Annotated in this window: 60 protein-coding genes (1 of these 60 cut by a window edge); 30 read left to right on the forward strand and 30 right to left on the reverse strand. The window is 45.1% G+C overall.

The genetic code is table 11. The annotated features are described in order from the left end of the window. Positions 1-138: 138 nt before the first annotated feature. Positions 139-636 (reverse strand): GyrI-like domain-containing protein, encoded by a 498-nt coding sequence (locus ACLI09_RS15830; protein WP_411420615.1) that lies wholly within the window; start codon positions 634-636, stop codon positions 139-141. A 173-nt stretch (positions 637-809) separates the two neighbouring features. Here ACLI09_RS15830 and ACLI09_RS15835 point away from each other — a divergent pair, with 173 nt between their 5' ends. After that, positions 810-1,367: an acetate uptake transporter gene (locus ACLI09_RS15835; RefSeq protein ID WP_411420616.1), complete on the forward strand. Its 558-nt coding sequence runs from the start codon at positions 810-812 to the stop codon at positions 1,365-1,367. Between the two features lie 106 nt (positions 1,368-1,473). Here ACLI09_RS15835 and ACLI09_RS15840 read toward each other — a convergent pair whose 3' ends face one another. Next, positions 1,474-2,364 (reverse strand): hypothetical protein, encoded by an 891-nt coding sequence (locus ACLI09_RS15840; protein WP_411420617.1) that lies wholly within the window; start codon positions 2,362-2,364, stop codon positions 1,474-1,476. A gap of 152 nt (positions 2,365-2,516) precedes the next feature. Here ACLI09_RS15840 and ACLI09_RS15845 point away from each other — a divergent pair, with 152 nt between their 5' ends. Then, positions 2,517-3,572: a T9SS type A sorting domain-containing protein gene (locus tag ACLI09_RS15845; protein ID WP_411420618.1), complete on the forward strand. Its 1,056-nt coding sequence runs from the start codon at positions 2,517-2,519 to the stop codon at positions 3,570-3,572. Positions 3,573-4,007: 435 nt separating this feature from the next. Here ACLI09_RS15845 and ACLI09_RS15850 read toward each other — a convergent pair whose 3' ends face one another. Next, the gene (locus tag ACLI09_RS15850; protein ID WP_411420619.1) at positions 4,008-5,300 is read right to left on the reverse strand and encodes an anion permease; all 1,293 of its coding nucleotides are present in this window, start codon (positions 5,298-5,300) and stop codon (positions 4,008-4,010) included. Positions 5,301-5,321: 21 nt separating this feature from the next. Continuing rightward, the gene (locus ACLI09_RS15855) at positions 5,322-5,966 is read right to left on the reverse strand and encodes a DUF47 domain-containing protein (protein WP_411420620.1); all 645 of its coding nucleotides are present in this window, start codon (positions 5,964-5,966) and stop codon (positions 5,322-5,324) included. A gap of 197 nt (positions 5,967-6,163) precedes the next feature. Here ACLI09_RS15855 and ACLI09_RS15860 point away from each other — a divergent pair, with 197 nt between their 5' ends. Next, positions 6,164-7,792, forward strand: a complete 1,629-nt coding sequence (locus ACLI09_RS15860) for an acyl-CoA carboxylase subunit beta (RefSeq protein WP_411420621.1) — start codon at positions 6,164-6,166, stop codon at positions 7,790-7,792. 73 nt (positions 7,793-7,865) lie between these two features. Here the strand turns inward: ACLI09_RS15860 and ACLI09_RS15865 are convergent, their stop codons facing one another. The 4 genes from ACLI09_RS15865 to ACLI09_RS15880 form a co-directional block, all read right to left on the reverse strand. Further along, on the reverse strand, positions 7,866-8,492 hold the full coding sequence (locus ACLI09_RS15865) for a hypothetical protein (RefSeq protein ID WP_411420622.1): 627 nt from the start codon (positions 8,490-8,492) through the stop codon (positions 7,866-7,868). Between the two features lie 64 nt (positions 8,493-8,556). Beyond that, entirely contained in the window at positions 8,557-9,705 is a 1,149-nt protein-coding gene (locus ACLI09_RS15870; RefSeq protein ID WP_411420678.1) for a THUMP domain-containing class I SAM-dependent RNA methyltransferase, read from the reverse strand. Between the two features lie 271 nt (positions 9,706-9,976). Beyond that, positions 9,977-10,567, reverse strand: coding sequence for a hypothetical protein (locus tag ACLI09_RS15875; RefSeq protein WP_411420623.1), 591 nt, complete (start codon positions 10,565-10,567; stop codon positions 9,977-9,979). A 56-nt stretch (positions 10,568-10,623) separates the two neighbouring features. Next, the gene (locus ACLI09_RS15880) at positions 10,624-12,588 is read right to left on the reverse strand and encodes a sialate O-acetylesterase (RefSeq protein ID WP_411420624.1); all 1,965 of its coding nucleotides are present in this window, start codon (positions 12,586-12,588) and stop codon (positions 10,624-10,626) included. A 236-nt stretch (positions 12,589-12,824) separates the two neighbouring features. On the opposite strand from ACLI09_RS15880, the gene trhA reads away from it, so the two are divergent. From trhA to ACLI09_RS15895, 3 genes are all read left to right on the forward strand, one after another. Continuing rightward, positions 12,825-13,460: a PAQR family membrane homeostasis protein TrhA gene (gene trhA, locus ACLI09_RS15885; protein ID WP_411420625.1), complete on the forward strand. Its 636-nt coding sequence runs from the start codon at positions 12,825-12,827 to the stop codon at positions 13,458-13,460. Between the two features lie 95 nt (positions 13,461-13,555). Next, positions 13,556-14,038 (forward strand): DUF305 domain-containing protein, encoded by a 483-nt coding sequence (locus ACLI09_RS15890; protein ID WP_411420626.1) that lies wholly within the window; start codon positions 13,556-13,558, stop codon positions 14,036-14,038. 1 nt (position 14,039) lies between these two features. After that, positions 14,040-14,789, forward strand: coding sequence for an alpha/beta hydrolase (locus ACLI09_RS15895; RefSeq protein ID WP_411420627.1), 750 nt, complete (start codon positions 14,040-14,042; stop codon positions 14,787-14,789). Here the strand turns inward: ACLI09_RS15895 and ACLI09_RS15900 are convergent. Together ACLI09_RS15900 and ACLI09_RS15905 are read right to left on the reverse strand one after the other, a co-directional pair. Then, the gene (locus ACLI09_RS15900; RefSeq protein ID WP_411420628.1) at positions 14,786-15,199 is read right to left on the reverse strand and encodes a DUF6691 family protein; all 414 of its coding nucleotides are present in this window, start codon (positions 15,197-15,199) and stop codon (positions 14,786-14,788) included. The two genes, ACLI09_RS15895 and ACLI09_RS15900, sit on opposite strands and share 4 nt — an antisense overlap. A gap of 1 nt (position 15,200) precedes the next feature. Then, positions 15,201-15,761 (reverse strand): YeeE/YedE family protein, encoded by a 561-nt coding sequence (locus ACLI09_RS15905; protein WP_411420629.1) that lies wholly within the window; start codon positions 15,759-15,761, stop codon positions 15,201-15,203. Positions 15,762-15,939: 178 nt separating this feature from the next. On the opposite strand from ACLI09_RS15905, the gene ACLI09_RS15910 reads away from it, so the two are divergent. The 3 genes from ACLI09_RS15910 (at position 15,940) to ACLI09_RS15920 (ending at position 18,211) form a co-directional block, all read left to right on the forward strand. Beyond that, positions 15,940-16,386: a 2-dehydro-3-deoxyphosphooctonate aldolase gene (locus tag ACLI09_RS15910; protein ID WP_411420630.1), complete on the forward strand. Its 447-nt coding sequence runs from the start codon at positions 15,940-15,942 to the stop codon at positions 16,384-16,386. Positions 16,387-16,479: 93 nt separating this feature from the next. Then, a complete protein-coding gene (gene kdsA, locus ACLI09_RS15915) occupies positions 16,480-17,298 on the forward strand; it encodes a 3-deoxy-8-phosphooctulonate synthase (protein ID WP_411420631.1) in 819 nt (272 codons plus the stop codon). A 52-nt stretch (positions 17,299-17,350) separates the two neighbouring features. Then, positions 17,351-18,211 carry a hypothetical protein gene (locus ACLI09_RS15920; protein ID WP_411420632.1) on the forward strand — a complete coding sequence of 287 codons (861 nt, stop codon included), beginning with the start codon at positions 17,351-17,353 and terminating at the stop codon, positions 18,209-18,211. A 240-nt stretch (positions 18,212-18,451) separates the two neighbouring features. Here the strand turns inward: ACLI09_RS15920 and ACLI09_RS15925 are convergent, their stop codons facing one another. Beyond that, positions 18,452-19,423, reverse strand: a complete 972-nt coding sequence (locus tag ACLI09_RS15925) for an endo alpha-1,4 polygalactosaminidase (RefSeq protein ID WP_411420633.1) — start codon at positions 19,421-19,423, stop codon at positions 18,452-18,454. 117 nt (positions 19,424-19,540) lie between these two features. Here ACLI09_RS15925 and ligA point away from each other — a divergent pair, with 117 nt between their 5' ends. The 4 genes from ligA (at position 19,541) to ACLI09_RS15945 (ending at position 23,181) form a co-directional block, all read left to right on the forward strand. Beyond that, positions 19,541-21,541, forward strand: coding sequence for an NAD-dependent DNA ligase LigA (gene ligA / locus ACLI09_RS15930; protein ID WP_411420634.1), 2,001 nt, complete (start codon positions 19,541-19,543; stop codon positions 21,539-21,541). 95 nt (positions 21,542-21,636) lie between these two features. Beyond that, positions 21,637-22,110, forward strand: coding sequence for a 23S rRNA (pseudouridine(1915)-N(3))-methyltransferase RlmH (gene rlmH, locus ACLI09_RS15935; protein ID WP_411420635.1), 474 nt, complete (start codon positions 21,637-21,639; stop codon positions 22,108-22,110). A gap of 122 nt (positions 22,111-22,232) precedes the next feature. Beyond that, positions 22,233-22,859, forward strand: a complete 627-nt coding sequence (locus ACLI09_RS15940; RefSeq protein ID WP_411420636.1) for a hypothetical protein — start codon at positions 22,233-22,235, stop codon at positions 22,857-22,859. Then, complete coding sequence (locus ACLI09_RS15945; protein WP_411420637.1) at positions 22,846-23,181, forward strand: iron chaperone; 336 nt, start codon at positions 22,846-22,848, stop codon at positions 23,179-23,181. The genes ACLI09_RS15940 and ACLI09_RS15945 overlap by 14 nt, the downstream gene beginning before the upstream one ends. A 156-nt stretch (positions 23,182-23,337) precedes the next feature. On the opposite strand, the gene ACLI09_RS15950 is transcribed toward ACLI09_RS15945, so the two are convergent. Together ACLI09_RS15950 and ACLI09_RS15955 are read right to left on the reverse strand one after the other, a co-directional pair. Next, complete coding sequence (locus tag ACLI09_RS15950) at positions 23,338-25,680, reverse strand: ATP-dependent helicase (protein ID WP_411420638.1); 2,343 nt, start codon at positions 25,678-25,680, stop codon at positions 23,338-23,340. A gap of 40 nt (positions 25,681-25,720) precedes the next feature. After that, positions 25,721-26,125, reverse strand: coding sequence for a DUF2809 domain-containing protein (locus tag ACLI09_RS15955; RefSeq protein WP_411420639.1), 405 nt, complete (start codon positions 26,123-26,125; stop codon positions 25,721-25,723). Between the two features lie 146 nt (positions 26,126-26,271). On the opposite strand from ACLI09_RS15955, the gene ACLI09_RS15960 reads away from it, so the two are divergent. Beyond that, positions 26,272-26,799 carry a hypothetical protein gene (locus tag ACLI09_RS15960; protein WP_411420640.1) on the forward strand — a complete coding sequence of 176 codons (528 nt, stop codon included), beginning with the start codon at positions 26,272-26,274 and terminating at the stop codon, positions 26,797-26,799. Between the two features lie 116 nt (positions 26,800-26,915). Here the strand turns inward: ACLI09_RS15960 and ACLI09_RS15965 are convergent, their stop codons facing one another. Continuing rightward, positions 26,916-27,401, reverse strand: a complete 486-nt coding sequence (locus ACLI09_RS15965) for a hypothetical protein (RefSeq protein WP_411420641.1) — start codon at positions 27,399-27,401, stop codon at positions 26,916-26,918. Positions 27,402-27,631: 230 nt separating this feature from the next. Between ACLI09_RS15965 and ACLI09_RS15970 the strand changes: the two genes are divergently transcribed. Genes ACLI09_RS15970 through ACLI09_RS15985 form a run of 4 tightly spaced genes read left to right on the forward strand, consistent with a single transcriptional unit; the run spans position 27,632 to position 30,106 of the window. Further along, the gene (locus ACLI09_RS15970; protein ID WP_411420642.1) at positions 27,632-28,363 is read left to right on the forward strand and encodes a class I SAM-dependent methyltransferase; all 732 of its coding nucleotides are present in this window, start codon (positions 27,632-27,634) and stop codon (positions 28,361-28,363) included. Between the two features lie 6 nt (positions 28,364-28,369). After that, entirely contained in the window at positions 28,370-29,080 is a 711-nt protein-coding gene (locus tag ACLI09_RS15975; protein ID WP_411420679.1) for a ZIP family metal transporter, read from the forward strand. 5 nt (positions 29,081-29,085) lie between these two features. Further along, complete coding sequence (gene murQ / locus ACLI09_RS15980; protein WP_411420643.1) at positions 29,086-29,901, forward strand: N-acetylmuramic acid 6-phosphate etherase; 816 nt, start codon at positions 29,086-29,088, stop codon at positions 29,899-29,901. Further along, positions 29,888-30,106, forward strand: a complete 219-nt coding sequence (locus ACLI09_RS15985; RefSeq protein WP_411420644.1) for a DUF6095 family protein — start codon at positions 29,888-29,890, stop codon at positions 30,104-30,106. Before murQ ends, ACLI09_RS15985 begins: the two co-directional genes overlap by 14 nt. A gap of 71 nt (positions 30,107-30,177) precedes the next feature. On the opposite strand, the gene ACLI09_RS15990 is transcribed toward ACLI09_RS15985, so the two are convergent. After that, positions 30,178-30,579, reverse strand: a complete 402-nt coding sequence (locus ACLI09_RS15990) for a hypothetical protein (protein ID WP_411420645.1) — start codon at positions 30,577-30,579, stop codon at positions 30,178-30,180. Between the two features lie 174 nt (positions 30,580-30,753). Next, positions 30,754-31,458, reverse strand: a complete 705-nt coding sequence (locus tag ACLI09_RS15995; RefSeq protein ID WP_411420646.1) for a DUF6843 domain-containing protein — start codon at positions 31,456-31,458, stop codon at positions 30,754-30,756. Positions 31,459-31,554: 96 nt separating this feature from the next. Between ACLI09_RS15995 and ACLI09_RS16000 the strand changes: the two genes are divergently transcribed. From ACLI09_RS16000 to ACLI09_RS16010, 3 genes are read left to right on the forward strand one after another with little or no spacing between them, the layout of a single operon-like run. Beyond that, the gene (locus tag ACLI09_RS16000) at positions 31,555-32,148 is read left to right on the forward strand and encodes a DUF1572 family protein (protein WP_411420647.1); all 594 of its coding nucleotides are present in this window, start codon (positions 31,555-31,557) and stop codon (positions 32,146-32,148) included. A gap of 3 nt (positions 32,149-32,151) precedes the next feature. Then, complete coding sequence (locus tag ACLI09_RS16005) at positions 32,152-32,526, forward strand: DNA topoisomerase IV (RefSeq protein ID WP_411420648.1); 375 nt, start codon at positions 32,152-32,154, stop codon at positions 32,524-32,526. A gap of 13 nt (positions 32,527-32,539) precedes the next feature. Beyond that, positions 32,540-33,322, forward strand: coding sequence for a TerC family protein (locus ACLI09_RS16010; protein WP_411420649.1), 783 nt, complete (start codon positions 32,540-32,542; stop codon positions 33,320-33,322). A gap of 382 nt (positions 33,323-33,704) precedes the next feature. Here the strand turns inward: ACLI09_RS16010 and kdsB are convergent, their stop codons facing one another. The 4 genes from kdsB to ACLI09_RS16030 all read right to left on the reverse strand — a co-directional run bounded on the left by kdsB (position 33,705) and on the right by ACLI09_RS16030 (position 36,025). After that, entirely contained in the window at positions 33,705-34,433 is a 729-nt protein-coding gene (gene kdsB, locus ACLI09_RS16015) for a 3-deoxy-manno-octulosonate cytidylyltransferase (RefSeq protein ID WP_411420650.1), read from the reverse strand. 79 nt (positions 34,434-34,512) lie between these two features. Beyond that, positions 34,513-34,833, reverse strand: a complete 321-nt coding sequence (locus ACLI09_RS16020) for a rhodanese-like domain-containing protein (RefSeq protein ID WP_411420651.1) — start codon at positions 34,831-34,833, stop codon at positions 34,513-34,515. 32 nt (positions 34,834-34,865) lie between these two features. Further along, the gene (locus ACLI09_RS16025) at positions 34,866-35,480 is read right to left on the reverse strand and encodes a thioredoxin family protein (RefSeq protein WP_411420652.1); all 615 of its coding nucleotides are present in this window, start codon (positions 35,478-35,480) and stop codon (positions 34,866-34,868) included. Between the two features lie 11 nt (positions 35,481-35,491). After that, positions 35,492-36,025, reverse strand: coding sequence for a TlpA disulfide reductase family protein (locus ACLI09_RS16030; RefSeq protein WP_411420653.1), 534 nt, complete (start codon positions 36,023-36,025; stop codon positions 35,492-35,494). A gap of 151 nt (positions 36,026-36,176) precedes the next feature. Between ACLI09_RS16030 and ACLI09_RS16035 the strand changes: the two genes are divergently transcribed. The 3 genes from ACLI09_RS16035 to ACLI09_RS16045 are packed head-to-tail and all read left to right on the forward strand — an operon-like array spanning position 36,177 to position 37,892. Then, on the forward strand, positions 36,177-36,629 hold the full coding sequence (locus ACLI09_RS16035) for a MarR family winged helix-turn-helix transcriptional regulator (RefSeq protein WP_411420654.1): 453 nt from the start codon (positions 36,177-36,179) through the stop codon (positions 36,627-36,629). Between the two features lie 17 nt (positions 36,630-36,646). Further along, positions 36,647-37,285 carry an NAD(P)H-dependent oxidoreductase gene (locus ACLI09_RS16040; RefSeq protein ID WP_411420655.1) on the forward strand — a complete coding sequence of 213 codons (639 nt, stop codon included), beginning with the start codon at positions 36,647-36,649 and terminating at the stop codon, positions 37,283-37,285. Positions 37,286-37,322: 37 nt separating this feature from the next. Further along, complete coding sequence (locus ACLI09_RS16045) at positions 37,323-37,892, forward strand: YceI family protein (protein ID WP_411420656.1); 570 nt, start codon at positions 37,323-37,325, stop codon at positions 37,890-37,892. 61 nt (positions 37,893-37,953) lie between these two features. Here the strand turns inward: ACLI09_RS16045 and ACLI09_RS16050 are convergent, their stop codons facing one another. Both ACLI09_RS16050 and ACLI09_RS16055 read right to left on the reverse strand, forming a co-directional pair. Further along, positions 37,954-38,055, reverse strand: coding sequence for an HNH endonuclease (locus ACLI09_RS16050; protein ID WP_411420657.1), 102 nt, complete (start codon positions 38,053-38,055; stop codon positions 37,954-37,956). Beyond that, on the reverse strand, positions 38,024-38,281 hold the full coding sequence (locus ACLI09_RS16055) for a hypothetical protein (protein WP_411420680.1): 258 nt from the start codon (positions 38,279-38,281) through the stop codon (positions 38,024-38,026). Before ACLI09_RS16055 ends, ACLI09_RS16050 begins: the two co-directional genes overlap by 32 nt. A 163-nt stretch (positions 38,282-38,444) precedes the next feature. Between ACLI09_RS16055 and lpdA the strand changes: the two genes are divergently transcribed. Then, positions 38,445-39,833, forward strand: coding sequence for a dihydrolipoyl dehydrogenase (gene lpdA, locus ACLI09_RS16060; RefSeq protein ID WP_411420658.1), 1,389 nt, complete (start codon positions 38,445-38,447; stop codon positions 39,831-39,833). Positions 39,834-40,102: 269 nt separating this feature from the next. Beyond that, positions 40,103-40,999, forward strand: coding sequence for a bestrophin family protein (locus ACLI09_RS16065; RefSeq protein WP_411420659.1), 897 nt, complete (start codon positions 40,103-40,105; stop codon positions 40,997-40,999). A gap of 90 nt (positions 41,000-41,089) precedes the next feature. Here the strand turns inward: ACLI09_RS16065 and ACLI09_RS16070 are convergent, their stop codons facing one another. Continuing rightward, on the reverse strand, positions 41,090-41,611 hold the full coding sequence (locus ACLI09_RS16070) for an O-acetyl-ADP-ribose deacetylase (protein WP_411420660.1): 522 nt from the start codon (positions 41,609-41,611) through the stop codon (positions 41,090-41,092). Positions 41,612-41,728: 117 nt separating this feature from the next. Here ACLI09_RS16070 and ACLI09_RS16075 point away from each other — a divergent pair, with 117 nt between their 5' ends. Together ACLI09_RS16075 and ACLI09_RS16080 are read left to right on the forward strand one after the other, a co-directional pair. Further along, complete coding sequence (locus tag ACLI09_RS16075) at positions 41,729-42,946, forward strand: RsmB/NOP family class I SAM-dependent RNA methyltransferase (RefSeq protein ID WP_411420661.1); 1,218 nt, start codon at positions 41,729-41,731, stop codon at positions 42,944-42,946. A gap of 75 nt (positions 42,947-43,021) precedes the next feature. Continuing rightward, positions 43,022-44,137, forward strand: coding sequence for an endonuclease (locus ACLI09_RS16080; RefSeq protein ID WP_411420662.1), 1,116 nt, complete (start codon positions 43,022-43,024; stop codon positions 44,135-44,137). A 124-nt stretch (positions 44,138-44,261) separates the two neighbouring features. Here ACLI09_RS16080 and ACLI09_RS16085 read toward each other — a convergent pair whose 3' ends face one another. The 5 genes from ACLI09_RS16085 to argS form a co-directional block, all read right to left on the reverse strand. After that, complete coding sequence (locus ACLI09_RS16085) at positions 44,262-45,647, reverse strand: peptide-N-glycosidase F-related protein (protein WP_411420663.1); 1,386 nt, start codon at positions 45,645-45,647, stop codon at positions 44,262-44,264. 115 nt (positions 45,648-45,762) lie between these two features. Next, the gene (locus ACLI09_RS16090; RefSeq protein ID WP_411420664.1) at positions 45,763-47,430 is read right to left on the reverse strand and encodes an MBOAT family O-acyltransferase; all 1,668 of its coding nucleotides are present in this window, start codon (positions 47,428-47,430) and stop codon (positions 45,763-45,765) included. Beyond that, the gene (locus tag ACLI09_RS16095; RefSeq protein WP_411420665.1) at positions 47,430-48,869 is read right to left on the reverse strand and encodes a LysM peptidoglycan-binding domain-containing protein; all 1,440 of its coding nucleotides are present in this window, start codon (positions 48,867-48,869) and stop codon (positions 47,430-47,432) included. The genes ACLI09_RS16090 and ACLI09_RS16095 overlap by 1 nt, the downstream gene beginning before the upstream one ends. After that, a complete protein-coding gene (locus tag ACLI09_RS16100) occupies positions 48,862-50,523 on the reverse strand; it encodes a hypothetical protein (protein WP_411420666.1) in 1,662 nt (553 codons plus the stop codon). The genes ACLI09_RS16095 and ACLI09_RS16100 overlap by 8 nt, the downstream gene beginning before the upstream one ends. Positions 50,524-50,543: 20 nt before the next feature. Beyond that, positions 50,544-52,328, reverse strand: coding sequence for an arginine--tRNA ligase (gene argS / locus ACLI09_RS16105; protein WP_411420667.1), 1,785 nt, complete (start codon positions 52,326-52,328; stop codon positions 50,544-50,546). Between the two features lie 332 nt (positions 52,329-52,660). Here argS and ACLI09_RS16110 point away from each other — a divergent pair, with 332 nt between their 5' ends. Both ACLI09_RS16110 and ACLI09_RS16115 read left to right on the forward strand, forming a co-directional pair. Then, positions 52,661-55,072, forward strand: a complete 2,412-nt coding sequence (locus ACLI09_RS16110; RefSeq protein WP_411420668.1) for a TonB-dependent receptor domain-containing protein — start codon at positions 52,661-52,663, stop codon at positions 55,070-55,072. A 224-nt stretch (positions 55,073-55,296) separates the two neighbouring features. After that, positions 55,297-55,833, forward strand: coding sequence for a pyridoxamine 5'-phosphate oxidase family protein (locus ACLI09_RS16115; protein WP_411420669.1), 537 nt, complete (start codon positions 55,297-55,299; stop codon positions 55,831-55,833). 67 nt (positions 55,834-55,900) lie between these two features. On the opposite strand, the gene ACLI09_RS16120 is transcribed toward ACLI09_RS16115, so the two are convergent. Next, positions 55,901-56,230, reverse strand: a complete 330-nt coding sequence (locus ACLI09_RS16120; RefSeq protein WP_411420670.1) for a hypothetical protein — start codon at positions 56,228-56,230, stop codon at positions 55,901-55,903. 40 nt (positions 56,231-56,270) lie between these two features. Further along, positions 56,271-56,434, reverse strand: partial view of a Fic family protein gene (locus ACLI09_RS16125; protein ID WP_411420671.1) — the end only. Its footprint extends 610 nt past the window's final position; the window shows 164 of its 774 coding nt (coding positions 611-774); the start codon falls outside the window, past its right edge; its stop codon occupies positions 56,271-56,273.

Raw genomic sequence — 56,434 nt, forward strand, 5'->3', positions numbered from 1 at the left:
ATGTGAAGAAAATACCCCCCCGTAAAATCCGTCATTGCGAGCGGAGGAACGGAGCGCGGCAATCTAATTTATCCTATTAATCGAATTATTGTTACAGGTCGTTTGGTTATAAATTGACGAAGCAGAGTGAAGCTAACTTTATAAACTTTCGACTTTAAAACTTTCAACAATAGGTATATAAATATCCTCCTCGCTGTCATCTTCCCCATTCTTGTACTTCTCCCCTAAAATTTCAAAATGCGGGCGGTCATCTAGCGTATAGCCCGATTGCGGCAACCACTCTGCCAGTATGTACCTGAAAACTTCGGGCGCATTATTAGCATTGCCTTTATAATGAAACACGGCATACTTTCCGGCCGGGATGGTAAACGTTTCCATGCCATCAGGAATAGCATCAAAGCAGGTAACTTCCACTCCTGCCCACTTCTCAAAAAACGCGTAGGGGTTAAAATCCCTGAAAAAACCCTCAGGATAATTTTGCAGCGAAATGCGGTGATGCGCTATTTTATTTGGCACTTCCTTCAGCCGGGGCATAAAGCTTTTCCATAATTCATGGGTAGTATTATTGGCATAACTTATATTTTGGCGCAGGCCAATGATCTGTATGGGTTCGATATGGCGTATTTCAGGAAGCATTGGTTTTGTATTTGCCGTAAATTTAAAAAAAATCCGTGCTTTTAAGCATCAGGCCAGATCCGCATTATTACAGCAGTGATAAAAATTTACTTCAAAAAAAAATCTGCCAATCTTAACAAACAAAATAACAAAAAGCTATTTTTGAGATACCAAATCTTTAAATTTAATAAAAAATGGAAACAAAAATAGCCAATCCTGCACCTTTGGGCCTTCTCGGGTTTGCAATGACCACTATTTTACTCAACATCCACAACATGGGTTTCTTCCCGCTGGCATCGGTAATTTTGGGCATGGGCATTTTTTACGGCGGCATCGCCCAGATAATCGCGGGTATATTGTGCTTTAAAAAAGGCAACGTTTTTGCGGCTACTGCCTTTACCTCTTACGGGTTCTTTTGGCTCACCTTAGTGGCCATGTGGATGCTTCCTGCTACCGGCGTAGATGCCGCCGCGGCTACCCCACCCGCATTTGTGGGCTGGTATTTAGCATTATGGGGGCTGTTTACCGCGTTTATGTGGTGGGGCACCTGGGGCAACAGCAGGGTGCAGCAGTTTGTGTTCCTGTCACTTACCATATTGTTTTTCCTGCTTGCAATTTCGTCGTGGATGGGCAGTGAAGACCTCCACAAAATAGCGGGGCTGGTAGGCGTAATCTGCGGAAGCAGCGCCTTTTACCTGGGCGTGGCAGAATTACTGGAAGAGGTGAAGCACAAAAAAGTATTGCCTTATTAATTAAATATAAAGCCACGAATTACACCGATTGTTCAAATAATAACCCTGTTTGACCGGGCGTAATTTAAAGAAGACAAATTGGTGTAATTCGTGGCTTTATATTTATTTAATCCCAGTACTCGTTTTCATATTTTTTAGTGCATTGCACCGTGGCATCTCCTTTTAAAACAAGCACCTGCTTAAGGTCGCGGTTTTCGTTAAAGCTACTGTCATACATAAGCACCTCGCCGGTTTCAAAATTTTCTTCCCTCAGCGGGTTGCCGCGCTTATCATATAATATATCTAAAATCAGCTGGCCATAGGCATACTCCTTTTTGCTGGCAGGGAAGCCGTTTTCAAACCTGTAAATTACGCGGGCTGTTTCTTCATCTTTTATAAATGTACGCTCATCAATCAGGTTGCCGTCAAAATCATACACATACTCCTTTACCACCTCCGGCTTGTTCTGTCCGTCGGCTGTATAATGCTCTGCCGTAACCGTATTGCCGTTCTTATACTCTTTCTCTATACCGGTAATGATGTTGCCGCTTTTGGTAGTTGTTTCCGTCATTTTTTTAGCATCGTCATACTTTATGGTTTTAACCAAAACACCGCTGGGCGTAGTACTTATAATGCTGAGCGCCCTGCGTTTCTGGTAAGTATAGGCCTCATCAAGCATCAGCTTACCTTTTACGGTACGCCGAAAATGTACCAGGTCATTACCTATATACTCGCTTTCCTCATCGCTTACCAGCGTGTCGTTGCAAATGTGGCTCACCCGGGTTACCAAGCCGTCACCGTTATATTTATATACTGTCCTGTTTACTACAGTACCGCCCTTAAAACCCTTCAGGGTGCTTACTTCTTCCTCAATCAGGCCATTCTTTTTATATTTATGTAACAGCACTTCATTATTACAAGGGTCGGTAATACGCTGTATTTTTAGTTTTTTATGCTGGGCAACGAGCGATGAAGCCACAAAAAAAAGGGCAAGGCAGTAGTAAAGCTGGTTTTTCATAACGTATGTTAAAGTACTGGAGTGGGTGATTACACAAACGTAGGAATTTCCGCAAAAATTACGCCAGTTTTTAATCCAAAAGAAACAGCCCCTTTTTTAATTACGCAAACAAAAAACGCTATTTTTGTCGTAATCAACTAATTTTATGCATAATGAAAAAATTATTACTCGCGCTTATTATAATTATTAGCGCTGCCGCGCAGGCACAGGATAATGAAAACGTTTTTACGGCTTTAACAACATCAGGCCCCTACGGGGGAATTTTGCTTGATGGAGAAGACCTGTACGTTGCCTCAGAATTTAATGGCGAAATATATAAGATACACGCCTATTCTGAAAGTAATGATTATACTGCAATAAACTCCGGCGGAACCGGCAGCATGCAAACGGGGCTTTACAAGCTGGGCAACGACCTGTATGTAAACCGCTGGCACGATAATGCTGTAATAAAAGTGAGCGCAGACGGAACCGGAACTCCCGAAACCATAGCCACGATAGCACACCCTGAAGGGCTGACTGGAAAAAACAACAAGTTGTATGTAACATCTGGTAACAAGATTTTTGAGGTAAACCTGGCTACCACTCCGGCTACAGTAGCAACGATTATAGAAGGGCTCGACGTAGCTGTTTCCGGGCCTGAAATAGGACTCAAAATTTATGATAACTACTTGTATGTATCCGAAATCAATAAGATAAGCCGCATTAACCTGGATGTACAACCGTATGTAAAAGAAACATTTGTAACCCTGCCTTTTACACCATTAAGTTTTACAAAGGCTTATGAAAATGAATTTTATGCCACTTCAAACGACTATACAAATTTGTATATTATTTTCACTGACAGCGGCGAAAGCACTATATTCCTGACCCCCGATTCTTTAACGTACCCCACAGCTAATGACCTTGTGTATGATAACGGGGCGCTTTTTGTAGCATGTATGGAAGGTACTAATGTGATGCGGGTAATGGCAGAGGTTTTTGCTACCGATTCATTCTCAAAGCCAACGCTAACAGTTTACCCTAACCCGGCTACGAATTATATTGCCATTAACGGACTTACAATACCTGAAGAGGCCACCATTATTAACACGCTGGGCCAAACTGTGGCACGCTATCGGGCTGCCCAAAAGTATGATGTAACTGTATTACCTCCGGGTGTGTACTATCTTAAGCTAAAAGACATTAGCCTGAAATTTATAAAAGAGTAGCCGGATATCGCCTTACAAACAGAAAATATACCAAACAAGAAAAGCTGCCAGAGATATATTCTCCGGCAGCTTTATCTATAATATTGGTGCGTTTACATCACCTTAATCAGGCCCTTACCGCACTGCCTGTGTCCTGCCGTGTTGCTGATAGGTTTCCGCACAAGTGTGTACGCCTACGTTAGTTACCGCCCTGCACGAACGGGTGGAAAGTGCAGCGCCCGTTACAGCCTCCCCGGCAGGCTGGCTACCCGTCGTCTTCGTTTTAACAAAGGCAGTGCCGGCCTTAACCTGATTACTGTTGTAAAGTTAGGCAATGTAATTATTAAGAAATCTTAAGGGCAGCATAAGGTACTGTTAATTGGCCTGTACCTGTGCCCTGAAACAAAAAAGCCCATTGCATAGGCAACGGGCTTCCGTGTATAGTAAAAAAGGAAGTTAAGCTACTAACATCGATATACCGGCAATTATATAGTATATAAGTGCCGCAAGCACTGCCGATACCGGTATGGTAAGCACCCATGCCCACAGCAGGTTTACCGTAACACCCCAGCGTACCGCCGAAACCCTTTTGGTAAGGCCTACCCCAATGATTGAGCCGGTAATGGTATGCGTAGTACTTACGGGTATTTTAAGATGCTCGGTAAAATATAAAGTAAGTGCGCCCGCGGTTTCGGCGGCCACGCCCTCAAAAGATGTTACCTTGGTAATTTTAGAGCCCATGGTCTTTACAATTTTCCAGCCGCCGCTAAGGGTTCCCATAGCTATAGCCGAGTAACATGCCAGCGGTATCCAGCTGGGCATACTTCCCGGGGCGCCGTCTTTTGGCAACACCACATTAAGCCAGCCCGGTATGCTTTCCTGGGCCACACCGCTTGTATTTAGATATACCGCCACGGCGGCGGCTATAATACCCATAACTTTTTGTGAGTCGTTGCCGCCATGCCCAAGGCTGAAAGAGGCAGACGATATAAGCTGCATCCTCTTAAGCCATTTCTCGGCTACGCCAAGCGACATCCGGCTAAAGACAAGGCAAAAAACACTGATGGTAAGTATGATAAAGGCTACTAAAAACCATTTAATGTTATGCGGTTCAAAGGCTACACTCCAGAAATGCGAATCAAAACGCGGTTTTTCGATATCGTCGTACCACTTCATTTCATACAGTACAAAAGCTACTGTAGCTATCATTAAGCAGGCGGTAAACACTTTGGGCCAAATGCTCTTTTTTGATGAATTGAGCAGCCAGATCGAAATAATATAAGAAGCTATGGCGCCTATAAGCGGTGCCAATACTATAAATGCTATAATAATAAGTACACCCGATGGCATCGCCCCGTCTACACCCGGCTTATACCACGATACCACATCAAAGCCTGCATGGGCAATGGCAGCACCTGCAAAGCCGCCTATAAGTGTGTGCGACGAGCTTGAGGGTATGCCGAGCCACCAGGTAAGTAAGTTCCAGCAGATGGCCGCAATAACGCCGGCGAGTATCACTACAAGGTTTATATCCATAGTGTTAGCCGTTTTGGCAACCGTATCGGCAACGCCAAAGCCAAACACCCAATAGGCAAGGAAGTTAAAAAAAGCAGCCCAAAGCACCGCCTGGAACGGCGAAAGCACTTTTGTAGCCACTACGGTTGCTATAGCATTTGCCGCATCATGAAAACCATTGATGTAGTCAAATATTAAGGCGAGTACTATAATTACTATAAGAAGCGTAAACATAAATAAGTTGCTATAATTGTGTTATGAATGCTTAACTACTATAGATTCCAGTACGTTAGACACACCTTTACATTTATCTGCGGCCGTTTCAAGCGCAGAAAGCACTTCTTTATATTTAATGATGTTTTTAGCATCGGTTTCGTTCTCAAAAATATCAGCCACAGCTTTATCAAACACGTTGTCTGATTTGTTTTCCAGCTTGTTAATCTTCTGGCAGCAGTCGGCTATGTTTTTCAGGTTCTTCATATCCTTAAGTTCGCCCACCGCTATTTGTATCAGCTGCGCGCTCTCAAGGGTTATTTCGGTCATTTTGCGTATGCTCTTTGTAATTTTCTCTACCTGGTACAGCCTCATGCGGTTAGCGGCTCCATACAGGTAATCGGCTACGTTGTCTATTGCCGATATAAGGGCGTGTATGTCTTCCCTGTCAAAAGGCGTAATAAAATTGCGGCTCAGCTCCAGGTTTGTATTGTGGGCAATATCTTCAATAATGGCTTCAAGCTCCTCTATTTTCTTAAAATAGGCTTCACGCTCATTCTTTGGCAAATTTACAGCGTCGTGAAGTGTTTGTGCAAGAACTACAAGGTTTTGGGCAGCCTGTTCAAAAAGCGGGAAGAATTTCTTATCTTTTGGAACAAGGAACTGAAAGATACTGTTTATAGACATTTACGTTATATTTAGTGGTGCAAATGTACTTCTACAAAGTTAAGGAATTGTTAACTAATTATAAATATCAGGTTACCAATACCTATAGTTATTAACCTTATATATTTACAGACTCCTCAAAAAATTTATTTTATCTAAAACAATTCTTTATTTTAGCGTAAACAAAAATAGCTATTTTTAATAATACCCAAATTTATATGGATATTAATTTCAATAAAAACGAAGACCATAACCGCCTGCTGGTATCTGATTTAAGGCAAAAACTTGCCAAAGTGTACATGGGCGGCGGTGAAAAGCGTATTGAAAAACTACACGGCGAAGGCAAAATGACTGCCCGTGAGCGCATTGACTACCTGCTCGACAAAAACACTAAAAGCATAGAGATAGCCGCCTTTGCCGGAGAGGGCATGTATGCAGAACACGGCGGGTGCCCCAGCGGCGGCGTTGTGGTAAAAATAGGCTACGTCTCGGGCAAACAATGTATTGTGGTAGCAAACGACGCTACTGTAAAGGCCGGTGCGTGGTTCCCCATTACCGGTAAAAAGAACCTGCGCGCCCAGGAAATAGCCATGGAAAACCGCCTGCCCATCATCTACCTGGTAGACAGCGCCGGGGTGTACCTGCCGCTTCAGGATGAAATTTTCCCTGATAAAGAACACTTTGGACGCATCTTTCGTAACAACGCCATAATGAGTAGCATGGGCATTACCCAGATTGCCGCCGTTATGGGCAGCTGCGTGGCCGGCGGCGCCTACCTGCCCATTATGAGCGACGAAGCCCTGATTGTAGATAAAACCGGAAGTATCTTTTTAGCAGGGAGCTATTTGGTTAAGGCCGCTATTGGCGAAAGCATCGACAACGAAACCCTGGGCGGCGCTACTACCCACTGCGAAATATCGGGTGTTACCGATTATAAGGCTAAGGACGACAAAGACGCGCTGGACCGTATCCGCAGCATCGTGGGCAAAATAGGCGATTATACCCCTGCCGGATTTAACAGGATTGCTTCTGCCAAACCCGCACTGGAGGAAAAAGACATTTATGGCATTTTGCCAAAGCTGCGCAACGAGCAGTATGACATGATGGAAATCATTAAACGCCTGGTGGATAACAGCGAAATAGACGAATATAAAGCCGGCTACGGCCAAACGATAATTACAGGATATGCCCGTATAAACGGCTGGGCGGTAGGCATAGTGGCCAACCAGCGTAAGGTGGTAAAAACCAGAAAGGGCGAAATGCAGTTTGGCGGCGTGATTTACTCTGATAGTGCCGATAAGGCCACACGCTTTATAGCCAACTGTAACCAGAAAAAGATTCCGCTTGTGTTTTTGCAGGATGTTACCGGCTTTATGGTGGGCAGCAAAAGCGAGCATGGCGGCATTATTAAAGACGGCGCCAAGATGGTTAATGCCGTGAGTAATTCGGTTGTGCCTAAGTTTACCATTATCATTGGCAACAGCTACGGCGCAGGCAACTACGCCATGTGCGGTAAGGCGTATGACCCACGGTTAATAGCTGCGTGGCCCAGCGCAGAGCTTGCCGTAATGGGCGGTACGCAGGCCGCTAAAGTGTTGGCGCAAATAGAGGCGGGTTCGCTGAAAGCGAAAGGCGAGACCATTACGCCGGAAAAAGAGGCAGAACTATTTGAGAAAATAAAGGCAAAGTACGATACCCAAACATCGCCCTACTATGCCGCCGCGCGTATCTGGACGGATGGTATTATCGACCCGCTCGACACCCGCACCTGGATAAGCATGGGCATTGAAGCCGCTAACCACGCGCCCATAGAAAAGCAATTTAACTTAGGGGTGATACAGGTGTGATTATAGATTTTTAGATCATTCGATTGTTCGACACATAAAAAAGTAAAGCCCTGTTATTTCAGGGCTTTATGATTTAATATCTGGTAAGTTCATTCTCATTTTCTTCAAAAATTTTATTAATCCGTGGCTGTAATATCCAGACACCTATCACGAAGAACCACAGCAAAAAGAACTCGGCTATAAATTCTTCGCCTTTTACGGGCCTTTGCAGTTCTACCGCTTTTAATGATTTTGCGTTGAAATATATGCTGTAAAACATACAGAATATTGAGAACAGGTGCAGCGGCACAATGAGTGCAAACCAGTAAAAATTTGGCACGTTATCCGCCGATATATTCGAAAAAATATCGAACATAACAAAACCAAACAGGAGTATATAAAAAAACGGGATTATAAGGAATGCCCTGAACAGGCCAAGGTTCATGTTTACGCCTGCCGGGAGTTTTTTATGCAGGCTGCTGCCAAGCGTATACTGCCATGAAAAATGCAGCAGCATTACTACGCCCATAACAGCAAAAACAACATACATTACATTAGAAAAGAAACCCAGAAACACAGCCGGGTCATCGGCGGGCAGCGGTACTTCCTTATGTATCATTTGCGAAAACAAATAAGCCATCAGCGATAGTTGCGTTAGTAAGGGCACTACAAAAAGCGGTAAAAACAACTGCCAATGCTTTAATGTAAGTAACTTTTTCATGTTTTATTTGTTTTAACTGAACACCACAAATGATTACCGAACACTGATCACTGCCTACTTACCACTACTCTTGCCCCTGCTGAAACTTAGTCCGCTTACTGCCCTCATACATTTCGTATTTAACCAAACGCGCTTCGAGCTTGCCGTTAAACAGCTTTATCTTGCGTGACGGCTTCAGGCCAACGAACTTCAGCGCCTCTAAGTTCCCGGTAATGAACCATGCGTTGGTATTGGGATAGCTTTGCTTCAGGGTGTCGCCTATTTCGCGGTAAAAACGCTCCAGGTCTACATCAAGCCTTTCGCCGTAGGGCGGGTTAAACACCATGTGCAGCGGGCCACGCGTAGTTTTTTCGGTATCAAAAAAGTTTTCGCGGCTTATGGTTATGTATTCGTCAAGGTTGGCATTCTTAATATTGTCTTTTGCCTTCTCCACTGCCGATGGCGCTTTGTCATATCCCTTTATGGTATAGTGGAACTCCCTCACCTTTCCCAGCAGCGAATCGGTTATCTTGTCAAACAGGTCGTTATCCCAGTCGTTCCATTTCTCAAAGGCAAACTCGCGGCGGTTGATGTTAGCGGGAATGTTGCAGGCAATCATCGCGGCTTCCGCCAGGATGGTACCACTGCCACACATCGGGTCAAGGAAATCGCCCTGGCCGTCCCAGCCGCTAAGCAGCAGCATTCCGGCGGCAAGGACCTCGTTTATAGGAGCAATGTTAGTCGCGCTGCGGTACCCGCGGTGGTGCAGTGAGTCACCGCTACTGTCCAGCGCTATGCTGCACTGGTCGTTATATATGTGCAGGTTAATGCGAAGGTCCGGATAGTCTTTATCGATACCCGGGCGTTTGCCAAATTTATCGCGAAACTGGTCTACAATGGCATCCTTGGTTTTAAGGGCTACAAACTGCGAATGGTTAAACTGCTCGCTGTGCAATGTAACGTCTACCACAAAGGTTTGGTTAGCGTTAAGGTACTGGCTCCAGTCGATGCTTTGCACGCCTTTGTACAGGCTCATGTCATTAAACGCGCGGAAGCTGTGTATGGGTTTCAGTATTTTAAGGGCGGTACGCAGTGCCAGGTTGGCCTTATACATAAAACCCTTATCACCCACAAAGCTCACCATGCGCACGCCGGCCTCTACATTTTGCGCGCCCATCTGGTGCAGTTCTTTTGCCAGTATCTCTTCAAAGCCAAAAAGCGTTTTGGCCACCATCTTAAAATTCTCCATTGCGGTGTATGCTGTTTCTTACCTAATTATAGGGAGGCAAAGATACAATTTTCGGGGGGTGTATGTATTATAGCCATTGCAGTATATTTTTTTTCGACGAAAAAACCGATAGTATGTGAATGATAAAAACTATGAATAGCCATTTTACTTGACTTACCATAAGGAATCGCTTCTTCGCATTGAGTAACCGATTCATAATTTGATACTTTAAGAGGCAGATATTGCAATTACCAATATGTAAATAGTTAACTTCATTTTAATTCCATTTTTTAATTTTGTAATCTTCTGAAGATATTCTGAATGCATATATCCTGCCGTCTTTTACTTGAATTATATTGTAAATGAGCCATGGATTTACACTGGGTTCTGAATCAATTTTTTTAGCTGGTAACGCATTATAAAATGCGTCATGTATTTTATATACATCAATATCTGATTTAAGATTATCAATATCGTATTCAATAACTTTTTTAGATTGGTTTGCTAAAATAGTAGTAGACATGTAATACACAAAATATTTATCATTCAATAAAAAATATGTTTTTTCATATGGACCTTCATAATTAGTTCCATACTGGCTTATAAGTAACCATTTATTTTTACTCAATAATCCGAGCGAATCAATTACTTTATTCCTTATTTCCACTATCCCATCGTGTTCCGCTCTTTTATTTTGATTATACTCATCAAAATTTTGATTAGCTTTTCGAGACCATTTGGACATTTCGTTTGTACCTTTTTCAAAATCTTTTTCAAATGGTCGGTTAATATTTTTCTGAGACAATTTCCTTGCACAGGACAATATCATACTCGATAAGATAATATAAAATATTACTCTATTTATCATTTTAATAATAAAGTCAGTTCATCCTGCAACTCCCTCTGTACCTTACACTCATCAATTTACCTCTTCCCCTCCGTTACTCCCGGCCATGTATCGGTACGGAACGATGACGCCGGCAACCCCGATGCATTGGTAAGGTTGCCCTGCGGGTTATCGGCCCAGTTGTAGCGCACTGCAATGGGGTTTTTAACGGCATCGCTCCATACCACTACCCTGCTGCCCTCTACCGTTGCCTGTGCCCAGCGGAATACTTTATCTTCACCCGCTATTTCAAAGCCGGTAAGCGCACCGCCGCCTTTAGCGGTTATGCCCTGGTTGTGGTTAAAGGTAAGCAGCATCTTACTGCCCTGCTTTTTAAAGTCGATATACAGCGGGCCGGAGTATGCCACATCGGTGCCGTAGGTTTTGGCAAGGGCTATAAGTGCCAGCCTCAGGCCTACATCCTGCTTGTTTTTCGGGTGGATATCTTTAGCATCACCTATATCGGTTATTACCGCCATGCCGGTGTTAGGCAGCCTCAGCGTCTGGAACTGCGCCTCACGCAGCTCGGCCCAGTCTGATGGGGCGGGTTCAGTTTTTACCTCCTTATAGTTGGCCAGCTGTACAAAATAAAACGGCAGCTTCTCATTGCGGAATTTATCACGCCAGTCCCGTATCAGCAACGGGAACAGCGTTTTGTACTGCTGCGCCCTCCCGGCATTGCTCTCACCCTGGTACCAAATCGCCCCTGCTATTTTATACCGCAGTAAAGGATAAATCATGGCGTTATACAGCACGCTTGGCCGGTTTGGCCCGGCGGAAAGGAATGGCATGGGCGCCAAATCTTTAAGATTAACACCTGCTTTATACTTCCACGTTCCCGCAAGCGGGATGGTAAGGCCGCTAAACTTTAACGCGATATCGTCGGGGCTGTAAATACCCCCGCCGCCGGTATTGTCAAAAACACGCACGGTTATTACATTTCTCCCTTTTTTAAGCGCCGAAGCCGGCACTGTGTACTTACGGTCGATATTGTAACCTTTAGTGCCGCCTATATAAACATCATTTATCCACACCATATCGTCATCATCCACAGCAAACTCAAAGCTGCCCGCACCTGACGGAAGTTTAGCTACCTCAAATGCCCTGCGGTACCATACCACACCGTTAAAATCAGGGAGCACGTTATTTTCAAACAACGACGGAACCGGTATGGCACCCCACGCCGAATCATCATAGCCGGTGCCTGCCCATAGCGGCTTGCCATCTTTCATGCTGCCTTCTTTTGCCGAAAGCGCCGCATTCCATTTAAGCATATCGGCCTCATATTGTTCCTGCTTCATTTTTTGGCCTTCCGTATCGTTTAGCACATCTAACGCGTCATCAAAATCGTGCATGCTGCCTAAGGCACCTGCGCTTACCCAGGCCTCTGCCACGGTGCCGCCCCAGCTGCTGTGGATGAGCCCTATGGGTATGTGCTTTTCCCGGTAAACTTTACGGGCAAAAAAGTAAGCCGTGCTGCTAAAATCGGCAATGGTTTCCGGCGCGCATACCTGCCAGCCGCCATGCTGCACCGCAAGGTAATCCTGCGGCTGTTCGCCCATGGCCTGCACCGCCTGTAGCAGCCTTATCTCGGGGTAGTTTGCGTTGTTAATCTCTTCTTCATAGTTAGTAATTTTGCCCCAGCCTTTTAGCGGCATCTCCATATTGCTCTGCCCGCTGCACAGCCACACCTCGCCTATCAGTATGTTTTTTAATTCGGTTTTTTTGCCGTCGTTAATGGTAATGGTATAAGGCCCACCGTAAGTAGGCGTTTCCATAAAAACCTCCCATTTGCCGGCTTTTACAAATACTTCATATTCTTTCTTATCCCAAGATGTGGTAACGGTTACTTTTTTAGCGGTACTGCCGCCAAAGAGCGGTACCGTGCTTTTTTGCTGCAACACCATATTGTCGGTAAAAAAAGAGGGCAAAGTTACCGCCCGGGCAATACCCGCACAAAACAACAACAGCGCGGGCAACATCGATTTTAAAGGTAATTTCATTTTTTATAAAAGATGATTTGGTTTAATTGTATAGCTTACTAAAGTATGAACTTATAGCGGCATGGGCAACAAAAATATCATATTGATAAAATGGGCACGTTTAGGAGTGTCGATAACCGAAAGATTCTCAACAGAACATTAGTTATATGGCTCTTAAACCTGATTCCCGGGCTGGCTTTTGACAGCGTTTCAGTTACATAAACAAGATGTTTTGTACCTTTGTAAAAACAATAGTTATGGCTAAAAAGAACCGCAGACGGGAAGAACTCTATAACACCCTTACCCATGGTTTTGGCGCGGTACTTTCTGTTTTGGCGCTGGTAGCCATGGTAGTATATTCTGCGGTTAAGGGTACGGCTATGCATATCGCGGCTTCGGTAGTTTTTGGCGGCAGCCTGATACTTTTATATACCGCCAGCACCATATACCATGCCGCCTGGAAACTCCGTTGGAAACGCATACTACAGCGCATAGACCACCTGTGTATTTATGTGCTTATAGCCGGCACCTATACCCCGGTAGCCTTATTAGGGCTGAGGGGCGCCTGGGGCTGGTCTATATTCGGGTTTATATGGGCTTTTGCCATTGCCGGCTTTATCTTTAAGTTTTCGCCCCTGCGCAAAAACGAAAAAATATCGCTAACACTATACGCGCTTATGGGCTGGCTTATTATTGTAGCCATAAAACCCCTGCTTGAAAGCCTGGCGCCCGGTATGCTGTGGTATCTGCTGGGGGGCGGGCTTTGCTATACCTTTGGCATATACTTTTACGCCAAAGAGAAAATACCTTACAACCACGCCATTTGGCACATTTTTGTGCTGGCAGGCAGCGCCCTGCATTTTACGGGGATATTTTTATACCTTATTCCTTAGCTTGCATAAGCTTTACAAACTTTAACCCTATTTTAAGGCAGGTGTTTGTGGTTGAGGGTTAACTTTAAGGGCAGAACCTTAAAACCCTTACCGTTATGCAAAACGAACAACACCCTATGCCGATGAAAAATAACGCTTACCGTAATTTTGCGGCCATGCTTACGGTATCATTCATCATAATGTACGGCGTTATGTTTTTAAACGTTGATGATACAAGCCACATTTACCTGAGCAATACGCGCGCTTATATGGCGCTGCTTATGGTAGCGCCCATGGCCTTACTAAAGCTGGCTTTTATGAAACACATGTACCGCAACGCCAAAAAAAATACAGCTATAGTGATAGGCAGTATAGCGGTAATGGTACTTGCCTTTACAGCGCTGCGCACCCAGGCGTTTATAAGCGATGTGCAATACATGAAGGCTATGATACCGCACCACTCCAGCGCTATAATGACCAGTAGTAATGCCAATATAAAAGACCCTGAGGTAAAAAAACTGAGTGAGCAGATTATAAAATCGCAGGAGGAAGAAATTGCCCAAATGAAACAAATGCTAAACCGTATAGAGAACCAATAACATGAATACGATTACTGACAAAGGCACCGTTAAAGAATTTACGCTACAGGCCCCGCAGCTTTATGCCGATAAATCAATCTGGGTATATTTGCCCGCCGCATATGCTGAAACCGATAACGGCTATCCTGTTATCTACATGCACGACGGGCAAAACGTATTCGACCATACCGAAACCCAGCGCCGCGAATGGCATGTGGAAGAAAAACTGAACGCCCTGCACGGCGAAGCCATAGTAGTGGGTATAGAGCACGGTGGCGACAAGCACCGTATCGACGAGATGACACCTTTTGCCAATGAAACCCACGGCGGCGGCCATGCTGATGATTACCTCGATTTTATTATCCATACCCTAAAGCCTTATATTGACAGCCACTATCGCACGCTTACCAATAAGCAACATACTACAATTTTTGGCAGTTCGGTAGGTGGGCTTATATCATTTTATGCGCTGCTCAGGTATCCTGAAGTGTTTGGCAACGCGGGGGTGTTTTCGCCCTCATTCTGGTTCAGCCACGAAATTTATGAGTACATAAAAACGGTTGATACCATAGATGGGCGCATCTATATTATGGCAGGCGACCGCGAAAGCAACAGCATGCTGCACGATATTGCCGAAATGGAAGAACTTATATTGCAGCGTGTAGCCAATCCGGCACAGCTATACAAAAAAGTGGTGCATAACGGGCAGCACAACGAGAAGCTGTGGCGAAAAGAATTTGCAGGCGCTTATACCTGGCTGATGGAGGGTTAATGCGGCAGCTTATTTTTTAGTAAACCGTAAAACCATGTGCCCAGCAGCGCCCCGATAAGCACAATACCTATACCCATAAAGCCGGAGCCTATCAAAATAAATATCGGGCCGGGGCAGGTGCCTACCAATCCCCAGCCAAGGCCAAATATAATGCCGCCCGCAAAATAGCCTGTAAAGCCTTTTTCCTTATCAGGCAGTGCTATGGGCGTGCCGGTTATATCGTTAAGGTTTTTTCGCTTAAAAAGTTGCAGCCCTGTTATCCCTACCGCCACGGCAGTACCTATTATCCCATACATATGGAAGGACTGGAAATGGAACATTTCGTAAATGCGGTACCACGATACGGCTTCTGATTTGGTAAGTACAATGCCAAACAGCAGGCCTACCAGTAAAAATTTTATAAACTTCATCTTACTTTAAAATTAGGGGCAGCAGCAGCCACGACATTAACAATCCGCCAATAAAAAACCCGATTACCGCTATAAGGCTGGGCAACTGCAGGTTGCTTAACCCTGTAATGGCATGCCCTGACGTACACCCTCCCGCCCAGCGTGTACCAAAGCCTACCAGCAGGCCGCCAAGCAGCAGTATGCCCCACACTTTAGGCGACTGCAGCGCATCGGCGCTTGTTAGGGCATCGGGCAATAATTTGCCGTTTGGCTCATCTATATTTAGCTGTTGCAGTTCGGTAACGGTTTTTGGGTTAAGCACCACCCCGCTGCCGTCACTCAGGTAGTGCGTGGCAATAAAGCCGCCAAGCATCGCGCCAAGCACTACTACAAGGTTCCAGCGCTGGGCTTTCCAGTCAAACCTGAAAAAGCCCGAGGTTTTACCCGCACCCATAATGGTACACATGGTACGCAGGTTGCTGCTCATGCCAAAGGTTTTGCCAAAGTAAACCAGCAGCAGCATAACGCTGCCTATTATAAAACCCGACACATACCAGGGCCAGGTGCCTAAAAAGCTGTACATAATTGTAGTATTTGATTGCAAAAGTATCATTTTTATGAATAGCAACACAGATGACACTGATTTAAAGGATAAGCACCGATTTTTTAAAACCAATCCCTAAAAGAAATATGTCAAAATCTATTTAATCCGTGTTATCAGTGTTCCCAATATTCTTATTTTTGATTAAAAATTATCCCTCATGAAAAAGCTTTTGGCTATAGCCTCACTTGTATTGCTTGCATCGTGCGTAAGCACAAAAAATACCATAAAAAATATAGACGACAGCGCGGCAATGCCTGCCCTTACGAAGGACAATAATTTTACCATAACCGAGATAAGCAGCGATAAACATTATGGTTACGACCAGGACTATCCGGTTAACCTGGGCTTTTTGCCCGCTAAAATGGGCGACATGAATGTAAAGCGCTACTTCGGCGCTCTTACCGGCCCAAACGGTGAAGCCATTACCTATACTAAAACAGAGAGTTGCTGCCCGTTCCCTACTAAAAATGATGCCATGGGCGCGGGGTTGCTGGATATCTATGAGGTATCATGGAACGGCCTGGGCAAGCCCAAAATTATCTATATAAACATTTACGAAAAAGGCGCCGTTAAAGCGCCTGCCGGCTTTGGTATTAAGAAATAATCCTGCTTTCTAAAAAGTTAGCATAATCAGTTAGGGCCTTCTGTTATCAGTAGGCTTTTTCTTTTTATCTTTGCACCACATTTAAATACACAAATGAACTTAAATAATATCCCCCAAATAAAACATACTGATAGCGGTAACTTTTTCCTTTTGTCAGGCCCCTGCGCCATTGAAGGTGAAGAAATGGCGCTACGCATAGCCGAACATATTGTAAAAGTAACCGACAGGCTGCAAATACCTTACGTTTTTAAAGGCTCGTTTAAAAAGGCAAACCGCAGCCGTGTAGACAGCTTTACCGGCATAGGCGACGAAAAAGCACTTAAGATACTGCGCAAGGTAAGCGAAACCTTTAATATCCCTACGGTTACTGATATCCATACCAATGAAGATGCCGAAATAGCCGCGCAATATGTAGATGTGCTGCAGATACCGGCGTTCCTGGTACGGCAAACCGACCTTGTGGTGGCTGCCGCCGAAACCGGGCGTACCGTAAACCTTAAAAAGGGCCAGTTTATGAGCCCGGAAGCCATGAAGCACGCCGTGCAGAAAGTGCAGGACAGCAATAACGATAAGGTAATGGTTACTGACCGTGGTACCATGTTTGGCTACCAGGACATGATTGTTGACTTTAGGGGCATACCTACCATGAAGCAATTTGCCACTACCGTGCTCGATGTTACCCACTCATTACAGCAGCCTAACCAGGTGGCAGGCGTAACAGGCGGCAGGCCCGATATGATAGAAACCATAGCCCGCGCCGGTATAGCCACCGGTGTAGACGGTATTTTTATAGAAACCCATTTTGACCCTGCAAACGCTAAAAGCGACGGTGCTAACATGCTGCATCTTGATTATTTTGAGGGCCTTATGGAAAAACTAACAGCGATAAGAAAAACTATTAACCAGTTTTAATTATATCATTACCCAAAAAAACTAAGTTTCACACACACGACATTTCCCCTAAATGAATCAGCCTTTACTTAAGGTTTTACTAACTTTTTGTATCTTTTCACAGTACACCTTTGCGCAGCAAACGCCAGACAGTCCTGAAAAATACACCGCACACAACAAAGGAAAATTTTATATTTACTGGGGCGGCAACCGCGAAAGCTATTCGGAGTCAGACATCAACTTTACCGGAGACGGCTACAATTTTACACTCTATGATGTAGGCGCGCAGGATAAGCCCAAGGGCTGGACTATAGATTATATAAACCCCTGCCGGATGACCATACCGCAAACAAACCTCAGGGTGGGCTATTATGTAACTAACCATTACAGCATTGGCATAGGGCTGGACCACATGAAGTATGTAATGAACCAAAACCAGTATGTAAAAACTAACGGCTACATAAATTTACCCCAGGACCAGGCAGGGGCAGCTTTTAATGGCATTTACAACAACATACCCGTACAGATGACCGAAGATTTTCTGACCTTTGAGCATACCGACGGGTTAAATTATATAAATGCCGGAATTTCCCGGATGGATGACTTCTCGGAATACTTTGGGATAACAAATACCGATAAAATACAAATAAACCTTACAGAAGGCGTATACGGCGGATTTTTATATCCTAAAACAAACGCCAAGGTACTGGGCAAGCAGCGCCATGACGACTTTCATATATCCGGCTTTGGGGTTACTGCAGAGGCCGGTATAAACATTACCTTCTTTAAGCACTTTTTTGTACTGGGCGAGTTTAAGAGCGGTTATATAACCATGCCCGACATCCGGACGACCTATCGGGGTGCCGACAGGGCATCGCAAAACTTTAGCTACTTTCAGCGGATGATATCCGTAGGGGGCATCTTTAAATTATAAAGGAGAAGCGCGGTAGCAAGTATCGCGCTTTTTTATTATTATTTTTTCGCCACAAAGGCTTACCATGACCACAAAATGAAAACCGCCTTCGGCGGAAAGACACACCCGAGGGCCATGCCCGAACTGACGAAGTAAAGTGTTGTGTTCTTATCAGTATACTTTTTACCAAGACAGCGTTATGGCCCTTGTGAAAAAACCTAGTGCCCTTTGTGGTAAAAATAGTTACGCAATAGCCTAAGCCTACTCCTCAAAATACTCAAACGCATCGATAATATCAAGGTACACGCCATCAAAGCCGGCTGTTGTTATCTTATCAAGGTATGAATCTGAGTTTTTATAGATGATGCCCTGCCAGTCGTTATTCCAGTATTTTACTTTGTAGTTACCCGGCCAGCCGGGGTTTTCGGCGGCAATCCACTCCGGCTTACTGCTATTCCACAAAGTGTTCCAGTAATAACGGTATTCTTCGGCTTCCCCAATCGACATATAGCAAATTATCAAGCGGCTACCGCCATTCGCCTTGTGCTTTAACTCTGCAATTTCGGCAGTAGTAAATTGTTCGTCTTCCAGAAACAAATCCATAATAATGGCATCATAATTTGTGGCGTTAACCGCTGCTATGAAATCTGCCTTGGTAGCATAATTAACAGGGTTAATAAAAAATATAAAATTTTTAGCCTGGCTCAGTTGCGTAATGTTATCGCTGTTTACATTATTTGGCTGGCCTGATGGAATTACGGCCAGGTCACGGTCGGGCGCGGCGTAAGACACATATCCCGAAGCCTGGTTAGCCGTATAGGAGTTTGCCATTTTAGAAGCCGTGCTGCAATAATCGGTAACAAAAATAGTATTACCTGCATTTTTAGAAATATCCAGAAAGCTTTTAAGATAGGCCGTTGTAGCGGTCTTGGTGGCCTGGTCGTCATTATCATAGCCGTAAAGCAGGTCTTCCTGCCCATTACCATCTATAGCGTCAAGGTAGGCTATGGCGGGGCTTCCACCTTCTTCGCCCGTACTGCTCACCAGCTCTATGCCGTTTTGGGGAATCACCGCAAAATTTGGGTTGGCCGTTTTCGCCTTTTGGCTGATGCCAATAACAAAATTACGCATGTCCTGTTTGAAGTCGCGGTCTTCGGTAGTAGTGCTGCTGTCATCATTTTTACTGCATCCGGCAAGCGCAATCACAGCAAGGATAAAAATTGCTTTTTTCATTTGGGGCGTTTGTTAGATAACTCCCAAAACTACGCGCTTAGTACTTCAATTCGCAAAAAATATTTCGCAATTTTTAAACTTTGGCTAACTTAGCAGGATAAACAAACTTTATTTTTTATGGACATCCTCCGGAAAATAACCGCCCTGCGCGAGGAGCTTAACCAGCACAACTATAACTATTATGTAGAAGATGCCCCTACCATATCTGACTATGAATTTGACATTAAGTTAAAAGAGCTGCAGGCGCTTGAGGCAAAACACCCGGAATATTTTGATGAAGACTCCCCTACCCTGCGCGTGGGTGGCGCGATAACCAAAAATTTCAATACGGTGGTACACGAGCACCGCATGTACTCGCTGGACAACTCCTACTCTAAGGAAGAACTTTTAGAATGGGAAAAGCGTGTACACAAAGGCCTGGGTACTGATGATGTGCAGTATACCTGCGAGCTGAAGTACGACGGCGCCTCTATAAGCATTACCTACGAAAACGGCCGCCTTACAAAAGCCGTAACCCGTGGCGATGGTTTTCAGGGTGATGAAGTTACCGCCAATATAAAAACCATACGCTCGGTTCCTTTAAAGCTTAAAGGCGACTACCCCGCAAAATTTGACATTCGAGGGGAAATAATATTGCCGCTGGACGGCTTTGCAAAGATGAACCAGGAGCTTATAGAGCTTGGCGAAACACCTTATGCAAACCCACGCAACACAGCTTCCGGCAGCCTTAAGTTGCAGGACAGCGCCGAGGTGGCAAAACGCCCGCTTGATTGTTTGCTATACTCGCTTATCGGGCAAAATTTACCCATAAAAACCCAATCTGAAAGCCTTAAAAAAGCACGAGAATGGGGCTTTAAAGCGCCAAAGGAAGCCCGCCTTGCCAATAACATGGACGAGGTTTTGGCATTTATAGACCACTGGGACCACCACCGCCACGACCTGCCCTATGAAACCGATGGCGTGGTAATTAAAGTAAACGACCTGCACCAGCAGGACGAGCTGGGCTTTACGGCTAAAAGCCCACGCTGGGCGGTGGCCTATAAGTTTAAGGCCGAGCGCGCATCTACCCGACTTAATACCATAACGTACCAGGTGGGGCGTACCGGTGCGATTACCCCTGTGGCCAACTTAGACCCGGTACAGCTGGGCGGCACTACCGTAAAACGTGCCTCACTGCACAATGCCGACCAGATTGCCAAACTCGACGTGCGAGAAGGCGACACTGTATTTGTAGAAAAAGGCGGCGAGATTATCCCGAAGATAATCGCGGTTGATTTTACACAGCGCCCCGAAGATTCTAAAGAAACGATTTACATAGATAAGTGCCCCGAATGCCTTACCCCGCTGGAGCGTAAGGAAGGCGAGGCGCAGCACTACTGCCCTAACTTTTACGGCTGCCCACCGCAGATTATAGGCCGCACACAGCATTTTATTTCGCGTAAGGCGATGGATATTGAAGGCCTGGGCGGCGAAACGGTTGCACTACTGTATAACTCAGATTTGGTGCACAACTACGCTGACCTGTACGAACTGAAAAAAGAACAGGTTATCCCGCTGGAGCGCATGGCCGATAAGTCCGCGCAAAATTTAATAGACGGCATAGAGAAGTCGAAAGAAATCCCGTTTGAGCGGGTCCTGTATGCACTGGGCATCCGCTATGTGGGTGAAACCGTTGCCAAGAAACTGGCACGCCATTACAAAAACATCGATAATTTGGCAAATGCCTCATTGATGGATTTGGTTTTGGTTGACGAAATAGGTGAACGCATCGCGCAAAGCGTAATAGATTTCTTTGAAAACGAAGAAAACCGCAAGCTTATTGAGCGCCTTAAAGGCTATGGCGTACAGCTGGAAGCCGCTGCCGTCGTCGATACTACTGTGAGTGATACCCTTGCCGGGAAAATATTTGTGGTGAGTGGTGTGTTTGAGAAATTCAGCCGCGACGAACTCAAAAAAGCTATTGAAGACAACGGCGGTAAAGTGGGCAGTTCAATATCCAGCAAAACGCATTATGTGGTGGCCGGCGATAATATGGGGCCTGCCAAGCTTGAAAAGGCCAACCAACTGGGGGTGAAGATTATTAGCGAGGAGGAGTTTGTGGAGCTGCTGAGCCTGTGAGCCACTAAGCTGCTTAGCAAAGCTACACTCAGCCGAACCTAACAACCTACAAAAGCTAAGCCGCTTGGCGGCTCAGGAACTTAGAAGCTTTCAAGATGAACATAAGACTAATCGCAATAGGCAAAACCGATAACAAAGCCCTGCAAACGCTAATAGACGACTATACTAAGCGGCTGGGTTTTTACATAAAATTTGACCTGGAAATTATACCGGACATAAAGAACGTAAAAAACCTGAGCGAGGCGCAGCAAAAGGAAAAAGAGGGCGAACTGATTCTGGCAAAGCTCACCCCGACTGACCAGCTTATTCTGCTCGACGAAAACGGCAAAAACTTCAGCAGTGTGGGTTTTAGTGAAGAGTTGCAAAAAAAGATGAACAGCGGCATCAAGACGCTGGTATTTGTAATAGGCGGGCCGTATGGCTTCAGCCAGCAGGTATATGCCAAGGCACAAGGCAAGATATCATTATCAGCCATGACGTTTAGCCACCAGATGGTGCGGCTGTTTTTTATAGAGCAGGTGTACCGGGCGTTTACCATATTACGGAATGAGCCGTATCACCATCAGTAAAAGAAAAGTATTCATTATTCAGCCGCAGTTTGCAGGAGCTTTACCAGGCTAAAAAAAAAGCCCTTTAAATAGGTTCAATTCGCATCATCTGCTGTCAAAAAAATATTTAAACCACTACCAATATGCAGAAGCTACTTATTTTTTTACTATCATTTTTATTATGTGCAAGTTGTAAGGAAAACACTAAAGCACCGGAATCTGAAAAACAAGAAGAAGTTGACGATTATGATAAATTTGAGAAACTTGACAAAACTAGCCCTTTCTTCGATTTTGATGGCGTATCTTACTACCACAACGATCTTACAGATGGGGAGTTTGCAGACTTAATAGAAAAGGAAGACTCCATTACTAAATCTGAAGACGATTTAGTCAGGGCAATTACCTCTGATATTCCGGAAAAATTAAACGATACTTTAATAACCAACATCAAAGATAATTATCCTTTGAAAATTGAAATACCTGAAAAAGATATACCATTTCTTAAGGATATTTTCATGGAAAAATATACAGACCGTAATTGGTCTACCATATGCGAGGCCAGGTATCACGATGTTTTGGTTTTTAGTAAAAATGGAAAAATAACCGGCATTGTAAAAATATGTTTCGACTGCTGGCAATTCAGCTTTTCAGGAACAAAGGCACACACGGGTGGTTTTGGGTTGAATAACGATTTATACAACCTTCATAAACTTCTGTACGAAAAATTGCCCGCAGACGACAAATCAAAGATAGCGTATGAAAAACCTTGACGACTATATCGCCCAGTTTCCACAGGAAACACAGAAATTATTACAGCAGGTTCGGGAGGCAATACTTGAAACCGCGCCCGGTGCCGTGGAAAGCATCAGCTATGCCATGCCGGCTTATAAACTCAACGGAAAGCCATTGGTGTACTTTGCCGGCTATAAAAACCACATTGGGTTTTATGCCACACCTACCGGGCATGAAGCGTTTAAAGACGAATTATCTAAATACAAGCAGGGAAAAGGTTCGGTACAGTTTCCGGTGAGTGAGCCTATGCCGCTGGATTTGATTAAAAGGATTGTGGCGTTTAGGGCTGCAAATAATTGACACACCCCTAACCCCTCTCAAAGAGGCGAACAGCTTCACCCGGACGGCACCATGTGAAAAAATCCGCGCTAATCCGCCATTGCAAAGCATCCGTGCCATCCGCATTCCATCTTCCGGCACAGAACTTTCAAAAAACCTAAAACTTTAAACCTGAAACTAACCAATCACATCGAGTTTTGCAAACCTTAGCAGCAGCTTTTTGATGCCCCCTACTTCAAAGTGTATTTCGGCTTTACGGTCGGCGCCGGCACCTTCAAGGTTAAGTACCTTGCCTTTACCAAAGCGTTCGTGCATTACCACGTTGCCTGCTGCCAGTTTGCTGTCGGGCATTGCGGGGCCGCTTGCATTCGGACTGTTGGTAGCCATGGGCTTCAGGCGGCGGATGGGCATATCGTGCCTGGGTTCGTTATCGGTAACCCATTTTGGCGGTGTGCCGTTAACAGGCTTCGTTTGCCGTAGTTTTGATTTATCTACATCGCCAAAAATATCGGTATTAATCATTGGCTTGTAGCGGTAGTTAGTTTCGGTTGGCGTAAGGTATTCCAGGTAATTATCGGTAATTTCCTCAATAAAACGGCTTGGCTCACTGTCTACCAGCTTGCCCCAGCGGTAGCGGCTCTGCGCATAGGTAAGGTAGGCCTGGCGCTCGGCACGGGTAAGGGCTACGTAAAACAGGCGGCGTTCTTCCTCTAGTTCGCTGCGCGTGTTGAGGCTCATGGCACTGGGGAATAAATCTTCTTCCATGCCTACAATAAACACGTATGGAAACTCCAGCCCTTTAGCCAGGTGGATGGTCATGAGCGCTACGCGGTCGTCATCGCCGGTATCTTTATCAAGGTCTGATGCCAGGGCCACATCTTCAAGAAATTCAGATAGTGCGCCCCGGGCGCCGTCTACTTCGCGCTGGCCCTCTATAAAGTCGCGCATACCATTAAGCAGTTCCTCAATATTCTCTATACGGGCCACGCCCTCAGGGGTCGCGTCTTTTTTAAGTTCCTGTATCAGGCCGGTTTTTTTGGTAATGTGTTCGGCAAGTGCAAAGGCATCATAGGTTTCGTTCATCACCTGGAAGCTCTTTATCATGATAACAAAATCCTGCAGCTTGCTCTTGGTGCCGCTGTTAAATTTCAGGTCGATTTTATCAATGTTTTCCATCACCTCAAAAATAGACCTGCCGTAATGGTTAGCCGCCACGGTAAGCTTTTCCAGCGTACTGCCGCCTATACCCCTTGCGGGGAAGTTGATAACACGCATAAGCGCCTCTTCGTCCTTTGGGTTTATAACCAGGCGCAGGTAGCCCAGCACGTCTTTTATTTCTTTGCGCTGGTAAAACGAAAGCCCCCCATAAATACGGTACGGAATATCGCGCTTGCGCAATGCATCCTCCATGGCGCGGCTCTGGGCATTGGTGCGGTACAAAATGGCAAACTGCCCGTTCATGAGCTGCTTTTGCATCTTTTCCTCAAAAATGGTGCTTGCCACAAAACGGCCTTCCTCGCCATCGGTAAGGCTGCGGTGCACTTTTATGCGCGGGCCGTCGTCATTGGCCGTCCACACCAGCTTATCCAGCTTAATTTTATTTTTGTCGATTATGGAGTTCGCGGCTTCCACTATATTTTTTGTAGAGCGGTAATTCTGCTCCAGGCGGTACATTTTTACATCGTCATAATCCTTCTGGAAGTTCAGGATGTTATTAATATTCGCCCCGCGAAACGCGTAGATACTCTGCGCATCGTCGCCCACCACGCAGATGTTCTGGTAGCGGTCAGACAGTGCGCGAACTATAAGGTACTGGCTGTGGTTTGTATCCTGGTACTCATCTACCAGTATGTATTTAAAACGCTCCTGGTACTTGGCCAGCACTTCGGGAAAGCGGTTCAGCAGCTCGTTGGTACGCAGCAGCAGGTCGTCAAAATCCATAGCCCCGGCCTTAAAGCAGCGGTCTACATAGTTTTGGTAAATTTCGCCCAGGCGCGGCTTTTTGCTCATGGCATCGGCCTCCTGAAGGTCGGGGTTATTAAAGTAGGCCTTAACCGTAATCAGGCTGTTTTTGTAAGAAGATATACGCCCCAGTACCTGCTTGGGTTTATACACATCCTTATCCAGCTGCATTTCTTTAATAATAGCCGATATAAGGCGCACGCTGTCCTGGGTATCGTATATGGTAAAGTTACTGGGGAAACCCAGCTTATCGGCCTCAAAGCGAAGTATTTTTGCAAAAATGGAGTGAAAGGTTCCCATCCACAGGTTCCTGGCCTCGCCGTTGCCTACTATGCCGGCTATACGGTGTTTCATTTCCTTAGCGGCCTTATTAGTAAACGTAAGCGCCAGTATGTTAAAGGCATCAACGCCCTGGCTCATCAGGTAGGCGATACGCACTGTAAGCACGCGCGTTTTACCTGAGCCCGCACCGGCTATCACTATCATTGGCCCGTCTTTCTGCAGCGTTGGCGCCTGCTGGGCTTCATTTAACTGGCTTATATATTTGTGGATTTCCATCGGTAAACTTTACCACAAAAATAGCGATTTAAACCGACAATCAGCTATCGATTTTGCCGGGCTTACGCCAAATTATATCGGTGCCGTAGCCCAGGGCAACGCCTATAAAGTATGCCAGCAAGTCGCTCCACAAAAATTGGTGGCCGAGTATAAGCCCGCCAGGTTTGGTGTCGCGCAGTGCCAGCATCCACGGCGCCCGGTACAGTTGCAGCAACTCTATTACATAGCAGGCGGCAAGCGCGTAACCGGCACGGCGCAGGGAAGTATGGCCGGGAAACGCTATACTGAAAAGAAAGAAAAACAGGGTGGCATACAGCACATCGCCCAGGTAAAGGTTGACGATATCCGGAAACCAGTCGTCCCTGTAGCGCAGGTACAGGCCTATGGGGACAATAAAAATGATAAGCACTGCATACGTTTGGCGTGCGGATAGTTGCGGTTTCATTTAGTTGGCTTTACAAAACAAATGTAAGTGGAAATTTATCCTTTAGGGGTTACGCTTGTACAACTTATTTCTTTATTTTCGCTTTTTGCAATTATAAGTACCGTTTTGGCGTTATGCCTCCCTAACATAACTATTTAAATACACCCATGGATTTCGACAAATTTTTACAGCTGCTTTTTTCTTCCCTGCCGGCCCTGATAGTGGGCATTATGGCATATTATTTTTTTAACAGCTATTTTGAGAACGAACAAAGACGCCGCCGTTACTCCCTGCACAAACAGGCCCAAAGGCAGGCACTGCCCTTAAGGCTGCAGGCGTATGAAAGGCTGGCACTTTTTTTAGAGCGCATAGACCCCAGCAAGCTCCTGATACGCATAACGCCGCAAAGCAGCAACAAGCACGATTATGAAAACTATGTTATTAGCCAGATAGAGCAGGAATTTGAGCACAACCTTACCCAGCAGATATACGTTTCGTCTGAATGCTGGAACATTATTATCACTGCCAAGAACGCTACCATACAAACCATACGCAAAACCAACATGAGTGAGCGTATCGACTCTGCCAATAAATTTCGCGAAGTTATGCTTACCGACCTGTTTGAAAAGCAGAGCCCCAGCAGCATAGCCCTGGCCCACCTTAAAATAGAGGTGAGCGAACTTTGGGCCGAATAGGAAAGTGTTTTTAATTGCCCTTATTAAAACAAAAAGACAGAAGCAACCTGCGGGTTACTGCTGTCTTTTTTATTTGGTAATACTATAGCTATTTTACAGCTATAGTATTTAAGGTTTTATTCGTAGTAATGCAGGTGGGCGGCATCGGTATGCAAAATTTCTTTTGCCCGGTCGATATCCTCTTTGCTGCCTGCCACCACAAGGGCAAACTTACCGGCCTCGATATGGTCTTTAATATTTTCTATATGGTCGTCTTTAGTAAAATACTTAGCCAGTACTGATACTATTCCACCGCCTATAGTGCCTACTTCAGCACCGGCAAAAGCACCTACCAGCGCACCGGCGCCATACAGCACGCCCACACCCGGTATGGCAAATAAACCGATACCCGTAAGCAGGCCTACAACCGTACCAGCGCCTATGCCTACATAAGCAGGTACATTAGTAGCCTTATCTACCTCATCAAGATGTAAATGCTCATTATCTATGCCCGCTTTACCAATTATTGATACATCGCTTAATGAAAAATCGTTTGCTTTAAGTGTCTTTAGCGCCTCAACGGCTTCTTTGTGCGAATTGTATATCGCTACCTGCTGTTCCATGTTTTTTGTTTTATAGTTATAGAAAGTATTGTATGCCGTCATTTTCAGTCACGATATCCCGTACCGTAAATAACGGTGCTAAAGTTACCCAAAAATGTGCGGATTTCAATTAACTTGCTGTTAAATCAAGGCAACTATTGCACATAAATGCCAAAAAACACAATTTTAAGTTATCCCTCCACACATTTACGCATAATAGCGTAATTTTGCACCACATTCATATATTGGATATGCACAAAGAAAACGACAGTTGGTTTGCTTCCTGGTTTGATACGCCTTACTACCACATTCTTTATAAAGACCGCGACTATACCGAGGCGCAGCTGTTTATAGACAATATTACGGCCTACCTAAACCTGCCGGACGATGCTAAAATACTCGACCTTGCCTGCGGTAAAGGCCGCCATTCCATTTACCTGAACCGGCTGGGCTTTGACGTTACCGGAGCCGACCTTAGCGAGAACAGCATACGCGAAGCCCAGAAATCGGCTAACGACACACTGCACTTTATGGTGCACGACATGCGCGAACCCTTCCCTACAAAGTACGATGCCATATTTAACCTGTTTACCAGCTTCGGCTATTTTGAGCAGGACTCAGACAATATAAAAACGCTGCGTGCCATTTGCAACAGCCTTACCGAATATGGGTTTGCCGTAATCGATTTTATGAATGTTACCACGGTGATAAAAAACCTGGTACCGCACGAAGTAAAAACCGTAGAGGGTATAGAGTTTCACATAAAGCGCTGTGTGGAAGACAACCATATTATTAAAGACATACACTTTACCGACAAGGGCAAGGACTACCATTTTACCGAGAAAGTACAGGCGCTTACACTCCAGGATTTTGAGCAGATGATGGAAGAAGCCGGTATTTACCTGCTGGACACCTTTGGCGATTACCGCCTTAAGAAATTTTTCAAGAACGAGTCAGACCGGCTGATAATGATTTTTAAATAAGCAATGATAGTATATTTAGTCCCGCTGCTTTCGGTACTTATAGGCTACGGTACCGCACTGGTGCTTAAACCTAAAAACCGCAAAAACCTCAAGCTGCTGCTGGCCTTCAGCGGCTCGTTCCTGCTGTCGCTTACGGTGCTGCACCTGCTGCCCGAGGTATATGAAGCCAGCCTGCACGACAGCGGCCACAATGCCCAGGGCCATGAGCACGGCAACCACCCCATTGGGATTTTTATTATGGCGGGTATTATCTTCCAGATTATACTCGAATATTTTAGCAAGGGTGCAGAGCATGGCCATGTGCACAGCCACGGCCATGAGCACGGTATGCCCTGGCTACTGTTTATAAGCCTTTGCATCCACGCGCTGCTGGAAGGCATGCCCGTAAGCCACCACGCCGATATGGCCTGGGGCATAGGCATACACCACTTCCCTATCGCAATAATCTTAACCGCTTTTTTTATAAATTCGGGGCTCAGCAAATGGGCCGTAATGGCATTTATGCTGGTATTTGCGGCCATGACGCCGCTGGGCACGCTGCTATCAGGCAAACTGATATGTGTAGAAGAGTATTACTCCTACATCTCAGCCGTGGTTATCGGCATACTGTTCCACATATCGAGCACCATTATATTTGAAAGTGGTGAAGACCATAAGTTTAACCTTGCCAAGCTGTTAACCATCATCTTAGGGGTTATCATGGCATATTATTTGTAATATCAATGGCATTTACACGTACCACCGAGCAATCATCTAAATACGAGCATCTTGAAAAAATGCCTGTAAGCGAGTTGCTGCACAACATAAACAACGAAGATAAAACCGTTCCGCTGGCGATTGAAAAGGCGCTGCCGCAGATAGAAAAACTGGTGGAGAAAACCGTGAGCCAATTGCGAAATGGAGGACGCTTGTTCTATATCGGTGCCGGTACCAGCGGCCGCCTGGGCATTGTAGATGCCAGCGAATGCCCGCCTACTTTTGGCGTACCGTTTGACCTCGTTATTGGCATCATAGCCGGGGGCGATACCGCCATTCGCCGCGCGGTAGAGTTCGCCGAAGACGACCGCGAACAGGCCTGGGCCGACCTCTCTGCCTATAACATAAACGCCAATGATATTGTAGTGGGCATTGCCGCTTCAGGTACTACGCCGTATGTTATAGGCGGGCTCGAAAAGTGTAACGAAGCCGGCATTGCCACGGGCTGCATTACCTGCAACGCCGGTAGCCCGCTGGCGCAAACGGCACAGTTTCCCGTTGAGGTTGTGGTAGGGCCGGAATTTGTAACCGGCAGCAGCCGCATGAAGGCCGGTACCGCCCAAAAGCTGGTACTCAATATGCTGAGTACCGCTACCATGATACAGCTGGGGCGCGTAAAAGGCAACAAAATGGTAGACATGCAGCTGAGCAACCACAAGCTGGTAGGCCGCGGCGTGCAGATGATTATAGACGAGCTGGGCATACCCGAAGCCGAAGCCGCCGCCCTTTTAACTGAACATAAAAACGTACGTAAAGCAATAGAAGCCTATGCCAACCGATAAAAAATTACTGATGCGCGGCCTTAAATACATGAGTGGCGCGCTGCCGCTGTTCTTTATGGGCCCGGTGGTAATACACAGTTCGTTTAAAAACCAGGGGCACCCCATGTTCATCCCCATTTTAGGGTTGGGCATTATTTGCTGCCTGCTGGCGATATGGTTTATGTTTGCCGGGTTGCGGACGATTATGAAGAGTATGGTGGATTAATGTAGCAACTAAAAAATGGTTTAATGTCGCGATTTTCGGAACCTTGGATAAATTAAAGTGACTATCACTCTTTATAACGGCTTTTTACCAAGTTCCGCACGTGTATACGCTAAAGATTTTTCTGTACTTTCATTTGCCAGTGTCAAATTTAAGTGCGTACTGAAAGAATCAAACAAAGGAAAATCCTGCCTGACCTGCTTTTCAATCGCTATAAATTTGCGAACATTTTCTAATGCTTCATCTTCGAATGTGGCACTGCCATATTCTACAACCCTGTCATCTGCCTTTATGATAAACATTGGCCCTTGTCCCACATACATATCACTAAAATTGTTGGTCTCAAGGTACTTTTTAGACTGGTAGTAAAAACAGACAACATCACCATAGTCAGTAATGCTTTCTTTAACCAGGCCGCAATCATCGCCCACTTCATTCAAAATATAATCTTCTGCAAATTTGATATAGTGCTCCATTTCTTGTGTTTCATATAGTTCTCAAATTAACAAAAAAATAAAACAACGCTAAGTAACAACTGTAATAATACCTAAAAGGTCGTCAAGACCTTGCAGGAAACTAAAAAATGACGCGGGTTCTCTACAACCTGCAAGGTTTCAAAGAACCTTGTAGGTTTAAAACATAAGTCGCATTCATTTCTTTAGCCTGCAACGTTTCACAACCCGGGCAGTCAGCGCGCCAAATTTTTCTTGGCCTTTATAGTCATATCTTGGTGTTGTATCTTTATTGTAAACATAAAATTCGGTATACACTATGTCTTTTTCCTGCGAATTTACCGCCTCGCTTTGGCCGCTTTCATCACCCATCGCAACTATTCCCACGCCCATTTGCCCCGAACCTACTGCTTCTATTCGCGGCAGCGGCATTTTGCCTTTTTCAAAAACAACGGTTTCGTCTTTAATTGGCGTACGCTTCCCGGCCTTATTTATAAAATAATAGGTGTAATTAACATGGTTGTCAAAATCTTCGTTCAATACCAGTATCCCATTCTCAGGAAAAACCAGCGTGGTTTCACCATCTATCTCGCTGTACGGGCTGCCACAAGATTCTTCATATACAACCCTTAGCGGGCCATCATACCCTTCGGGAATCAGCATGGTTTTGGGTAACGAAAAATTATACAAGTACAGAAATGCGATGGTTACAGGAACATACAATACTACAGGCAGCAGCGTAGTTAGCAACTTTGTTTTTACCGTACGGTCAGACAGCAACACAAGCAAAGCACCCACTAAAAATACAGCCGCCCCGAAAACAATAAAATAAAAACTTATTACGCAAGCTATAAAACTTGCAGCTATTAAAAATACTCCTGGGTAAAATATTTTGGTTTTCAATTTGGTTATGGTTGATGATTCAAATTAACAAAATAAAACAACACAAAGCATCATAACCTTTAAACCCGTACTTTTGTTATTGCAAAACACAAACCCATGTCTTCAGTAACCGAATCTTACATAGAAAGCACACGCAAGCAGTTTTTGTACTACAAAATGCTGGGCGAAAAAGCCATGGCACAGCTACAGCCCGAGCAGCTTTTTTATACACCTCATGAAGATACTAACAGCATTGCTATAATAGTAAAACACCTTCACGGCAACATGCTGAGCCGTTGGACAGATTTCCTTACCAGCGACGGCGAGAAGGAATGGCGCAACCGCGATGATGAGTTTCAGGATACTTACCCTGATGCCGCCGCGCTCATGGCAGATTGGGAAGCGGGCTGGCACTGCCTCTTTACTGCCCTTGACACCGTTACGCCCGATAACCTGAACAGCATTATTTACATACGCAATGAGGGGCACACGGTAGTAGAGGCCATCAACAGGCAGCTGGCACACTACCCCTACCACATTGGCCAGATTGTGTTTTATGCCAAGATGCTGAAACAAGGCAACTGGGACAGCCTGAGCATCCCGAAAAATAAATCGGCGAACTATAATGCCGGCAAGTTTTCGCAGGAAAAAGCGATACGCAATTTTACCGATAACGAGCTGCAACACCTCTCAGGCAACAATACCAAATAAATTATGAAACAACTGTTTTTTATACTGCTAACTACTACACTTTTAACCTCCTGCTACAATGCCGAGCGCAACTGCGCCGATTTTAAAACCGGGAAATTCCGCTCTGAAATAGAGATTGACGGGCAAAAAAAAGTAACCGAATTTACCCGTACCGAAGCCTACGAAATAGGTACCTACGACGGCAAGGTGGATACATCATCAGTGCGCTGGATAAACGATTGCGAGTATGTGCTGCAAACCGTAAATCCTAAAAATTCGTTAGAATTAAAGGGCGTACACATGAAAATTTTGACAACTAAGCAAAATTCCTATACCTTTGAATTTTCGCTCGTGGGCGATACCCATAAGCAAAAGGGCACCGTAACAAAACTCGACTAATTATATCACCAAAATGGATTTAAGCTTTTTAAGCAGCCCCGATACCTGGATCGCTTTGCTAACCCTTACCTTCCTGGAAATTGTACTGGGTATTGATAACATCATTTTTATATCTATCGTTACCGGAAAGCTGCCCGAGGCCAGCCGTAAAAAAGCGACCCGCACAGGGCTTTTCCTTGCTATGTTTCTCCGCATCGGCCTGCTGTTTGGTATTACACTGCTTACCCGTATGAAAACCCCGTGGTTTATAATAGACTTTGGGTGGTTCAGCACCAATATTACCGGCCAGGGGCTTATACTGTTGCTGGGCGGATTGTTTCTTATCTACAAAAGCACCAAGGAGATACATGAAAAAGTAGACGTAAAAGGCGAACATGAAAGCGAGCTGAACATTAAGGCCAAAACATCATACGCCGCTACCATTGCCCAGATTTTACTTATCGACCTTATATTTTCTATCGACTCTATACTTACTGCTGTGGGTATGACTAACGGCGCTGCCGGTGCGTTGCCCATAATGGTGGCTGCCGTGGTAATATCCGTAGGCATCATGATGCTGTTTGCGGTACCGGTGGGTGGTTTTGTAAACGCTAACCCATCCATACAAATACTGGGGCTTTCGTTTCTTATACTCATCGGCTTTATGCTGATTATAGAGAGCATGCACCTGGGCGGCGCGCAACTTGCCGGCCAGCACGTAGGCGAAGTACCCAAGGGTTATCTCTATTTTGCCATTGCGTTCTCGCTGGCTGTAGAGTTTTTAAATATGAAAATGCGCAAGAAAACAAAAGCGTAAACAACTTGTTTATAGATAAAGAAGATGGCTCTGGCCATCTTTTTTATTTAAGTCTATTTGTTATTTGTGGAAAGACACCTTTATTGTAACACAGAGATTCCCAGAGCAAGCACAGAGATTCCCAGAGAGAAAAGATTAACACCTTTGGTGTAAGAACACAGAGCTGTATGTATATACTGTAGAACTGTGGCCTCGCGCTGCAAGCGCAATCTAAAATTTAAAAACTCCGCGTATCTCTGCGCTTGCTCTGAAAATCTCTGCGGTATAAATCATGGCTTATGACTCATTTGCGGGTAAAAGCTTCCCGAAGGGCCGAGATTTGAGCAAACCTATGGTCTTTTGTTCAACTACTTTATTACTTTGAAACTCTGCCGCTTTACTATTACAAAAGCATTTTACGCGCCTTCTCTAAATCTTCGGGTGTGTCGATACCAATGCCTGCATGGCTGGTTTGTACCATTTTGATTTTTTTGCCGTACTCCAGGTAACGCAGCTGCTCCAGCTTTTCTGAAGCTTCCAGCTTTTGCATGGGCAGGTTGTAGAAATCCATCAGCGCGTGCTTGCGGAACGCGTAAATGCCTATATGCCGCATATATTTTACCCCCGCCTCCTTATCCCGTGGGTACGGAATAACCGAGCGTGAAAAGTAGAGCGCGAAGTTTTTTTGGTCAGTTATTACCTTAACATTGTTTGGGTTCTCTATGTCCTCCGGGTCAGTAATGTGCATCATTAAAGAGGCAAGGTCAACCTCGCGGGCAATGTCGCCTTTAAATACCTCCAGCACATCGGCCAGCGGCTCCTTGTTGATAAAGGGTTCGTCGCCCTGCACGTTTACCACCACATCCACATCCATGTGCTGTACGGCTTCGGCAATACGGTCAGAGCCGCTTTCGTGTTCCTTCATGCTCATAATGGCCTTGCCGCCATTGGCAACAATTTCGTTATAAATAATATCACTGTCGGTTACCACAAATACATCGTCAAACAGGCCGGTGCCCAGGGCAGCTTGGTAGGTTCGGGTAATTACGGTCTTGCCGCCCAGGTCCTGCATCAGCTTGGCAGGGAAACGCGTACTGGCGTACCGGGCGGGTATTACGGCTATTATTTTCATATTTATGTCCCTTACCCACAGTTTCAGTAAACGGTACGTAAGGTTTATTAATGTTATTTTTTTGGCTTTAGCAACATAACTACTCCCCTTCAGGCTGTACTACCGGGCCCGTCCAGCCCATAATGCCACCGCTAAGGTTATAGGCATTGGCAAAGCCCAACTGTCCCATAATGTTGCAGGCATTGCCGCTACGCACGCCGCTGCGGCAGTATACATAGTAATTTTTGGCTTTATCAAGGCTTTCTAATTCATCAATAAATGCCTGGCCTTTATAAATATCTATGTGTATGGCGCCGGGTATAATGCCGTCGTTCCATTCTTCGGCGGTACGCACATCCAGTATTACGGCTTCGGTGTCGTTCTGGCTGCCGTCCCACCATTGTTCCTGCGATAAATTCATTTCTCGTGGTTTAGATTTTACCCCCAAAGATATTACGCTTTTATAGAACAGCCAATAGCCTTTGTTTCTTTTACGGTAATCTCCTTGCCTTTAAGCAGGGCATCAACGGCATTTTCCACATACTTAACCTTAACCGCCTTTGCATCTTCATAGTTGTCATCTATAGCGCCTATGTATTTTACTTCATTGCCTTTAGCCGTTTTTTCGAGTATATATACGTGCGGGGTTTTTGTAGCGCCATACTGCGGGAAAACCTTTTGGCCTTCATCCATAAGATACGGGAAGTCAAAGCCTTTTTCCTTGGCGCGTGCCTGCATGTTCTCAAAACTGTCTTCGGCCACCTTGCTAGGGTCATTTGGCTGTATGGCAATAACCGGGTAGCCCAGCTTGCTGTATTTTTTGTTAAGCGCTATAATACGGTCTTCATAGGCCTGGGCATACGGGCAGTGATTGCAGGTAAACACCACGATATAGCCTTTAGCCTTTTTAAAATCTTTAAGGCTTACTTTTTTGCCGTCAACATTTTTCAGGCTGAAATCGGCAGCAATGTCGCCCACTTTATAGCCGCCGGCCGCAGGTTCAATACCTTTAAAGGCGGCAAGCGCGCCCACAATAAGGAATAGTGATAAAAATTTTAATGCTTTCATTATGGTTTAATTTATTTAAAGTTAATAAGTTCGTTTTCAAGCTCCTCATAGGTAAACGACCGTTCGTAGAATTTGCGCTTACCTTTACTATATATCACCGTGGCGGGTATGGCCCCACTCCAGTCAGGGTTAACCTTAGGCAGCCAGGTATTCTGGTCGGGGTCGCGCATCAGTATTACCTTACTTTGCAGTTTTTTTCTTTCCATAAACGGCAGCAGGCGGTTTTCGGCCATCTTTGGCATGTCAAGGCTCACCAGTATCACCTTTACCTTTTCGCCTTTATATTTTTCGTTGAGCTTTTCAAAGTTGGGCAACTCTTCAACACAGGGCACGCACCAGGTAGCCCAAAAGTTAACCACATAGGTAGTATCGTTTTTCCGGCTGAGGTAATAGTTAAGCCCCTCCCACTCATACGCCTTTACCGTAGTCTTGCCATTGGTATACACGTGTACGGGCCTGGGTTCGCCCTGTGCTTTGGCGTTGGCAAATGCCATAATAATAAGCACGGTAAAAATAGCTGTGCCGTAAATCAACAGTTTCTTCATCCTATAAAATTATCGCATAATTTTCTTAAAAAAACGCGGTTAAAACCGTTAACAAAAAATTAACACCACAAATAGTTACCGGAACTGAAATTTGAAATACATTTGTATATACAAATATTGTAGTTACAAATATTACAATAACCGTAGCAGTATGAAGATTGAGGAAATAATGAAAAGCAGTAATATGTCTTTGGGCAAACAGGCCATGTTTAACCTTATGTACACCAGTAACCTTATAAGCGAAAAGGTACAGGAGGTTATGAAAGGCTACGACCTCTCCCAAGAACAGTTTAATGTACTGCGCATACTGCGGGGGCAAAAAGGAAAACCCGCTAACATGCACATAATACAGGAACGCATGATAGCCAAAACCAGCAATACCACCCGCCTGGTAGACAAGTTGCTGCTAAAGGATTTGGTTAGCCGGTCGGTATGCCCCGGCAACCGCCGCAAGATGGAAGTAAAAATTACCCAGAAAGGCCTTGACCTGCTTAGCGAGCTCGACCCTGTGGTGGAAGCATCTGAACAGGCTTTTACCCAAAACCTTGACGACAACGAAATACAACAGCTTATAGCACTGCTGGAAAAATACAGGACGGTTTAAAAAGAACAATTAAAAAAATGACAAACTATATTGAAAGCCAGAAATGGCGCTACGCTGTTAAAAAGTATGATGCCACTAAAAAAGTTGCGGCGCAGGATGTAGCCCTGCTTAAAGAAGCCGTGCAGCTTAGCACATCATCAGTAGGGTTACAGCCCTATAAAGTAATTATTGCCGAAAGCCAGGAAATAAAAGAACAGCTTGCCGCAGGTGCAAGCGGCAATAATGCAAACCTGTTCAGGGATGCTTCGCACATTTTTATTTTTGCAATAGAAGTAAATCTAAGTGCCGAAAATGTGGAACGCTATTTGCTTAACATCAGCGGGCAGCGTGGTGTGCCGGTAGAAGCTGTTGCGGGTTTTGGCGACTATATTAAGGGCTTCCTTGCCAAACTTACCGAAGAAGAAAAAAATACCTGGGCGGCTAAGCAGGCCTATATAGCGCTGGCCAGCCTTATACACGCTGCCCCGTTGCTTAAAGTAGATGCCACGCCTATGGAGGGCTTTAATGCCGAAAAAATTAATGAGATACTGGGCCTTGACGAAAAAGGCCTGAGCGCGGTGGTAATAGCTACCATAGGCTACCGCCATGACGAGGATGCACAGCAGCACGCCAAAAAGGTGCGCAAGCCACAAGACGAATTATTTATAACACTTTAATAATAAATTTTCCATTAATCTTAAATTTAACAACAGCATGAAAAACATGAAGTCAATTGCAATTGCCCTTGTAGTAGCCTTTACTACGCTTACAGCGACAGCGCAAACCAAAAAAATCGATGCTTCTAAAAGCACTATTGCATGGGTAGGTAAAAAAGTTACCGGCCAGCACAACGGTACTGTAAACTTTAAAGATGGCGCACTTACTTTTAAAGGCGGCAAGCTAACCGGTGGTACGTTTAACATAGACATGACCTCTATAGAGGCTACCGACCTTAAAGCAGGCGAAGGCAAAGAGAAACTTGAAGGCCACCTTAAAGCGGATGATTTCTTTGGTACTGATAAATACCCTACTTCTACCCTTGTGTTTACATCGGTTAAAGAAAAATCTAAAAACGTATATGTTGTAAATGCAGACCTTACCATTAAAGGCAAAACTGCCCCGGTAGCGTTTGAGCTTACTACAGGTAAAAACGCTGCTTCTACCGCGTTTAACGTAGACAGGACAAAATACGGCATTACTTTTGGTTCTAAAAACTTCTTTGAAGGCATAGGCGACAAAGCCGTTTACGACGAATTTGAACTTACAGTAAAACTGGTTTACTAATAATTTTAGGGTTTATAATTGAAAGGCCGCTTCCTGATGGGAAGCGGTTTTTTTTGTAGTGTTATCTTTTAGAAAAATTACATCGATAGCAAAGAGGCTGGATATTATAAATATTGTTGCTGCCTCCTTTATTAATGGGAATTATAATCTTTTGTCCAGACATATTTATATCTTTTATCGGGACGCATTGGTATATCATTCCAAGGTGATTTACAACCAGGACAAACATCATACTCAGCTAGTTTTGCTAACCATTGTTTTCTAGTATGGTTTCCATCAGCATTTTTTACTCTAAGTGAATATACTGTAGCCCTGCTAACACGACATGTTTTGCAATAGTATTTAATTTTTCCCGTACTTGATGAAGTCCAGGTTCCAATATTATTCATTCCATGCTTTTTACAAACCACTCTTCATTTATTTGTTGTGAAGATAAATAATTTTTCAATCTCCAAATCTTTCAATTTTTCAATCTCCAAAACATTTCCCTCTTTGCAAATAATTAACTAATTTCGTACCGCATAAAAACTTAATACGAAATATTACAATCTAATGAAATACGATATCATTGTTTTAGGCAGCGGGCCGGGCGGATATGTTACCGCCATACGTGCATCGCAACTGGGTTTTAAAGTAGCCATTGTAGAAAAAGAAAGCCTGGGCGGCATCTGCCTTAACTGGGGCTGTATCCCTACAAAAGCGCTTTTAAAGAGTGCGCAGGTGTTTGACTACCTTAAGCATGCCTCAGACTACGGCCTTACAGTAAATGAGTTTGACAAAGATTTTGGAGCAGTTATAGCCCGTAGCCGCGGTGTAGCCGAAGGCATGAGCAAAGGCGTGCAGTTCCTGATGAAAAAAAATAAGATTGAAGTAATATACGGTACCGGTAAACTAAAACCAGGCAAAAAACTTGACGTTACCGATAAAGACGGCAACGTAACCGAACTGAGTGCCGATAACATTATCATTGCCACAGGTGCACGCAGCCGCGAGCTGCCTAACCTGCCACAGGACGGCAAAAAAGTAATAGGTTACCGCCAGGCCATGGTACTGCCGGAGCAGCCTAAGAGCATGATAGTGGTAGGCTCAGGCGCTATAGGCGTAGAGTTTGCGCACTTTTACAACTCTATGGGTACTAAGGTTACCATAGTAGAGTTTATGCCAAACGTGGTTCCCGTTGAAGACGAGGATGTATCAAAACAATTTGAGCGTTCGCTAAAAAAATCGGGCATCGAGGTAATGACCAACTCATCTGTTGAGCGGATAGATACTTCGGGCGAGGGCGTTAAGGCATTCGTTAAAACCGCCAAAGGCGAGGAAGTGCTTGAAGCCGACATACTGCTTTCTGCCGTGGGTATTAAATCGAATATCGAGAACATAGGCCTTGAAGAGGTGGGCATTGCTACCGACAGGGATAAAATTCTTGTTAACCCATACTATGCGACTAACATACCGGGCTATTACGCCATAGGCGATGTGGTTCCTGGCCAGGCGCTTGCGCACGTTGCTTCCGCAGAGGGTATCCTTTGTGTGGAGAAACTTGCAGGCCTGCACGTAGAGCCGCTTGACTACGGCAACATACCGGGCTGTACCTACGCTACCCCTGAAATTGCTTCCGTTGGCCTTACTGAAAAAGCGGCCAAAGAAAAAGGATATGATATTAAAGTGGGCAAATTCCCGTTCTCGGCTTCAGGAAAAGCTAAGGCTTCTGGCGCGTCTGACGGTTTTGTAAAAGTAATATTCGACGCCAAGTACGGCGAATGGCTGGGCTGCCACATGATAGGCGCCGGCGTTACCGACATGATTGCCGAGGCTGTTGTAGCCCGCAGGCTGGAGACTACCGGACATGAGATCATCAAGTCGGTACACCCCCACCCTACCATGAGCGAGGCCATTATGGAAGCCGCCGCTGCCGCGTATGATGAGGTGATACATATATAATTTAAAGATTGTAGATTAAGATTGAGCTTCACTCGGTTCTCCCATTCCGACCGCAGCGCAGCGTAATGGAGACACCGAAGGTTCAACGAAGTTAATCTCAGTCGCCGAACAATAAAATAATCATAAAATACTAATCCGTCCTGATATTTTCGGGGCGGATTTTTTTTTAAAAGGCCTTTTATAGGTGTGTGAAATTTATTATAAAAAGCGATACCTTTATAAAAATAATTAGCGCACTTGTGTAACTTTATGCCGATTAACACCTTTTTATGCTTGTAGATAAAATACCACCATTTGGTTACGTTTTTGGGAAAATTAAGTACGAAATGCTCTTTGTACTGATACTTGGGGTATTCATACATTTTATTACCGAATGGATAGACCCCTACCTGCCGGAAATGCCCCTTACCATAGCAACGTTTTTGGGTACGGGTATATCGGTACTGCTGTCCTTTAAAATGAGCCAGAGCTACGACCGCTGGTGGGAAGCTCGCAAGATATGGGGCGCTATTGTAAACGACTCCCGCAGTTATGTGTTGCAAATGCAGGCCTTTTTGCACAACCCTGATTTAAAGCCACAGATAAAAACCATGGCCTACCGCCAGATAGCGTGGAATTATGTGCTGGGGCGCTCCCTGCGTGGCTTACCCCCGCTTGAAGACTGTAAAGGCCTCCTTAGCGATGAAGATATAAAAGCGCTGGACAGCCATACAAACAAAGCACTGGGAATACTACAGCAAAATGTGCAGCAGATAAGCGAACTGCACAAGCAGGGCGAAATTTCTGATTATACACATGTGCAGTTTAATAATATCTTCATGCGCTTTTCAGACAACATGGGTATGGCCGAGCGTATTAAAAACACGGTGTTTCCTGTTACGTACAGGCTGTACCTGCACTTTACCATTTACCTGTTTGTTATTATACTGTCAATAGGGCTTAACAATGTAAAACTGTTTTACGAAATCCCGCTTTTACTCCTCACCTCTATGGTGTTCTTCCTGCTTGAAAAAACGGCTTACCACATGCAGGACCCGTTTGAAAACCGCCCCAGCGATACTAATGTTACTACCATAGCCCGTACTATCGAAATAAATATACGCCAGCTTTTAGGCGAAAATAAGGTGCCAAAGCCTATGGAAAGGGACAGTTTTTACAGTATGTAGGTTGTTGACGCCGAATTTAAAGAAACTAACCGCAAAAGCACACACTTATATTCGGCGGCCTGTAATACGCTCAAAAGGGATAAGACGATTTTATGCGGTTTGTAGTTGTTCTTTATACAATGCAAAATTTTCATCATCAAAACACACAAACACAACTTCTTCAAGAGTAGCGTTATTGGCTAAAAATTCTTTTACGGTTTCAATGGCAACCCGGGCTGCCGCGGCTTTGGGATATCCATAAATCCCTGTGCTTATGCCGGGGAATGCAATAGAACGTACGTCATTTTCTACTGCGAGCCTTAGGCTGTTACGGTAGGCATTTGCCAGTAACTCAGGCTCCCCTTTTTTACCGCCATTCCACACGGGCCCCACGGTGTGTATAACATAAGCAGCCGGCAAATTACCTGCTGTGGTTATAACCGCCTCACCGGTTTTACAGCCACCCTGCCTGTTGCGTATCGCCACACAAGCCTCTAAAACAGCTTTTCCGCCTGCGCGGTGTATTGCTCCGTCTACACCCCCGCCGCCCAGCAGTGAAGAGTTTGCTGCATTGACGATAGCATCAACTTTAATTTTTGTTATATCCCCTTTAATAATATGTAATTTTTCCATGTAGCTAATTTCCGCAATATTAAATTGCGGTAAAAGCAAATCAGAGTATTTAACGCATCTAAATCGGTAACAAAACATCCGCTAAAAAATAATACCTTTGCAGTTCAATTTTTTGAAATGAGATTACACAGGAATTTGTGCTTTACGGTGATTGACTCACTGGGCTATATTTTTAATGATGGGGAGTATGCCGATAAGGTAGTGGCGCGCGCGCTTAAAAAGGACAAGCGCTGGGGCAGTGCAGACCGCAAGTTTGTAGCCGAAACAATTTATGAAATTGTGCGCTGGAAACGCCTTTATGTAGAAATAGCCGAAGTAAAAGAACCGTACGACCGCGATAACCTTTGGCGCATATTCGCCGTATGGGCGGTACTGCGCGGTATTACGCTGCCAGACTGGAAGTATTTTGAAGAAACCCCCGTGCGCCGCATTAAAGGCCGTTTTGACGAACTGAGCAAAATACGCAAATACCGCGAGGCCATACCAGACTGGATGGATGAGCTGGGCGTAAAAGAACTGGGGGAAGCAAAGTGGGAAAAAGAGCTTGCCGCACAAAACGAACAGGCAAAAGTGATACTGCGTGTAAATACCCTTAAAACCACAAAAGAAAAACTACGCGCCCTGCTACTAGAGGCAAAGATAGATACCATAGTGTTGCCGGAATATCCGGATGCACTGGTGCTTAAGGAGCGTGCAAACGTGTTCCTTACCGATATGTTCAAGGACGGGCTTTTTGAGGTTCAGGATGCGTCGTCGCAGCTTGTCGCCCGCTTCCTTGAAGTGGAGCCGGGCATGCGTGTGGTAGATACCTGTGCCGGTGCCGGTGGTAAAACCCTGCACATGGCAGCGCTTATGGAAAATAAAGGACAGCTTATAGCCATGGACCTTTATGAAAGCAAACTAAAGCAGCTTAAGATACGCGCCAAACGCGACAGTGCCTTTAATATTGAATACCGTATTATTGATAGCACTAAGGTTATTAAAAAACTGCACGAAAAGGCCGACCGCGTACTCATTGATGCGCCATGCAGTGGGCTGGGTGTGCTAAAGCGCAACCCGGACAGCAAGTGGAAACTACAGCCTGAATTTATAGACAACATAAAGAAAACCCAGGCCGAAGTGCTTGAAAGCTACAGCAAAATAGTAAAGCCCGGCGGTAAGCTGGTATATGCTACCTGTAGTGTTTTACCAAGTGAAAACCAGGAGCAGGTACAGCGTTTTCTTTCTGAAACCGAGATAGGCAAAGAGTTTACATTCGTAAAAGACCAAAAGGTACTGGCTTCGGAAAGTGGCTTTGACGGCTTTTATATGGCGCTGATGGAGCGAAAAAAATAACATTGCATCATATTGGTGTTAAAATACCGGCGCACAAGGGTAAACTGCTTACCTTTGTGCGCTTAATTTTTTAATATGAAAAGAATTTCTACCCTTTTTACACTACTGGTTTCGTTAAGCGCACTTGCGCAGATACCGGCAGGATACTATAACACGGCTACCGGTACAGGCTATACCCTTAAAACCCAGCTGCACAATATCATAGACAGCCATACTGACCAAGGATACCAGGGATTGTACACCACCTTTATACTTTCTGATAAAGATTTATACTACGAAAACAACGGCTCTATACTCGATATTTATTCGGAGAAGCCTTCAGGGCCTGACTCTTACGAATATTACTATGGCTCAGACCAGCAGGATGATGGCAGCGGCGGTACCGCTGAGGGTCAGAAATTTAACCGGGAGCACGTTATACCGCAGTCGTATTTCAGTTCGGTAACGCCCATGTATTCCGACGCACACTTTATATTGCCTACCGATAAGTATATAAACGGCGAGCGAGGCAATTTCCCTTTTGGAAGGGTGGGCACCGCTACTAAAATATTTACCAATGGCTCTAAAAAAGGGAGCAACCTCAACTCCGGCTATTCGGCAGGTTATACAGGCGTAGTTTTTGAGCCTATTGACGAATTTAAAGGCGATGTAGCGCGCATGTTCCTGTACTTTGCTACACGTTATGAAGGACAGCTTAATGGGTTTTATACTTCAGTAAACGAGTCGTCTACACAAACAAAAGCCATGTTTGACGGTACCGAGAATCACGCATTTTCTAATACGTTCTTAAACATACTGCTCACCTGGCATGCTCAGGACCCGGTAAGCCAGCGCGAAATAGACCGTAACAATGCCATTTACGGCCGCCAGGACAACCGCAACCCGTACATAGACCACCCGGAATATGTTGCAACAATTTGGGGCACAATAGCCGGTGCTGATAATACCTTCAGCGCAAACCTCTCATTGTACCCTAACCCGGCGGTAAACCATGAGGTACATATTTACAGCGAAACTGTGCTGGAAGACATTCAGGTTATCAACCTTAACGGCCAGCTGGTTCAGCACATCAGTAAGCCGCAAAGTAGTACTGCAAAGGTATATACGCTTACTAACCTGCCTACCGGGCTCTACCTAATAAAGATGAGTACCGGCAACCAGACCGAAACGAAGAAATTAGTAGTTAACTAATACTGAATAATATTTAATTGAAGAGGCTGCCTAAAAATTTTAGGCAGCCTCTTTTTTATGATAGTAGGCTATTTTAAGGCATGATTAAGAGAATAAAATCCCAACCATAAACTAAATACAAAATTTATTCTTTCACGATTTTTTTTGTAGCCTGCCTGCCATTATTAAATTCGGCTTTTACCATATAAACACCGTTTTGCAGGTTACGCATATCAATGCTGGTACCACTGCCTTTAAGTACTACCTGCCCTATTGTATTTATTACCGAAAAAGATTGTATTGCATCGCCGTTTGTAGTGATGGTAACAATATCTTTAGCAGGATTAGGTGACATGGTAAAAGACAGTCCGTTAAAGCTGTCTGTACCGGCTGTTGCTGTTTCACCCTGTACATAAACTGACATGGGAAAATAACCGTCATTGTTAAAAAATACAGCTGAAGGAATATCAATTTTAAATTCGTGAGCGCCGGCTGTTAACGCACCCAGATTTATAACCCTGGTAGGTATTTTGTCGCCCGGGCACCAGTTGTTCCAGCTCCACGCGCTATTTGTATCAGGCCTTGTATTACTTGTACCATCGCATAGGTAATAGATGCAGTTAGGCTGTGTATTGTACTCAAAAAATGGTACGCATGATACACCACCCGGCCTGTAAGACAGCTTTTGCACGCCATCAAGAAAAACATAATGCCACCTTCTTACATACTCTTCTCCGTTAGTTCCGGAACCATGGTTAGAATTAATAAAGTAAAATTTGGCATTTGTGGCTCCACCTTCAGGCACAGTAAAAGGTATGGTCCTTACGGTTTCGTTCAGTTCATCAGTTCCCTGGTTATTAGTTTCGGTAGCCAGTACATAATCCTTAAGCTCAAATTTATGAGAAAGCTTTTCAAAATAAGTATTTTTAGGCACGTAGGTACCTTCCGAAACAAATTCAAGCGATCCCCTGTACACGTCATTCCTGCCGGTGCATATTGCAGGATATTCTACCGCTGCACCACCCTGGCCGGGGCCACCCTGGTATCCGTAAATTTCAAGCTCCACCCAAAAGTCATAGGTTGTAGAAAGTTCTGGATCATGTAATATGTCAAGCACGTTACTAACATCCCAGGTAAAAGGAACATATACATTTCCGTCCGGTACCATAAACGGGGTAATAAAACGCGCTATCTCTATACGCTCTACAGCAGTATAATTATAAGACGTTGCACCTTTAGGTACAAAAGCCAGGTTTACATTACCTATCCTGTCATAATTATCACAGTTAGATGCTGCAGATACGTTAAGGGTAAGGCTGCTGCCAAAAGACGCTATTTGCTCTTCGGTAAGCTTTTTACCATAAGATGAGTTAGTGTTTCTTTGGGCACCTTCAGGAACCGGTGTGCTTACAGTGCCTTCATACATGCCATAATATATAGCATCTTCATAAACAGGAACGGTAACCTGCGCTTTTGCCTTAAAAGCAAACAGCGATGTTAAAAGAGAAAGTGTAAGTAGTGTTTTCTTCATATCCAAAAAATTTAAAGGCGTAATTTACCAATTTAAATTTAATAAAATAGATGAAAATTTAATATTAATATCAATAAATATTTAAAAACAACGAATTTTTGTTAAAATGTTATATCTAAAACTGAAAATAGATAAACGGCTGTGGCCCCGCGGTAGATGCGGCATAAACCAGCCAGAACACAAGCCCCAATATGATACCTTTTAATACAAGTGGTGTTTTATAAAACGCCTGTTGCAAACCGTTTGAAAAACTTTGGGGCATAAGGTGCCAAGCATAGCCTATAGCCATGAGTATAAATACATTTTTATAACCCTGTATGATAGTAAGCCAGTTATGGGGCTCGAAGGTAACTTTGCCTATATTAGTGATGACCTCTATAGCACCGGCAAAGGTTTTAGAGCAAAAAAATATCCAGCAAAATGCCACAAAGTGAAACGTTAGCACAACAGATATAAACTTCCATACCTTACCTCCCACAGAATGGGTACCCGTAGTGGTTGAAGGAAAAAATTCTGACCATATTTTGTGTACCGCCAGGGCAATGCCGTGCAGCGCGCCCCAAATGATAAACAGCAGGCTTGCGCCGTGCCATAAGCCACCAAGCAGCATGGTAGTAAGCAGGTTAACATTGGTCACCATGGTTTTTTCGCGGTCTTTGCTCAGCAAAAATGTAAGGGAAAATACAACAAGCCCCGCGATGCCTAATAGTAGGGGCACATTGCTTACAGGTGCATAGTTAACCCCAAATACCAGCAACCCAAAGAAAAACAGCGCCGGGAATAAAAAGCCCGCGAAACTTCCGTGGCGGTTACCCCCTACCGATATGTATAAAAAATCTTTTAGCCAGGTAGACAGCGAAATGTGCCACCTGCGCCAGAATTCGGTTATGGAGGCCGATTTATAAGGCGTATTAAAGTTAGTAGGCAGCTTAAAGCCCAGTAGCAGCGCTATACCTATAGCCATATCGCTATAGCCTGAAAAGTCGCAGTAAATACGCAGCGCGTAGCCGTAAACCGCCATAAGGTTTTCAAATGGGGTATAGAGGTTTGGCGCGTCAAAAATACGGTCTACAAAGTTTGAGGCAATATAATCGGCAATTACAGTTTTCTTGATAAGCCCGCCAATGATAAGGAACAGCGCCCGGCTTACATCGTCTCGCGTAAGGTTGAGCTTAGTATATATCTGGGGTATAAAGTCTTTAGCCCTTACAATAGGCCCGGCCACCAGCTGCGGAAAAAAAGACACAAAGAAAAGGTAATCGATATAATCCTTCGCCGGGGTAATTTCTTTGCGGTACACCTCTATAATATAGGATATGGACTGGAAAGTATAAAACGAAATACCTACCGGCAGTATAATCTTATAAAAGTTTGTATGGAGCCCAAAAAGCGCGTTGCCGCTGTCGAGTATAAAATTAGTATACTTAAAATACCCTAAAAACGTAAGGTTTACAATAACGCTGAACCATAAATATACCCTGCGGGGAATGGTGCGCTGCTCACGGTACAGGAAGTAACTCAGCGTATAATCTACCACTGATGAAAGCACCAGCAGCAGGAAAAGCCACTCGCTGCACAGGTAATAAAAATAAAGCGAAAACACAGCCGTAACCACAAGCCGTACCTTAAAGGTATTGCGCACGGCAATATATATGGCATAGAAAATAAGGAACAGCCTCAGGAATTTGGCTGTGTTAAAAAACATGCCCTCCTTAGCGTCATACAAAAACCACTTTATTAAATCATCCTGCGTTATCTGCGGCAAAAAATCGTTAAGCTGCATTACTCTTTCCTGTTGGTTTTAAAATTATCATACGCCCGTACAAAAGCATCGCAAAAAAGGCGCGCCTGCTTTTCGTAACCGTCTTTTGTATAGTGCACCCTGTCGCCGCCTATAATGCCGCGCCTGGCATTGCGAGGCACTCCCTGTACACCGCCCATCTCACTGAACAAATCCCACGTGGCATAGTTTTTACTGCTTTCCTGCACCAATATTTCCTTCGCGTAAGACGCTACTATGGTATTGGGATATTTGCGCTTAAACTGCGAAGGTGGTGGTGTCATTACAATAACCGCTGCTTCGGGGCAGTGTTTTTTAATATTGGCCAAAAGTAAATTTAGCTGTACTATATACGCCTCAGCAGGCATCTTATCAAATGATTCGTTAGTACCTAATGACACCACAATAAGGTCGGGCATCAGGGCAGGCAGCTGTTCAAAGAAGAGTGGGTACTTATTAAAATCAGATGCCTTGGCACCGTTAACCCCTATGCTGTGGTAGAGCACTCCTGGTGTATCATTTTCGAGCACCAGGCCGCTCAGGCTGTATGGCGACTGGCCTTCGTTAGGCAGCAGGTATATTTTATCAAGGGCATTATCGCTGTGGTAAAAGTGCGAAAGAGCGTCTTCCTGCAGGCTAAGCGGCACAAATTCAGATCGCCTTACCTCACGGCTTTCCCTTTGGTCGGTAGGTATCTTCAGGGTTTTGCCGGCGCGAATGCGGTCGGTTTTCATACCGTTAGCACGTTTTATCTCCGCTATACTCACGCCATATTTACGGGCAATGCTTCCTAAAACCTCGCCGTTTTTAATGCGGTGGGTTATTTTTTTTGGCTCTGTACTTTCCAGTACTATGGTGCGGCTCGTGGTTGCCACATCAAACATGGGCCGGTTGCCGGGGGTGATTATCTTTAGGGTATTAAATGCATACGCGGGGTCTTTTACATCCAGCTCTACGGCAAAGTTATGCCGGGTTTGCAGCCCAATGCCGCTAAGGCCTACGGGTATGCTGTTATCTACAGGGTAAATGTTGCGGCGGCTGTCCCACCCGGCATTGCTTTTAAAGCGGGTGTTGTAGCTGCCATTGGTCTTTACCAGCTGGTGCGGGAAGGTAAACCCCGCCCCGCCGTTGCCATAAAACTCCTGTAACTTTTTGCGTATGCAATTCGTCATCAGGTCGGCCTGTATGTGGCTGTCGCCAATGTGTACTATATTAATCTTGCCCGCCTTTTGCTGCTCCATAAGGTACAGCTTTTCATAAAACAGGCTCAGCGCCGATGTATTTGTAATCACATTATCGGGGAGCAACACATCAATAGTATCGTTTATACCCACGGTATCTACCGCAGTGCTGTCTATAAACACCTCACCGGTATCTACCTGCCCGCATGCCTGTAAAAAAGACAGCAGCAAAAACAACAAGGCTGTTATCGTTTTATTCATGTAACGTGTCTTTTATTACGGGTGCCACTTCTACGGATTTCGGTTTTATCTGTTCGGCAGGCGTTGCAGGCTTATTAACCTCCTTAACAGGCTGTGTATTTTTAACGCCGGGTTTTACCTCATTAAATTTGGGTAACGCAGGTTTAGCGGCTGGTGTCTTTACTTCAGGCTTAGCCTTTTTAGGTGGTACTTTGGCGCTGTCTACCGCGGGTTTTGTGGTATCGCGTTTAGGCTTAGGCGGTTCTACGGGCAATGGCTGGCCGTTTCGCATGGCCTTAAACTGCTGGTAGCCAAAATACAGCTGGTCGTATATAAAGCCCGATACCTTTTTAGACCCGCGCATGTTAAAGTGCGTATAATCTTTATTAGCCAGCGACGGGGTTTCTTCCACCCACTTTATCATACTGCCGTTACCCCCCATTAGCGTATACAGGTTTACAAAAGCACTTTCAGTATTTACCGCATAGCGCTTTTGGGCCATGGCCAAAGGCACGACAGCCGAATCAGTAACCATTTCGGTGCCATATTTTTTAGATTTATCTGCCGTAGATATAATAAGTATGGTAACACCCGGGAAGCATTCGCGCAGGTGGCTCACCACTTCGGTCATGCGTTTTTCATACCAGCCAAAGTTAAGCGTGCCATTACCCAGTACATTGGTACCATAGTGCAGCACTATAAGGTCGTAGCCCAGCTTATCATTAAAGGCTTTCATCAATGCGGTATTCAGTTTGGCGTTGGGCAGGCCTGAGTTGCCGCGTGTGCCAAAGTTATCTACATGCACGCCACGCCCATCATCAAAATTAAAGCCGTAAACCGGTATGCTGTCGGCCTTGATAAAATCGGCCTTAAATCCTTTAAAGTTATCGCCCAACTTAAGGGTGTTGAGGGGATTTGCCGGGTTTAGTTTTTTCGTAATCGTGTCACCACCTACAATAACCCGCAAGCTTGCCTGGGTATTGCCGCTGCGCCCGTAAAAAAGCGTCGGGCTGCTAAGCGAGTTGATGTGCGCGGTATTAACCGCCTTATAGCGCACCCATGCCGGGTTTACGGTATCGTGCTTTACAAAAAACACGCGCCCGTTAACGCCAAACGGCCTTATGGGGTTTTTAACGTTAAGGTAGCTCTGGGTTTTCCAGTTGTCGCTAAACTGGTGCGTAAGCGTGGCGCGCGACTGCGCACTCTCTGAGGTGATGTTTACAAAGCCCACGCCTTCGCCGCCAAAACGCTCCTGCATGGCCGCACGAAGGTCTTTAACAATAAGGTCGCCATCGGTCATGGAGTCGCCAAAGTAGGCAATACGCACTTTGCCCTGTCCGGTATTTTCGAGCTGGAGGAGCTTATTGTAAAACGCGATAAGGTGCTGGTAACCCCTGTAGTCGTCAAATTTCTCGGCGGGGAATTTTACCCCATAGGTTTCCTTATAGGTAATCTTCGCGTTGTTAAGCGTGTCTTTTTTAGCAGCGGTATCGCCGGTTGCGTTGTCGGCTTCCATGGCTTCGAGCATCAGGCTGTCTACCGCCACGTTGTTGCCCTTAAGCGCGGTCTCGGGAAATATTTTATCGGGAAGGATTTGCATAAAGCCATACATCGCCCCTACCGATACCAGTATGATGATGTATGCCGAAAAGAAGTATGATTTGCCCTGGCTCACAGTCGTGTTTGTATAAATAATTACATGCGTTCCGGCACACCGATGCCCAATAACCCAAATGCCGATTTAATAACCTCGCCCACTTTTTTGCTCAGCTGTATGCGAAACACTTTCTCGTTATGTACCTCAGCACCCAGTACCGGCACGCTCTGGTAAAACGAATTGTATTCCTTAACCAGTTCGTATACATAGTTTGCCACCAGTGCCGGGCTGTGGCCCGCCGCGGCGTTTTGTATAACATCAGGAAACTGTGCTACAATTTTAAGCAGTTCTTTTTCTTTTTCGTGCAGGTTAACCTCTTCCACGCTTAAGGTAACCGACGTATCAAAATCCGCGCGGCGCAATAGCGACTGTATCCTTGCGTAGGTATATTGTATGAACGGCCCTGTGTTCCCCGCAAAATCTACCGACTCCTTAGGGTCAAACAGTATGCGTTTTTTAGGGTCAACTTTTAGTATGTAGTACTTTAACGCACCCAAGCCTATAATCTTATACAGGCGTGCTTTTTCTTCGTCGGAGTAGTCATCCAGCTTGCCCAGCTCTTCGGCTATGGCCTTAGCGGTGGCGGTCATTTCGTCCATCAGGTCGTCGGCATCTACCACGGTACCCTCACGGCTTTTCATTTTTCCCGAAGGAAGGTCTACCATGCCGTATGACAGGTGGTAGAGGTGGCTGGCCCAGTCATAACCCAGTTTTTTTAGGATAAGGAACAGCACCTTAAAGTGGTAGTCCTGTTCGTTGCCCACGGTATATACCATACCGCCCACATCAGGAAAATCTTTAACGCGCTGCACGGCGGTACCTAAATCCTGCGTAATGTATACCGAAGTACCATCGCTGCGCAAAACAAGTTTTTCGTCAAGGCCGTCAGGGGTAAGGTCTATCCAAACGCTGCCGTCCTCCTTTTGGTAGAACACGCCTTTTGCAAGGCCATCCTCTACTATATCTTTCCCTAATAAATAGGTATTGCTTTCGTAATAATTTTTATCGAAGTCTACACCAATGGATTCAAACGTAGCGTCGAAACCTTTGTATACCCAGCCGTTCATGGTTTCCCAAAGGGCCACAACCTCAGCATCGCCTGCTTCCCATTTGCGGAGCATGTCCTGCGCGGCAAGCATAATCTCGGCCTGTTTTTTTGCTTCTTCCTCGCTACCTCCGGCAGCAACAATAGCGCTGATTTCGTTTTTGTAAGCACGGTCAAACTCCACATAATATTTACCCACCAGCTTATCGCCTTTAAGGCCGCTGGTTTCGGGGGTTTCGCCATTGCCAAAGCGTTGCCACGCCAGCATGCTCTTACATATATGTATGCCACGGTCGTTAACCACCTGTGTTTTGTATACTTTAGTGCCTGATGCCTTTACTATCTGCGCTACCGAATAGCCCAGCAGCACATTACGCACGTGGCCCAGGTGCAGGGGCTTGTTGGTGTTTGGCGAAGCGTACTCCACCATTACCGCTTTGCCGTTTTCGTTTACCGGCACAAAGCCAAAGTTATCCCCGGCTTTCATCTCATTAAAAAAATTGATGTAATAGCTGTCGGCAATAACCAGGTTCAGGAAGCCTGCCACCACGTTAAACTTGCTTACAATACCGGCGTTATCCAGCAGGTACTGCCCTATTTTGTTGCCAAGTTCTACCGGGTTGCCCTTTATCAGCTTTAGCAGCGGGAAAATAACCATTGTAATATCGCCCTCAAAATCCTTACGGGTTGCCTGAAGCTCCACTTTTTCAAGGGTGATGCCAAACAGTTCCGTTGCCGCATTTTGTATGTGGTTGGTAATGATATGAGATAAAGCCATGGGTGTCTTGTTTTTTAAAGCGTGCAAAGATAATGATAAATTACCAAGGTAATAAGGGATAGCGTTTTAAAAAATTCGTTAAAGATTTGGCCCTACCCCAGCCTCTCCAGGGTGAGACAGCCAGCGGACGGGTACAGTCTCGCAATAACATATCGGCTTTTTATAGCTATCGGAAGAGATAGATTTATTGCTTAAAAATGAACCAATTACGATTTTTTCAAAAAAAACTGTAACAAACCCTGCTGCCCTTAGTCTTATAAGCATCATCAATCAGTATTTCCCTGCCGGGAGTTTTGACCGACAAAAGGCAGGTGCTAATTAAAAAACGTACAATGAAGATTAAACTGTTGCTTATGCTGCTGTTAGGAAGTGTCATGACTATTGCTGCCCAGACCCAGGGTAGTATTTCCGGAAAAATTACCGATAAAGCCTCTGGCCAGGCCCTCCCCTACGTAAGTATTGTGGTTAAAGATAACGGCACTACCGTAGCCAGCGATGTTGCTACCGACGATGGTAATTTTACCGTAAAAAACCTCCCCCTGAAAAGCTATAAGGTTGAAGTAGTATTTATGGGCTTTAAAACCCAGACCGTTACCGCGGCGCTTACCGCAGCCAGGCCATCGCTTAACCTGGGCACCATAGCCCTTACCGAAGAGGCAACCACGCTTGATACCGTAGAGATTATAAAAGAAACCAGCACCATAGAGCAAAAAATAGACCGCAAGGTAATAACCGTGGGCCGCGACCTTACCACCGCCGGTGCCACCGCCAGCGAGATTATGAACAATATACCATCGGTAAACGTAGACCAGGACGGTAACATATCGTTGCGTGGCAACCAGAATGTGCGCATCCTTATTGATGGCCGCCCCACTACCATGGATGCCGCTACATTGCTAAAGCAGATTCCCAGCACCTCGATAAAAAAGATAGAGCTGATAACCAGCCCCAGCGCCAAATATAACCCTGAAGGGATGAGTGGTATTATAAACATCATCCTGAACAAAAACGCTAACGACGGTTTTAACGGCAGCTTTAATGCCGGGCTTACCTTTGGCGAAACACCCAAGTACAATAACTCACTTGATATGAACTACCGCACAGGTAAGGTTAACTTTTTTGCTAATGCCGGCACTAACGGAGGCAAATATTTTAACGGTGGAAATATGCAGCGTTTTGATACCAATGCGCACACTCTCATAGATGTGGTTAACGACAATACCGGCTTCCTGGGTAAGGTAGGCATGGATTATTATATAAATGATTTCAATACACTCTCGGTATACACCAATCAAAACCAGGGCAGTGGCGATGCCTCTATACTAAGCAATATAACCTACCCGGCGGGCAGCCCCTTTGAAAACATCTACCAGGACAATAGCTTAAACGGCGACAACTATAACAACAGCTACAACCTGGCCTTCAAGCATAAGTTTAAAAAGGATGGCCATACACTGGATTTTGAAACTAACTATAATACAACCAAAGAAACCCAGAATGCCGATTATACCACTACAACCGGTACGGCCGCGCCTGTATTTTACAATGATGATGTGCTGGACAAAAACCAGAATATTACCGCTAACCTTGATTACGTTAACCCGCTGAACGATAAGAGTACGTTTGAGGCAGGCGCCGAGGCAAGGCTTATCCGCAGCGACAATGAGTATCAAACCACCCGTATCCTCGCGAATCCGGCGTTGCAAAACTCGGTATACAGCTATGATAACGACATTTATTCGGCGTATGCCACCTTCGGGCAAAAATTTAGCAAGTTCAGTTACCAGCTGGGGCTTCGCGCGGAGCATTTTAAGGCGTATGCCGACTTTAACAGGGGTGATAGTACCTTTGAAAACAAATATTTTACACTGTACCCGTCAGCATTCGCCTCGTATGCCATAAACGATAACAACACGGTACAGATAAGCTACAGCCGCCGTGTAGACCGCCCCAGCCTGCAGCAAACCAAGCCGGTACGGGAGTTTAGCACGCCACAGTTTACCTCGCTGGGCAACCAGAGGCTGGAGCCGCAGTTTACTAACTCGGTTGAGGCAAACTATACCCGGACACTGGGCAAAGGTTCTTCAATAACCGGCGGTGTGTTTTACAGGCTGATAGACAACCAGATAAACCGTGTTATTTACCCCGATGAAACCACACCCGATACCCAGGACCAGATTATGAGCTATGCTAACTTTGGCCACAATGACTCGTATGGCTTTGAGGTTTCGGCAAACTATAAAATAAATAAATGGTGGGATGTGCAGCCGGCCATCGACTTTAACAGCATCTCGCAGCAGGGTACTGTGGCGCAGCTTGCAGAGGGCTCTGATACCGACTTTGTGTTTGTAAACAAAACGGTAAATGCTAACGCGTTTAACGCCCGCCTTAACAGCAACTTTAGAGTAAACCAGCGCCTTAGCTTTTTGCTGTTTGGGTTTTACCGCGGCGGTGTAGACGGTGTGCAGAACAACAGCCACCCTATGTATAAAATAGACAGCGGCGCACGCTACACGCTGCTGGACAATAAGATGACCCTTAGCCTGCGCTTTAACGACATGTTTAAGAACATGCGCTATGGTTATGACAGTACCAACCCTTTCCCGCAGGAGGGCGAGTTCCGCTGGGAGAGCCGCACGGTATATTTTGGAATAAACTATATGTTTGGCGCCGGAAAAAACAGGGCCATGCAGCGCAGGCAGCGCGAAGACAACACCACACAGGGAAGCGGCGGCATGTTTTAAACCCCGCCCTACCCTGCCTTAACTCTGGCACTAACAATGCGTTTTCTCATATCAGATTTTTTAGGTTGTAAGCCCCGGCAATTGCCGGGGCTTACTTTTTTGACCTAACCACAAAAGAAAATTAGTTACAAACTATTAATATCGTGTTATTTGGCTAATTGCTAACAATTGTATAACGCTGATGCTGTTAACTTTACTCTACAACAAATAAACAGCTATACATTATGGACTCGATTAACAAACAACAGCCCGAAGACAATTTTAAAAACCTTGTGGGGCCTGAAGCGATTGAAAAGATAAAATCTTTGGCTAAAAAAGCAGGTTCGTGCTTTTTCTGCACCCAGATAACTACCGGTAAGGCATTTGAAACACGCCCTATGGGTGCCGAAGAAATTGACGAGGAAGGCAACTTCTGGTTTTTAAGTGCTAATGACTCCCATAAAAACGAAGAGCTAAATCGCGACCCATCGACTCAGTTACTGTTTCAGGGTGGCGCGCACAGTGATTTTCTTTCTCTTTATGGTTACACAACGATAAGTACTGATAAAGAAAAGATTAAAGAATTATGGGACCCGTTGATGAAAACCTGGTTTACTGAGGGTATCGACGACCCGCGCATTACCGTACTGCGCTTTACCCCTACTGAAGGCTACTACTGGGATACTAAACACGGTACAGCCGTTGCCTTTGCTAAAATGGTAACCGGCGCAATACTGGGCAAAACCCTTGATGACAGTATTGAAGGCGAAATAAGACCTTAAAAAGTTGAAAGTGAAAAGTTGAAAGTTTTGGCGCGGATATATCATTTGTGCCAAAACTTTTTATTTTTTACCCTTCCCTACCGGCGTTGCCCAGCAGGCGCAGCGCGAGGTCAATTTCTGTAAGCGATCTGTTTTCCGGCCTCTCTGAATCTTTTACCGCATTGAGAAAGTAGTAAAAATTAAACAGGCTGTAAAACTCGCTGCCATTGTAGCTGTATTCTGCTTTACCGGCGGTTTCATCTGCCGTGAAAAACTCCAGCTTACCGTTTAAACCAAAAGGCTTGGGCATATAAATTTCAACCGCATCGGCGTCGCAGTCTAACCGTTGCATTTTGCAAAAATCATCGTAGGTGTTGTCGTCGCTTTTAAAGTAGGTTATGAGTTCGGGTAGGGTCATTTATATTCAGTTTTATATGTCTGGAATTAATCAGCCTGCTTTAAGTCGTGAGCAACATTTGCAAAAACGGTAATGCTTTACCATAATCAAGTTCAGTATATTCAAGGCCCAGCGCTCTTAAATTGTGGTAATAAAGCTTATGGTTATTGTAATAATTTTTTTCCGATTGTATAAACCAGGCTCTACTACCCAGTTTTTCGGCTA

It is taken from the genome of Flavobacterium sp. RHBU_24 (genome assembly GCF_046613695.1).
Taxonomy (GTDB): domain Bacteria; phylum Bacteroidota; class Bacteroidia; order Flavobacteriales; family Flavobacteriaceae; genus Flavobacterium.

Bases quoted from the DNA above. Each gene is read 5' to 3' on its own strand.
- ACLI09_RS16025 (WP_411420652.1), bottom strand. From the start codon at position 35,480: ATGAAAGCATTAAAATTTTTATCACTATTCCTTATTGTGGGCGCGCTT.
- ACLI09_RS16120 (WP_411420670.1), bottom strand. From the start codon at position 56,230: ATGACCCTACCCGAACTCATAACCTACTTTAAAAGCGACGACAACACC.
- ACLI09_RS15850 (WP_411420619.1), bottom strand. From the start codon at position 5,300: ATGTTTACGCTTCTTATAGTAATTATAGTACTCGCCTTAATATTTGAC.
- murQ (WP_411420643.1), top strand. From the start codon at position 29,086: ATGGCATTTACACGTACCACCGAGCAATCATCTAAATACGAGCATCTT.
- ACLI09_RS16075 (WP_411420661.1), top strand. From the start codon at position 41,729: ATGAGATTACACAGGAATTTGTGCTTTACGGTGATTGACTCACTGGGC.
- argS (WP_411420667.1), bottom strand. From the start codon at position 52,328: ATGGCTTTATCTCATATCATTACCAACCACATACAAAATGCGGCAACG.
- ACLI09_RS16010 (WP_411420649.1), top strand. From the start codon at position 32,540: ATGGATTTAAGCTTTTTAAGCAGCCCCGATACCTGGATCGCTTTGCTA.
- ACLI09_RS15955 (WP_411420639.1), bottom strand. From the start codon at position 26,125: ATGAAACCGCAACTATCCGCACGCCAAACGTATGCAGTGCTTATCATT.
- ACLI09_RS15950 (WP_411420638.1), bottom strand. From the start codon at position 25,680: ATGGAAATCCACAAATATATAAGCCAGTTAAATGAAGCCCAGCAGGCG.
- ACLI09_RS16095 (WP_411420665.1), bottom strand. From the start codon at position 48,869: ATGAATAAAACGATAACAGCCTTGTTGTTTTTGCTGCTGTCTTTTTTA.
- ACLI09_RS15960 (WP_411420640.1), top strand. From the start codon at position 26,272: ATGGATTTCGACAAATTTTTACAGCTGCTTTTTTCTTCCCTGCCGGCC.
- ACLI09_RS15895 (WP_411420627.1), top strand. From the start codon at position 14,040: ATGAATACGATTACTGACAAAGGCACCGTTAAAGAATTTACGCTACAG.
- ligA (WP_411420634.1), top strand. From the start codon at position 19,541: ATGGACATCCTCCGGAAAATAACCGCCCTGCGCGAGGAGCTTAACCAG.
- rlmH (WP_411420635.1), top strand. From the start codon at position 21,637: ATGAACATAAGACTAATCGCAATAGGCAAAACCGATAACAAAGCCCTG.
- ACLI09_RS15835 (WP_411420616.1), top strand. From the start codon at position 810: ATGGAAACAAAAATAGCCAATCCTGCACCTTTGGGCCTTCTCGGGTTT.
- ACLI09_RS16070 (WP_411420660.1), bottom strand. From the start codon at position 41,611: ATGGAAAAATTACATATTATTAAAGGGGATATAACAAAAATTAAAGTT.
- ACLI09_RS16080 (WP_411420662.1), top strand. From the start codon at position 43,022: ATGAAAAGAATTTCTACCCTTTTTACACTACTGGTTTCGTTAAGCGCA.
- ACLI09_RS16115 (WP_411420669.1), top strand. From the start codon at position 55,297: ATGGACTCGATTAACAAACAACAGCCCGAAGACAATTTTAAAAACCTT.
- ACLI09_RS15925 (WP_411420633.1), bottom strand. From the start codon at position 19,423: ATGAAAAAAGCAATTTTTATCCTTGCTGTGATTGCGCTTGCCGGATGC.
- ACLI09_RS16050 (WP_411420657.1), bottom strand. From the start codon at position 38,055: ATGTCTGGACAAAAGATTATAATTCCCATTAATAAAGGAGGCAGCAAC.
- ACLI09_RS15855 (WP_411420620.1), bottom strand. From the start codon at position 5,966: ATGTCTATAAACAGTATCTTTCAGTTCCTTGTTCCAAAAGATAAGAAA.
- trhA (WP_411420625.1), top strand. From the start codon at position 12,825: ATGGCTAAAAAGAACCGCAGACGGGAAGAACTCTATAACACCCTTACC.
- ACLI09_RS16035 (WP_411420654.1), top strand. From the start codon at position 36,177: ATGAAGATTGAGGAAATAATGAAAAGCAGTAATATGTCTTTGGGCAAA.
- ACLI09_RS15920 (WP_411420632.1), top strand. From the start codon at position 17,351: ATGAATCAGCCTTTACTTAAGGTTTTACTAACTTTTTGTATCTTTTCA.
- kdsB (WP_411420650.1), bottom strand. From the start codon at position 34,433: ATGAAAATAATAGCCGTAATACCCGCCCGGTACGCCAGTACGCGTTTC.
- ACLI09_RS15965 (WP_411420641.1), bottom strand. From the start codon at position 27,401: ATGGAACAGCAGGTAGCGATATACAATTCGCACAAAGAAGCCGTTGAG.
- ACLI09_RS16045 (WP_411420656.1), top strand. From the start codon at position 37,323: ATGAAAAACATGAAGTCAATTGCAATTGCCCTTGTAGTAGCCTTTACT.
- ACLI09_RS16055 (WP_411420680.1), bottom strand. From the start codon at position 38,281: ATGAATAATATTGGAACCTGGACTTCATCAAGTACGGGAAAAATTAAA.
- kdsA (WP_411420631.1), top strand. From the start codon at position 16,480: ATGAACTTAAATAATATCCCCCAAATAAAACATACTGATAGCGGTAAC.
- ACLI09_RS15845 (WP_411420618.1), top strand. From the start codon at position 2,517: ATGAAAAAATTATTACTCGCGCTTATTATAATTATTAGCGCTGCCGCG.
- ACLI09_RS16040 (WP_411420655.1), top strand. From the start codon at position 36,647: ATGACAAACTATATTGAAAGCCAGAAATGGCGCTACGCTGTTAAAAAG.
- ACLI09_RS15900 (WP_411420628.1), bottom strand. From the start codon at position 15,199: ATGAAGTTTATAAAATTTTTACTGGTAGGCCTGCTGTTTGGCATTGTA.
- ACLI09_RS15945 (WP_411420637.1), top strand. From the start codon at position 22,846: ATGAAAAACCTTGACGACTATATCGCCCAGTTTCCACAGGAAACACAG.
- ACLI09_RS15870 (WP_411420678.1), bottom strand. From the start codon at position 9,705: ATGGTGGCCAAAACGCTTTTTGGCTTTGAAGAGATACTGGCAAAAGAA.
- ACLI09_RS15880 (WP_411420624.1), bottom strand. From the start codon at position 12,588: ATGAAATTACCTTTAAAATCGATGTTGCCCGCGCTGTTGTTGTTTTGT.
- ACLI09_RS16000 (WP_411420647.1), top strand. From the start codon at position 31,555: ATGTCTTCAGTAACCGAATCTTACATAGAAAGCACACGCAAGCAGTTT.
- ACLI09_RS15910 (WP_411420630.1), top strand. From the start codon at position 15,940: ATGAAAAAGCTTTTGGCTATAGCCTCACTTGTATTGCTTGCATCGTGC.
- ACLI09_RS15860 (WP_411420621.1), top strand. From the start codon at position 6,164: ATGGATATTAATTTCAATAAAAACGAAGACCATAACCGCCTGCTGGTA.
- ACLI09_RS16030 (WP_411420653.1), bottom strand. From the start codon at position 36,025: ATGAAGAAACTGTTGATTTACGGCACAGCTATTTTTACCGTGCTTATT.
- ACLI09_RS15940 (WP_411420636.1), top strand. From the start codon at position 22,233: ATGCAGAAGCTACTTATTTTTTTACTATCATTTTTATTATGTGCAAGT.
- ACLI09_RS15985 (WP_411420644.1), top strand. From the start codon at position 29,888: ATGCCAACCGATAAAAAATTACTGATGCGCGGCCTTAAATACATGAGT.
- ACLI09_RS15890 (WP_411420626.1), top strand. From the start codon at position 13,556: ATGCAAAACGAACAACACCCTATGCCGATGAAAAATAACGCTTACCGT.
- ACLI09_RS15840 (WP_411420617.1), bottom strand. From the start codon at position 2,364: ATGAAAAACCAGCTTTACTACTGCCTTGCCCTTTTTTTTGTGGCTTCA.
- ACLI09_RS16065 (WP_411420659.1), top strand. From the start codon at position 40,103: ATGCTTGTAGATAAAATACCACCATTTGGTTACGTTTTTGGGAAAATT.
- ACLI09_RS16005 (WP_411420648.1), top strand. From the start codon at position 32,152: ATGAAACAACTGTTTTTTATACTGCTAACTACTACACTTTTAACCTCC.
- ACLI09_RS15905 (WP_411420629.1), bottom strand. From the start codon at position 15,761: ATGTACAGCTTTTTAGGCACCTGGCCCTGGTATGTGTCGGGTTTTATA.
- ACLI09_RS15875 (WP_411420623.1), bottom strand. From the start codon at position 10,567: ATGATAAATAGAGTAATATTTTATATTATCTTATCGAGTATGATATTG.
- ACLI09_RS16090 (WP_411420664.1), bottom strand. From the start codon at position 47,430: ATGCAGCTTAACGATTTTTTGCCGCAGATAACGCAGGATGATTTAATA.
- ACLI09_RS16110 (WP_411420668.1), top strand. From the start codon at position 52,661: ATGAAGATTAAACTGTTGCTTATGCTGCTGTTAGGAAGTGTCATGACT.
- ACLI09_RS15865 (WP_411420622.1), bottom strand. From the start codon at position 8,492: ATGAAAAAGTTACTTACATTAAAGCATTGGCAGTTGTTTTTACCGCTT.
- ACLI09_RS16085 (WP_411420663.1), bottom strand. From the start codon at position 45,647: ATGAAGAAAACACTACTTACACTTTCTCTTTTAACATCGCTGTTTGCT.
- ACLI09_RS15990 (WP_411420645.1), bottom strand. From the start codon at position 30,579: ATGGAGCACTATATCAAATTTGCAGAAGATTATATTTTGAATGAAGTG.
- ACLI09_RS16020 (WP_411420651.1), bottom strand. From the start codon at position 34,833: ATGAATTTATCGCAGGAACAATGGTGGGACGGCAGCCAGAACGACACC.
- lpdA (WP_411420658.1), top strand. From the start codon at position 38,445: ATGAAATACGATATCATTGTTTTAGGCAGCGGGCCGGGCGGATATGTT.
- ACLI09_RS15830 (WP_411420615.1), bottom strand. From the start codon at position 636: ATGCTTCCTGAAATACGCCATATCGAACCCATACAGATCATTGGCCTG.
- ACLI09_RS15970 (WP_411420642.1), top strand. From the start codon at position 27,632: ATGCACAAAGAAAACGACAGTTGGTTTGCTTCCTGGTTTGATACGCCT.